Source organism: Maribacter arcticus, from assembly GCF_900167935.1.
Lineage (GTDB): Bacteria > Bacteroidota > Bacteroidia > Flavobacteriales > Flavobacteriaceae > Maribacter > Maribacter arcticus.
This window is the reverse complement of sequence record NZ_FUYL01000009.1, coordinates 7289-64959: the sequence shown is the minus strand read 5'-3', so window position 1 is coordinate 64959 and position 57671 is coordinate 7289. Positions and strand designations below refer to the sequence as shown.

Here is a 57671-nt window from a genome sequence, read left to right as displayed (position 1 = left end):
ACTGTTTCCGATAAAATTGATAAGTAGTTTAATGAAAGCAAACAGCATCGTATCGAAGTTTAAACCCCATGCCGTAATTGGCACAGGTGGTTTTGCTAGTGGTCCGTTGTTAAAAATGGCAACCGTAAAAGGGGTGCCATGTGTGCTGCAAGAACAAAATTCTTTTGCTGGTATAACCAATAAACTATTAAAAGATAAAGTAGAGAAAATCTGTGTTGCCTATGATGGCATGGAACAATTTTTTCCAAAGGATAAAATTGTAAAAACAGGAAATCCTGTGCGTTCAGATTTGGTTGAACTTAAAGCGACCAAAAGTGAAGCATTGGCATTTTTTGAATTGAATGCCGATAAAAAAACCTTGCTGGTATTGGGTGGTAGCTTAGGCGCTAGACGCATTAATCAACTAGTAGCAGATCATTTAGCATATTTCGAAGAATTGGGGCTGCAAGTAATATGGCAATGTGGCAAAGGGTATTACGAAACATACAAGGCAAATGAGTCCGAAACTATAAAAGTGCATGCTTTTTTAAACACGATGGATAAGGCGTATGTAGCTGCCGATTTTATCATTTCTCGTGCAGGAGCAGGAGCTGTATCAGAATTATGTTTAGTAGGGAAGCCAACCTTTTTTATTCCTTCTCCGGTTGTAGCTGAAGATCACCAGACTAAAAACGCACTATCGTTAGTAGGTCATAATGCGGCAATTATGATACGTGAGAAAGATTTAGACAAGAAGTTTAAAATGGAGTTTGAAGCAGTATTTAATTCTCCAGAAAAACAAAAAGAATTATCAAAGAACAGTAAGGCGTTGGCATTACCGAATGCAACAGCAGATATCTGTGATGAAATTGAAAAATTATTAAAGTAAAATGAATTTAGAGCAAATACATAGAGTGTATTTTATAGGTGTAGGAGGCATTGGTATGTCTGCCCTAGCGCGCTATTTTGCTTTCATTAATAAAACGGTTGTAGGGTATGATAAAACAGAAAGCCCTTTAACACAAGAATTATCGAATTCTGGTATTGCCATTCATTATAATGATGATGTAGAGCAAATACCTAGTGAGTTTGAAAATCCTGAAAACACACTAATCGTATACACTCCGGCAGTACCATCAAGTCACTCGGAGTATCAGTATTTTTTAGCGAACGGTTTTGTGATTAAGAAACGTTCAGAGGTATTGGGCCTTATTACAAAAGATTCGTTCTGTTTTGCTGTGGCGGGCACGCATGGAAAAACAACAACATCAAGTATTCTAGCGCATTTGCTAAAAGAAACAGGTGTTAAAATGACTGCTTTCTTAGGCGGTATTTCGGAAGATTTCAACAGTAACTTTCTGTTAGAAGGCACCGAATATTCAGTAGTAGAAGCAGATGAGTTTGATCGTTCATTTATGCAGTTAACACCAGATGTAGCATGCGTAACCTCTATGGATGCTGATCATTTAGACATTTATGGTGACGCACAAGAATTAGAACGAACGTTTGTTGACTTTACAAAACGATTAAAACCGAACGGAAAATTATTCGTTCGTAACGGTTTGCCTTTAGAAGGGCTTACCTATGGCATTGAAGACGATTCGGATTATTGCATCCGGAACATAAAAATAGAACATGGTACCTACATATTCGATTTGGAGACCCCTGAAGCCAATCTTAAGGGGGTTGAATTCAACAAACCAGGAAGGCACAATTTGCTTAATGGTTTGGTAGCTTTTGCGATGGCGATGCAAGCAGGTTCCCCACCGCATCGCCTTGCTAAAGCCTTATCCACTTTTAAAGGTGTGCAAAGACGTTTTTCTTATAAAATTAAAAATGATGATTTTATTTTTATAGATGACTACGCCCATCATCCAACAGAAATAAATGCAGTTTTTGAAGCGATTTCAGAAATGCATCCGAATAAAAAAGTATTGGCCATTTTTCAACCACATCTATTTTCAAGAACACGAGATTTTGCCGATGATTTTGCAAAAAGCTTGTCTCAATTCGAAAACATTTTGTTGTTAGATATCTACCCAGCAAGAGAAGAACCAATTGTAGGAATAGATTCACAATGGTTGCTAGAAAAAATAACGAGTACCAATAAAACTTTAATTTCAAAGGAACAAATCATTTCTGAAATTAAAATACAGAATCCGGAGGTTTTAGTAACCATGGGAGCTGGAGATATAGGTTTAGAAGTGATGAAAATTAAAAATGAACTATCGTATGCGGGTTAATTGGAATTTTTTAAAGTTGACTGCTTTGATTCTGGTAATCATGGGGTTATACGCTTTTTCGAATAATCGAAATAGCGCTAAGAACGTTACCGGAATGAAGGTAGAGTTCATTGGTGATGATAATTTATACCTGACCGAAGGAACGGTTAATAAATTGTTAATACAAAAATACGGTAGTCTAAAAAACGTCCCCAAAGAAAATATAGTTTTGAATACTGTGGAAAAAGCCATTGAGGCCAATGAAATGGTAAAAAGTGCCCAAGTCTATCTAACTATAGATGGTGAGCTTACGTCGAAAATTGTTCAACGGAAACCAATCGGACGCATAGAGGGGGATAAAAAGTATTATTTGGACGACGAAGGAAAGAGCATGCCTCTTTCTATGAATCACTCAGCAAGAGTTCCTATAATAACAGGCAATATCAGTGGTAAAAGCCTTGAGGATGTCTATGTCATATTGGGGCATATTAATAAAGACGATTTTTTTCGTAAAACGATAATCGGTATTCACATAAAAGGTGAGAATGAGTATCAATTACGATTAAGGCTTAACAATTTTGTAGTGAACTTAGGCGGTATTGAAGATTTGGATGCGAAGTTCAACAATTTTAAGGCGTTTTATGCCAAAGCGAACAAGGATGAAACCTTGGAGGATTATGCGGTAGTAAGTTTAGAATTCAATAACCAGGTGGTGTGCACTAAAATTTAATAAAAATGGAACAAACTAAATATTCAGTCGGTCTAGACATTGGAACAACGAAAATCGTTGCCATTATCGGTAAGGAAAATGAATACGGTAAGATTGAAATTTTGGGTATCGGTAAATCCAAAAGTTTAGGTGTACACAGAGGTGTTGTAAATAACATAACACAAACTATTAAGTCGATACAACAAGCAGTAGAAGAAGCTGAGGCTAATTCTGGTCTTAAGATCGGTTCGGTAGTAGTAGGTATCGCTGGTCAGCATATTAGGAGTTTACAGCACAGCGATTACATTACTCGAAAAGATTCTGAAGAAGTAATCAATGAAGAAGATTTAGATATCCTTATTAATCAAGTGCACAAATTGATTATGCTTCCTGGTGAGGAAATAATTCATGTTTTACCACAAGAATATAAAGTTGATGGGCAAGGAGAGATTCGTGAGCCTATAGGTATGTATGGTGGTCGATTAGAAGCAAATTTTCATGTTGTTGTAGGGCAAGTAGTTTCCATAAAGAATGTAGGTCGTTGTATTAAAAGTGCAGGTCTAGATTTAGGAAACATTACGCTAGAGCCATTAGCATCATCTGATGCGGTATTGAGTCAAGAAGAGAAAGAAGCTGGTGTAGCATTAATCGATATAGGAGGTGGTACTACTGATTTAGCCATTTTTAAGGATGGTATTATTAGGCATACTGCAGTTATTCCTTTCGGTGGTGGTGTAATTACCGAAGATATTAAAGAAGGTTGTTCTATTATCGAGAAACAAGCTGAGTTGTTGAAAACTAGGTTTGGTTCAGCATGGCCAGGAGAGAATAGAGATAATGAAATAGTTTCAATACCAGGTTTACGCGGTAGAGAGCCAAAAGAAATCTCTTTAAAGAATTTATCTAAAATCATTCATGCACGTGTAGTTGAAATCATAGAACAGGTTTATGTGGAGATTAAAAACTATGGTCATGAAGAGCAAAAGAAAAAATTAATTGCAGGTATTGTTTTAACAGGTGGCGGTAGTCAACTAAAACATTTGAAGCAATTAGTGGAATATATAACAGGGATGGATACCAGAATTGGTTATCCGAACGAGCATTTAGCAGGTGATTCAGATGAAGAAGTTGCTAGTCCTTTGTACGCCACAGCTGTCGGACTTTTAATGAATGCTATTAAGAACGAAAAAAAGCTAAATAGTATTAAGAAGAAAGCGCAAGCATCTGAAGGTTTTGTGCAAGCAGAACAAGAAGAAGTTGAAGCTTTTGCGGGTGTTGAAGAAGATGAGTTCGGAAGTAAGAACAGAATGTACAAGGAAAGAAAATCTGTTTTTGATAAGTGGTCTGAAAAGTTGAAAGAGTTTTTAGATAACGCAGAGTAATTAGCATAAAGTAGAATATACATAACCAGTAATAATTTAGATTATGAGTAAGAACAGCGAATTTGATAATATCTCTTTTGATCTTCCAAAGAATCAAAGCAACGTTATAAAGGTCATCGGTGTAGGTGGTGGTGGTAGCAATGCCATTAATCACATGTTCCAGGCAGGAATTAACGGAGTTGATTTCGTAATCTGTAATACAGATTCACAGGCTTTGGATAATAGTCCGGTGCCTAACAAAATACAATTAGGTGTTTCATTAACAGAAGGTTTGGGTGCTGGTGCCAATCCTGAAGTTGGAGAACAGGCTGCAATGGAAAGTATAGAGGAAATCAAATCTATGTTGGATTCTACGACAAAGATGATTTTCATAACTGCTGGTATGGGTGGGGGAACAGGTACTGGTGCTGCTCCCGTCATAGCCAAGTTTGCTAAGGAAATGGATATTCTTACAGTAGGTATTGTTACAATGCCTTTTCAATTCGAAGGTAAAATGCGTGTTGAACAAGCACAGCGCGGTATCGAGAAATTACGCAAAAATGTCGATTCGCTGATTGTCATTAATAACAATAAATTAAGGGAAGTATATGGTAATTTAGGCTTTAAAGCTGGTTTCTCTAAAGCTGATGAAGTTTTAGCAACGGCTGCTAGAGGTATTGCTGAAGTTATTACACATCACTACACTCAAAACATCGATTTACGTGACGCTAAAACAGTACTATCTAATAGTGGTACGGCAATTATGGGGTCTGCTATATCATCTGGTTCTGCAAGAGCTAATGAAGCAATCATGAAAGCATTAGATTCTCCGTTATTGAACGATAACAAAATTCAAGGCGCTAAAAATGTTTTGTTATTGATAGTTTCTGGAGCACAAGAAATTACTATTGATGAAATAGGTGAAATCAATGATCATATTCAAATAGAAGCTGGTTATGGAGCAAACATCATTATGGGTGTTGGTGAAGATGAAAGCTTAGGTGAGGCTATTGCGGTAACGGTAATCGCTACGGGTTTTAATATAGAGCAGCAGGATGATATTGTAAATACGGAGTCGAAAAAAATCATTCATACATTAGAAGACGGTCAACGTGCCGAGGCAATGTTGCTTTCCAATTCCAAAAATGTACACATATTGGAAATGGATGAAGAAGAAGAGGTTAAAGAAATTAAGCCTGTACAAAAATATGAGTTTGTTGATGAGGCAGATTTTGATTTAATACCGACTACAAATTACATCAAGAATTTCAACGTTTTTTACGAAGAGGTAGTAGCGCTTAACGTTTCTGAAGATGATTTTGTAATCGTAGATTCGGCAGCTAGAGATATTGAGGTTGTTGATCCAGAAGTATTAAAAGCTAATAAAGTAGAAGATGATGATTTTACTTTAGGTTTTGATATGCCTTTGAATGATGAGGAAAAGCAAAACGTGATAACTTTTGACTTGCATGAAGAAGTAAAAGATTTAGATGTAAACGATAGTATTGAAGTAATACCTGTTTTAGAATACAATAAGAATGGTGAAAAGCGCTATAGCTTAGATGATTACATGCAGTTGGAAAGTAAGTTGACCGGAGCGAAATCTAAAGCAGAAGAGTTTGAGCCAAAGATTATTGAAGACGAATTGATATTTGAAAAAAGAACTGTCGCTCCAAAAAGAGAAATACACCCAGAGGAACAATTAGATCCAATGGAAACTCCTATAGAAGAGTTATTGCGTGAAAGAGCTGATGAGCGTAGAAGAAAGCTTAAAGATTTCAACTATAAGTTTAAGACTAGCGCACCTAGCAGTTATGATGAAAAGAAACCTGCTTACCAAAGACAAGGGGTGAATTTAAATGATAATCCTAGAGAGAGTAAAATTTCTAGAACATCACTTAGTGGTGATAGTAACGATGATATTCAGTTACGTTCAAATAACTCATTTTTACATGATAATGTAGATTAGAGATAGCATACAACTAATATTTTTAAACCCGAAAACTAAGATAGTTTTCGGGTTTATTTTTTATCTTCGCAAACCAAAATAAGGAGGCTATGAGTTTACAGCAAAAAGTAATGGAGCAATTGAAATTGGCTATGAAAGCTAAAGATAAGGTTGCATTAGAATCACTTAGAGCTATAAAATCAGCGCTCTTAATGGTAAGTACTAGTGGTGATGGTGAAATCACAGAGGATGACGAAATACAATTAGTACAGAAATTAGTAAAACAAAGAAAAGATAGTGCTGCAATATTTATAGAGCAAGGAAGACAAGATCTTGCCGATCCAGAATTGGCACAAATTGCGGTTATCGAACAATTTTTGCCAGAACAACTTACAGAAGAGGAAGTAGAGAAAGTAGTGGTTCAAACTATTGATTCAATAGGTGCTTCAGGAATGAAGGATATGGGTAAGGTAATGGGTATTGTATCTAAAGAATTAGCAGGTCAAGCAGATGGTAAATTAATTTCTACCATTGTTAAAAAGAAATTATCATAAGTATTTTGTGCTTGCTTCATAACATTTAGTTTTGAATACTGAATACTGAATACTGAATACTGAATACTGAATACTGAATACAGAAAAAAATGGCCTCGTGGCGCAACTGAATAGCGCATCAGATTTCGGCTCTGAGGGTTGGGGGTTTGAATCCCTTCGAGGTCACTAGTAAAAAGCCTAATCAACACTATTTTAGTTGATTAGGTTTTTTTATTTTATTTTTTGGGTAAATCGGTACAATAATCGGTACGATAATGTAGTGTAGTTTAATTCTAAGATATATCTAAAAGATATTTTGACAATGCTCTTTTGACTTTGAGTTTGTTAAATTTCAATTTCAAATATTAGAAAAACCAAAGCCAGAAAATAATCTTTGCATAAATGCATATAGTACTAAGATGAATAAAATTACTGTAAACCAAGTAAAGGCCTTTAAAGAATACTTAAGGATAAGATTGCTTAGGTTTTTAAAACCATCTTCATATATTCCTTTCAAAAGTAAAACTGTCTTCATAATGTTGGGGGTTATTATTTTTAACAAATCTCCTGCAATAAATAAACGTAAGTTTTAAGATTCGACCAAAAGCAGTAAATACTTGGTTGAAATACATGCTCAATTCTTTTTAAAGAAGAAATCGTCCTTTTACAGACCAAGTATTAATTTTATCTTAAGTTAAACGGTGATTTTTGAAGATAAACTACAACGTAAACGCCCATGCCATATCTAGTAATTTTCAATTCCTAAAATTATATTGGATAACTACTTGTGAAAGTTCTTGTAATTAAATAGTTCTTATTGTAGTGCATAAGGCATTAGTTTTCTAATTTTTTTGTCTCTACATACATTGTTTGAGATTAATTCCCCCTTCGAGGTCACTATTAAAAAAGCCACATCTTTAACGGATGTGGCTTCTAATTTTATAGTTTATTTTATAAATTGTGGTATTGCTTATCTAAGTCGTAATGGAATTTGAGATTATATTTTTAATAATCATTTTGGCATGAATTCGGGAGTTCTCGATGAACCATTTATGAGTTTCCATTCCGCCACAAATTACCCCTGCCAAATAAAGTCCTTTGACGTTGGTTTCCATCGTTTCTGTGTCATACACTGGAAGTTTCTTCTCATCATTGCTGATATGTACACCTAACATTTCTAAAAAGCTAAAATTAGGTTTGTAGCCTGTAAGGGCTAATACAAAATTATTATCAATTTCTACGTCTCCGGTTTCTGTTGCTAGAGATATTTTGTCCTTTGTGATTGCCTTAACTGTTGTATTATAATACGCCTTAATGCTACCTTCTTCAATTCGATTAATTATATCTGGTCGAACCCAATATTTTACACGTTGTCCTACCTCTGAACCACGAATAATCAATGAAACTTCAGCACCTTTTCGCCAACACTCTAACGCAGCATCAATAGCAGAATTACTAGCGCCTACAACGGCTACTTTTTGACCTGAGTAGTAATGTGGGTTATTATAATAATGAACTACTTTATCCAAATTTTCACCAGGTACATTCAATAAGTTAGGAATGTCGTAAAAACCTGTAGCAACCACAATTTGTTGCGCAGTATATGTATTCTTGTTTGAAGTTATAGTAAAGGTTTCGTCAACTTTTTTGACGTCCTCAACTTTTTCGAACAAATGAATATTTAATTTGTTGGAGGTTACTATACGTCTATAGTATTCTAAAGCCTCATCTCTTTTGGGCTTAGCTTCTTTGCTAATAAAAGGAATATCATCGATTTCCAATTTTTCAGATGATGAGAAAAACTGCATGTTAGATGGGTAGTGGAAAAGGGAATTTACAATAGGCCCCTTTTCTAAGATAAGGTAGCTAATACCGTTTTTCTTGGCTTCTAAACCACACGCTATCCCTATTGGTCCACCACCAATGATGATGATATCAAATTCAGTTTTCATCCCTTTAATTCTTTTATCGTTTTTAAAGGGTCGTCACTTTTAAAAACAAAGCTGCCGGCAACTAAAATATCAGCACCTGCTTCTACTAATTTTTGAGAGTTTTGAGTGGTAACACCTCCATCAATTTCTATTAAAGCAGATGATTTTTTTCTTTTAATTAATGCTTTTAAAGCCTTTACTTTTTCGTACGTATTTTCAATGAACGATTGGCCGCCAAAACCAGGATTAACACTCATAATCAATACTACATCAATGTCTTGAATGGTGTCTTCTAACAGCATTATATTGGTATGCGGATTTAAGGCGACACCAGCTTTCATACCATGAGCCTTAATGGCCTGCAATGTTCTATGTAAATGAGTGCATGCTTCGTAGTGCACCGTTAATATGCTGGCTCCTAAATTGGCAAATTCTTCAATGTAACGGTCAGGGTCTACAATCATTAAATGCACATCTAGTGGCTTCGTGGCACTTTTTTGAATTGCCTTCACCACAGGCATACCGTATGAAATGTTTGGAACAAAAACGCCGTCCATAACATCAATATGATGATACTCTGCTTCACTGGCGTTCACCATTTCTACATCACGCTGAAGATTTCCAAAATCTGCAGCTAAAAGTGATGGTGCTATACTTGGTTTTCTCATTTCGTATTCCTTTTGGATTTATTACAAAAATAAGAATTTGAAATTCGTTGTGCTCAGATTTTGGACATTGCTTTTACTTCATTCAATCTATTTTAGCGTCACCATTTTTCATTAAAATAGGATTTACTTTTGTCTTATACTTTTCTAGAATATTGTTTAATTTTTCTAATTCTACATCAAGCTCTGCTGATAATTCTTCATATACTTTGTATGCGCCATTAGTAGGTTTGGCATCTCCATCTTCTACACTACGTCGTAATGATGCTAATCTATTGTTTAGTTTTATCGGAAAGTTTAAAGGGTCTTGTCCAGACTGATTTTTAACCTGATACAGGGCTTCTTCAACTTCTGATAATTCTTTTAAAAACGGAGTTACGGTTTTATTATAATCGTTTTGTTCAATTTTATCTTTTGAATCACTGAATGTTTTTTTGATTTTTCGAATTTTAATAACCGCTTCATTGGCAGCAGTAGTTTTCCCCATTATTTTGTTTGACAATTCGAACTGCTCATCTAAATCTTCTTTAGTGATTCCTTTAAGATTTGGATCCATTTCTAGATCAAATGAATATGTTTTTTCATAATCTCCTGATTTCATTTTTACCTTATAAGTGCCTAAAGGTGCTTTTGGGCCTCTTGCAGGTCTTGCGCTCCAAATAATCATACCATCAAAAGTTGTCGCTCCAGGATACCTAAGGTCCCACGTAAATGTGTTGATTCCTTTTGCGGTGGTAGGTTTCGATGAGCCTCCACGTAACCAATACGGTAAATTTGGGTCAATCTCATACTTAGGTTCGCTACCGGTAAAGGTGTTTATTAATTTGTCGTTGGCATCATAAATTTCAAACGTGATGGTATCTTTCTGATCTTTTAGATAGTATTGAATAGATGCATCGGTTAACCCTCTATAGGTATTACTAGGTTGAAACAGTACTGCTTCTTGTTTGGTCATTTCTGGAGTGAACTGTCTTAGTGGTTGAATATCATCTAAAATCCAAAAACCTCTACCGTGGGTTCCTAAAACAACATCATTGTCTTTAATTACTAAATCACGTACGGGCGTGTCTGGTAATTTTAACTGAATACTCTGCCATAATTCACCATCATTCATAGAAAAATAAACGCCATGCTCTGTGGCTAAGAATAGAAGGCCTTCTCTAACCGGATCCTCGCGAACAGCTCTTGCAAAATGACCATCTTTGATTCCATTTGTAATCTTTGTCCAAGTTTTACCATAATCATGGGTTTTAAAAACATAAGGTTGTCTATCATCTACTTGATATCGGTTTGCAGCGACGTATAGTGTACCGGGATTATGGATAGATTCGTCAATAATACTGACTCTAGAAAATTTTGGTAAATCTTTTGGAGTAATGTCTGCCCAATTTTTACCTGCATCTCTAGTGATATGTATTTTTCCGTCATCTGAGCCTGCCCAGATGGTATTAATGTCATGATTAGATGGTGCAAGTGCAAATACAGTAGCGTAAATTTCAGGTCCGTTCATATCCATGGTAATAATTCCACCAGTTTTCCCTAATGTAGAGGGGTCTGCATAGGTGAGGTCCGGACTAATTTTTTCCCATGATTGTCCGTCATCGGTAGTTTTCCATACGTGTTGCGAGCAAGTATACATTACGTTAGAATCTTGTGGAGCGAACATAATCGGAAACGTCCATTGCCAGCGTTCTGGTAGCGCACTGGCAGGTTCTCCTGAGAAAAACCTTGGATATACTTGAATGTCTCTTGATTGCCCGTTGCTTCTATCATATCGTGTTAAAAGTGCACCTTGGCTACCTGCATAGAAAATATCTAAATTCTCGGGGTGCTGGGTAATCCAACCACTTTCACCTCCGCCAACGGCATAAGCCCAACCATCGCCTTGACCACGTGCCTGCATATGTTCCCAACCATCACTAGGCATAGCTATAGTACTATTGTCTTGTTGTGCACCTGCAACATGATACGGAATATCATTAGTTGTCATGACATGATATAATTGCGTAGTAACATAATCTTCTTCTGTCCAAGTCTTTCCACCGTTTATGCTCACGATACCACCACCATCATTGGAAGAAATCATACGCTGCGGATTATTTGGGTCAATCCACAAATCATGGTTATCGCCATGCGGTACTTTTATTTCGGTATCAAAAGTTTTACCACCATCCGTAGATTTCCAGAAATCAACATTTAATCCGTAGACAATATCTTTATCAAAGGGATCAGCATAAATTCTAGAATAGTAAAAAGCGCGTTGTCTAAGTTTACGCTCATCATTGGTGCGTTCCCATGTTTTACCAGCATCATCTGAACGAAATACACCACCTTCGTTTGCTTCAACAATTGCCCAAACACGGTTTGAATCTGCGGGAGAAACAGTCACTCCGATTTTACCAATAGGGCCATCTGGCATACCAGGATTTTCTGTTAAATCTGTCCAGGTCTCACCGGCGTCAGTGGATTTCCATAGCTTACAATCTGGTCCGCCGCCCCACATTTTCCATGCTTTTCGTTGAACCTGCCACGTGCTTGCATATAGAACTTTAGGGTTATTTCTGTCGATGATTAAATCTACCGCACCAGCTTTGTCGCTAACATATAATGTCTTTTTCCATGTATTTCCACCATCCGTACTTTTAAAAACCCCACGTTGTTCATTATCACCATAGGGGTGACCTAGAGCAGCAACATAAACGATATCAGGATTTGTTGGATGAATTCTAATTCGAGATACCGCTTGGGTTTCTTCAAGTCCTAAATGCCTCCATGTTTTACCGCCATCTTTAGTCTTATAGACACCATCACCTTGCGTTATGCTACCGCGTAGTTGTACTTCTCCCATGCCGATATAAACAATATCAGGATTTGTTTCTGCGATGGCTACCGCACCAACTGAAGAGCTTGTAATTTGGCCGTCTGTAACTGGCGCCCATTCATTACCACCATCCGTAGTTTTCCATAGTCCGCCACCAGTAGCTCCAAAATAATATTCGTTCGGTCTACCTGGGCTACCTGCTGAACCTAATGAACGACCGCCACGAACGGGTCCAATATTTCTCCATTCTAAATTTTCATAGTAATCTTTCTCTAATGGAGGAGTTATGTTGGTTTTGTCTGATTTCTTTTGAGCAAAACTGGTGCTAAAAATAGATAGCACAAATACAAGAAAGAGATAGCGGAGCTTAATAGTCATAAAGTTGAAATTTGGTTGGTATACTAAATATTGGATATTGAATAATTCTAGTTTGAAAATAATAATTTAATCTGCTAATTCTATGAGATTGCTCAAATTTAACGGCTTGGTAAACATGTCAATCTCACCTTCATTATTAAGTGGCCATTCACCTTTAGGCCGATCCCAATAAAGTTCTACTCCGTTGCCATCTGGGTCATCAAGATATAGTGCTTCTGAAACACCATGGTCTGCAGCGCCTGTAAGTTGATATTTAAAATCATTGAGTCTTTTTAAAATTTGCCCCAAATCCTTTCTGGTAGGGTATAGAATTGCTGTATGGTATAGTCCGACTCCATGTTTCGAAGCATGCGGTGCATTCTTGCTCTGCCATGTATTTAAACCAATATGATGATGATAACCACCAGCAGAAATAAAGGCTGCCTGTTCACCATACTTCGTTGTAATTTCAAAACCTAGTATCTCACAATAGAAATGAATGGATTGATTTAGGTCAGATACTTTTAAGTGTACATGACCTATTCTTGTTTGATCAGGAATTTTGTATTTCATGAAATTTTAAACTATTCTTTCCCAGTATATATCTTATGATTTTCATCTCCGCCAGCAATGATATATGCGAATAAATCTACGACCTCTTGCTCATTTAATCTATTCAACAAAGCTGGAGGCATTGGAGATACCGGTGAAAGCTCTTTTTTTAGTATGGCACTCTTTGCAATACTAACGGTATAGCTTTCATTAAATGGATTCGGCATTATTACAATAGAATCTCCAACTTCAGATTTAATTCGACCAGCCAGTTTCGCGTCGTCCTTTAAATGAAAAAGGGTATTTGCATATTGGTCTGAAATTTCATCGTTCGGACTATAAATAGCGAACATTAAATCATAAGTACTGAATTTTGTATGTGCTTGGGTAAGATCAGGACCTGCAGCACCACCTTCACCACGCATTCTGTGACACAATACACAGGTTGCCGAGGCAAATGCTCTTTTACCAGCTTTTATATTGCCTTGGTAGTTATCTAAGCCACCCCAAACAACATCGCCCATATTTTCGCCAGTGTAATTTTTACCTGGTCCAAAAGGTTGTGGTAAATCTGCCACAGCGCTAGATGGAGAGTATACTCCGGAAATTTCTTGAAAATAATCTCTTTCTTTTTCTGGAACATGAGATAGGGCTCGTTGCCTTACATTCTCCATATAGGCTTTAAAGCTCATGCCACCCTTAGAACCTAACACATCAAAATACCAAGAAAAATAACGCGTTCTTAAATCTTTGTTCCATCCATTTTCGGCATTGCTTAATAGCATACCGTAATAAATAGCCTCACTTGGCGGCATTTTAGCGATAACATCCCTAATTAATGGACCGTATTGCTCACTGCGCAAGGTGGCTTCATTAGATAGCATTTCAACACCTTCTGTAACTGTTTTTTGCTCTGTATGATATTCGAGTCTCTCTACAAGTTTATTGACTATACCGTCAGCTTCTAGGTATAAAAGTATCTGAGCCAATTCTTTACTCACAGCACTTTCTGTTGCAGGAAATAAAGGGTTTAAAGTTTTTATGATTTTTTGTTTTTCGCTCTTGTTTGGCATTCCCATTCTAATGAAATTTAGAGAATAGGTGCGAAGTAAATCCATCTGCATTTCAGCATCTAAAGTGGTAATGGGTATTGCCATTAATTTTTTCAAAATCAACGATTGAAGTTGTTCGTCGCCCTGATGATTTAAAGCAATACTACTTTCAATAATTTTTCTGTTGTCAGATTCTTTTTTGTAATTGTCTAACCAAGAAGCAATAGGTTGATGTTCTAATGCAACTCTAGAGGCGTATCGCATAAATCGATCCTTATCTGCTAAATGCTCCCATGCCAATTCTGTGCCTTTCGGGGAAACAGTTACATGGTACTCTTCTATTTGTTTACGCAGATTTCGTTCTTGTGTATTATTTGAATTTACCTGGGATGTTTTGGTTGTATCTGAGCCTGTATATCGCAATCGGTAGAGGTGAGAATCTAGTCTACGACCACCGGTTGCAAAATATAAGTTACCGTCATTACCCGCAATCATATCTGTTAAGGGTAGGGGAGTTCCTGATAAGAATTCTTCCCTTTTGGCTTCATAAGTACTTTCTTTCTCAATTAAATCAATAAAATAAACGGTACCAAAACTCCAATCCATTGCCAATAGTCCGTTTTTATATCTCTCAGGAAAATTTAGTGAAGAGGTGGATAAAACTGCGGTTGGGGATCCTTGTTCTAAATTATGAACGGCAGGTAAATTGTCTGGATAATAGGCAGGCCATTTTCCGGATCCTGTTCGCCAGCCGTATTCGCTACCACTGGTAACATGGCAAATTCTAGTAGGTCTATACCAAGGCATACCAATATCCCATTCCATGTCGGCATCATATGCGAAAAGCTCACCATCTGCATTGAAAGCCATATCAAAAGGATTTCTAAAACCTGCAGAAATTAATTCAAAAGACGACCCATCAGGATTAAATTTTGTTATCCATCCGCCTGGCGCTTTAATATCATTTGCGTGACCTCTGGCATCTAAATAGGGGGTAAAGAGATTATCCTCGTCCCAGTTGTTGGGTATTCGACTATTTTGTTTTACACTTTCAGGTATTAAAGTATGGTTGCCGGCAATGAAATAAATTTCCTTTGCATCTGGTGATAGTGTGAAACTATGTGGCCCATGTTCTCCGCTTCCTTCTAATTTAAGAAGCATTTTTACGGTATCTAACTTGCCATCATTATTAGTATCGGTTATTCTGTAGATGCCACTACCATTCTCTTGGTCGTCTGAAATTTCGTCATCCCAATTTTTATTAACCGCAACATATAAACTATTGAACGCCCACAATAAACCATGTGCTTCCCCAATTTCTAAATCTAATGACGTTACATCTTTCGCATTAAGAACATCTCCAATTTCAGGAGTTTGAAATTGATATAGTTTACCATATTGATCACAAGCATACATTGTATTACCATTACCCTGAGCTAATGCTACCCACGAGCCTTGTTCATGATTACTGGGATGATAAATTTCTTCTAGTAGAAAATCTTTTGGAGTGTTAAATTCGATACTCGTTTCTTCTACGTTTTCTTTTTCTTTCTTGTTGCAAGAGAATAGTAAACACGTGAGGGTGATAATTAAGAATCGGTTGGTGGTATTGGTCATGATTTCTGATAATTGGTTACTTAAAGATACAAAGTAACATAATGCAATTATCAGTCTAATTGACGTAATCCTTCATAAATTGAAATAGCCACGGCATTTGCTAAGTTTAAACTTCTAATATGCTCGCTGTATAAGGGTATTTTGGCTGTTTTGTTATGATACTGCGCTAAGATTGATTTAGAAAGTCCGACAGATTCTTTCCCAAATACCAAAAACATTTCATCTTTATAATCAATCTCCCAATGGTTTTGCTTTGCGGTAGCAGAAAAGAAAATCATTTCTTTATCATGATGCTGTTCAAAGAACGATTCTAAATTTTCGTAGATGATTACGTTTAAGTGTTGCCAATAATCTAGACCAGCTCGTTTTAAACGTTTATCACTAAGTTCGAACCCAAATGGCTTTACTAGGTGAAGTGTAGATCCTGTGGCAAGCGCCAATCTACCAATATTACCTGTGTTATTGGGTATTTCGGGTTCTATTAATACAATATTAAAACTCATTATTTTTTAAAGGATTGTAGGTATAAATGTTCCACTTTTTCTCTTGCCCAGGGTGTTCTTCTTAGAAATTTTAAACTGGACTTAATTGACGGATTACTTTTAAAACAGTTGATATCTATTTGACCGGCCAAATCTTCCCATGAATACTTTTTAGTAAGTTCTTCTAGTATAGTAACTAGTTTAACGCCATGTAACGGATTATTGGGTTGGGTTTCAGAATTCATCAATGAAATATTAATATGATTATGTGGTTCGGTTATTTCTGGAATGCAATGTACATTGATAAGGCGGGAATTTCTATATTATTTTTTAAAGTTCGTTCGCCTTTTAAATCAAACGTGTCGCCAGAAACGGCTTCTTGCCAAGTGCCATCAATTTTATAATTTATGTTTTTGTTGTAAGCGTTATAAACAACCAAAATATTCTTCCAACTATCTTCATTGGCATTGTCCTTAATCATATAGGAAACAATTCCATCTTCAATAGTCTGAAATTTTAAATGACTTACTACATCTTTAGCACTTTTCATGTGAAATGCTGGGTGGGCCTTGCGTAGTGAAATTAAATTCTTATAATATTGAAAGACTTCTTTGTGTTGAACTTTCCAATTCCAATTAATTTGGTTGATGCTATCTGGGAGGTTATAGGAGTTGTGCTCCCCATTTTTTGTACGGAGCATTTCTACACCTGCATGCAAAAACGGAGTTCCTTGAGAGGTTAACACAATTGCATTTGCCAATTTATCCATAGCAATTAATTCGTCTGTATCTGCTTCAGGCTTTGAGATTTTTAATTTATCGAATAAGGTGTGGTTGTCATGACAAGATACATAATTGATAGACTGCCAGGGTTCTAATGCCCATGGCACATTTGAATAGTTAACTTTTTTATATTCGAGTTGTGGATGTTGAATTGCGCCAATAACTCCGAATTTTATAGATTCCTCCATGTCTTTTGCGCTACTGACAAAACCAGTGCTTTCATCTTCAAAAACAGAGCCTTTAATGCCATCACGAACATCATCGTTAAAAGCAGCAATTTGAGGTAATTGCTTCATGTGTTTTTTAAGGGCACGTTTTTCTTCGGGAAGTGGTGAATCTTTTGCTGTCCATCCTTCACCATATAATAATGCATCGGGATTTATTTTTTTGACTGCGTCAGCTATTTTATTCATGGTTGTGATGTCATGAATTCCCATAAGGTCGATTCGAAAACCATCAACATGATATTCCTTAGTCCAATACGTAACAGATTCTATCATGAATTTTTGCATCATAGCACGTTCAGAAGCTGTCTCGTTACCACAAGCTGCCGCGTCGGCATAAGAGCCATCTTGCCAATGTCGATAGTAATAGCCTGGCACTTCTTGGTTGAAGTTAGCTTCTTTGGTCTTGCCAGTATGGTTGTAGGCCACATCTAGTATAACACCGATGTTATTATCATGAAAGGCTTTCACCATTTGCTTGAATTCCTTAATCCTAACTGCAGCATTAAAAGGGTCTGATGAAAACGAGCCTTCAGGCACATTATAATTTTGTGGATCATAGCCCCAATTATATTGAGGTCTATCTAAATTTGTTTCGTCAATTGAATAATGGTCAAAAGTGGGTAATAAATGTACATGGGTTATTCCCAATTCCTTTAAATGGTCTATGCCAGTAGAAATATTGTCTTTCCCTTTTGTACCTTCCTCGACCAGTCCTAAATATAAACCGGGTAATGATGAGCCTGATTCAGGATGGATGGTCATATCTCTAATATGAAGCTCATAAATAATGGCTTCGTTCAAATGGTTTATATGCGGACCTTTATCTTTTTCCCATTTATCAGGATTTGTAGTGTTCAAATCAAGAACCATAGCTCTATTGCCATTTACCCCAACTGCTTTGGCGTAGATACCAGATGTTTCTTCTAACCATCTCCCATTTATTTTCACCTGATACGTGTAATAAATTCCATCAAGGTCTTTGGTTACCTCTTTTTGCCAAATGCCACTTTTGGCAGATTTAAGAGAAAAAGTTTCGAAAGAATTGGAAGCATTGCCAGTTTTAAATAATCGGACTTTAACTTCTTCTGCTGTAGGGGACCATAATTTAAATAAGGTTGATTCTTTAGAATAATTAGTCCAAAGGTTTTCATGAATTGGTGCAGGATAATTGTCAAAACTTGTAGTGAGTTTTTGATTTTTGCAAGAACTTAAAAATGTGACACTCATTATTATTAATAAGAATTGTTTCATTGGTATTGAATGATAGTAATCTAATATAAGGAAGATAAATTTGAGAGCCTTTGTTGGTTGTTGTAATCGTTCGAATAACTTAACAGACCATTATAAATGAAAAAACTCCGGTAATCAGCCGGAGTTTATTCATCAATCAAAAAACGAACAGTCATGATAAACTGTTGTTACCGTTAAAATTACAATTAATATGCCATAAAACCAATTTAGGATATATTTAACGTGTAATTTTTATAGCTTGAACGCTAAGGATTATTACCCCAAATACGTTTTTAGTATTTTACTTCTAGAAGTATGCTTTAATCTTCTAATCGCTTTCTCCTTAATTTGACGAACTCTTTCTCTTGTTAGGTCAAAAGTTTCACCAATTTCTTCCAAAGTCATAGAATGTTGACCTGCAAGACCAAAGTACAAACGAATTACGTCTGCTTCACGTGGAGTCAATGTTTCTAATGCTCGCTCAATTTCGGTACGTAAAGACTCATGTAAAAGTTCTCTATCTGGATTTGGAGATTCACCACTACGAAGTACATCGTAAAGGTTAGAATCTTCACCATCGATAAGAGGCGCATCCATAGATACGTGTCTACCTGAGTTTTTCAAAGATTGTTTAACATCTTCGACTGTCATGTCCAATTCTTTTGCAATTTCCTCAGGAGAAGGCATTCTTTCATGCGCTTGCTCTAAAAAAGCAAAAGTCTTGTTGATCTTATTGATCGAACCAATTTTGTTTAATGGCAATCGAACAATACGTGATTGCTCTGCCAAAGCTTGTAATATAGATTGACGGATCCACCATACGGCGTAGGAGATGAATTTGAATCCCCGCGTTTCGTCAAAACGCTGTGCAGCTTTAATTAACCCAAGGTTTCCCTCGTTAATTAAATCTGGTAAAGTAAGGCCTTGGTTTTGGTACTGCTTTGCAACTGAAACCACGAATCTGAGGTTGGCTTTTGTAAGTTTTTCAAGAGCGATCTGGTCGCCTGCCTTGATGCGTTGTGCCAACTCTACTTCTTCATCAGCGGTAATCAAGTCAACTTTTCCAATTTCTTGTAAGTACTTGTCCAAAGATGCGGTCTCCCTATTGGTGACCTGTTTTGTAATCTTAAGCTGTCTCATTAAAATAAATTAAGTTCAATTTGCATAGACTGCATATACTTATACGTAAAAAACTTTCGAATGTTACAATTGAAGGTAAAAAACTTTGTTTATCTGTTGAAATGCATAAAAAAAGCCCCAACATATATGTTGAGGCTTACTTTTTAAACTTAAAAAGAGTTAATCTCTTCTTGGTTTTCTATCACGATCACGATTACGATCGTTTCCACGACGGTCATCTCTTCGTTTGTCATCACGTGGTGGTCTTTCTACAAAACCTTCTGGTTTTGGTAAAAGAGCTTTACGAGAAACTTTCTCTTTTCTTGTTCTTGGATCAAGACCGAAATACTTAACATCAAACACATCTCCCATGTTTACCACATCGGTTACGTTTTCAGTTCTTTCCCATGCCAATTCAGAAACGTGAAGTAAAACTTCGTTTCCTGGGGCGTCGATATATTCAACAACAGCACCAAAATCTAATATTTTGATAACTTTTACTTCGTATACGTTACCGACTACAGGTTTGAACAATATAGCATCGATTTTTGCCATAACAGCATTAATACCAGCTTGACCTACACCTAATATTTCAACGATACCTTCTTCAGTTACTGGATCTTCGTTTATAACGATAGTAGTCTCAGTTTCTTTTTGCATCTCTTGAATCACTTTTCCTCCTGGTCCGATTAAAGCACCGATGAATTCGTTAGGGATTCTACGCGTAACCATTGTTGGCGCATGCTCCTTAACATCTGCATTTGGAGTTGAAATAGTGTCAGTTATTTTACCTAAGATATGTAAACGACCTTCTCTTGCTTGTTTTAGTGCATTTACTAAAATCTCATAAGACAATCCCTTTACTTTAATGTCCATTTGACATGCAGTAATACCTTCGGAAGTACCGGTAACTTTAAAGTCCATATCACCTAAGTGATCTTCATCACCTAAAATATCAGAAAGAACTGCATATTTTCCAGTTTCTGCATCAGAAATTAATCCCATTGCAATACCTGAAACAGGTCTTATCATTTGAACACCAGCATCCATCAATGCCATTGTACCTGCGCAAACAGTAGCCATAGAAGAAGAACCGTTAGATTCTAATACTTCAGATACTACACGTACTGTATAAGGACAGTCAGCAGGTATCATTCCTTTTAAGCCACGTTGCGCCAAGTTACCATGACCAACTTCTCTTCTAGAAGTTCCTCTTAACGGTCTTGCCTCACCTGTACAAAAAGGAGGGAAGTTATAATGTAAGTAGAAATTTTCTTCACCTTCGTGAGATGGCATATCTATTTTGTTTGCATCTCTAGAAGTTCCTAAAGTTACAGTAGCTAATGCTTGAGTTTCACCTCTTGTGAAAATTGCTGAACCGTGTGTTGATGGTAAATAATCAATTTCACACCAAATTGGTCTAATTTCATCTGTCTTACGACCATCTAAACGTAAACCTTCATCTAAGGTTAAGTTTCTTATCGCAGCTTTTTCAGCTTTAGAGTAATACCTAGATACCAAATCACCATAATCTGCTAATTCTTCTTCAGAAAAAGTTGCTTTTATTTCCTCTTTAATTTCAGAGAATGCAGCACTTCTTTCATGTTTAGCAGACCCAGCTTTTGCAATAGCATATACTTTATCATATGCCATGTCATGAATCTTCTTCGCTAAATCTAGATCTTCTCTTTCTTCTGCGTACTCACGTACTTCTTTTTTACCGAAAGCTTCAGCTAATTTTACTTGAGCAGCACATTGTACTTTAATAGCTTCGTGAGCAAATTTGATAGCTTCTGCCATTTCTTCTTCAGAAATCTCATCCATTTCACCTTCAACCATCATCACAGAATCAGCTGATGCTCCGATCATCATATCGATGTCAGATTCTGCTAATTGTGCTCTCGTTGGGTTGATGATAAATTCACCATTAACACGACCAACTCTTGCTTCAGAGATTGGGCATTCAAAAGGAAAATCTGATAATTGAATGGCAGCGGAAGCAGCTAAACCAGCCATAGCTTCTGGCATAACGTTTTCGTCATGAGACATTAACTGAATCATAACTTGTGTTTCAGCATGGTAGTCTTTTGGGAATAACGGACGTAAAACACGATCCACTAAACGCATAGTCAATACTTCACCATCACTTGGCCTTGCTTCTCTTTTGAAGAAACCACCAGGGTAACGACCTGCAGCCGCAAATTTTTCACGATAATCTACCGTTAGTGGAAGAAAGTCCACATCACTTTGTTTGTAATTGGAAACAACTGTACATAATAACATACATTTTCCTGACTGAACAACAACAGAGCCGTGAGCCTGTTTTGCCAATTTACCGGTTTCGATAGAGATTTCCCTACCGTCACCAAGGTCTATGACCTCTTTAAATACTTTTGGAATCATAAAATTTGATTAAAACCTGCGCATTGCAGATTTGTTAAACAATGGTCTTTCCGACTAATTTTCTCTGGTCGGAGTTGTTGTGTTGTTGTGTTGACCAATGAAAAACCGTGTGTAGCTTTTTGTGTTCACCTTTGCCAATTAATGGCTAAATCTCCCAAGGCCCGGAGTAATTTAAAAAAAGGGGATAGTTAACTATCCCCTTTTTGCAATATTATTTTCTAATACCAAGCTCTTTAATTAGCTCTCTGTATTTTACAATATCATTTTTAATCATATAATCAAGAAGACTTCTTCTTTTACCTACTAGTTTCACAAGTGAACGCTCAGTGTTGTAGTCTTTATGATTTTTTTTCAAGTGACCGGTCAAGTGATTGATACGGTGTGTGAATAAAGCAATCTGACCTTCTGTAGAACCTGTGTTCTCAGCTTTGCCGCCGTGCTTCTTAAAAATTTCGGCTTTTACTTCTTTTGTTAAATACATTCCAATATTATTTTAAATGATTTTTATGTACGTGATTGGTTTTCAATCAGGGCGCAAAGATACTCTTTTTTTGAAATAAGAAACTATTTCAATTTAAGAAAAACATAGACCTTATTATGACCTGACAGGATTGTTCTGTATTAAGTCAATATAAAGGTTAACTTTTTTCTTCAAATCTTTTCTATGCGAAATGAAATCCAAGAAACCGTGTTCCAATAAAAACTCAGATGATTGAAAGCCTTCAGGCAATTCTTTACCAGTAGTATCTTTGACAATACGAGGACCCGCGAAACCTATTAGTGCTCCTGGCTCTGCAATGTTGATATCGCCAAGCATGGCGTATGATGCCGTTGTGCCACCAGTTGTAGGATCGGTACAAAGCGAAATATATGGTAAACCAGCTTCAGATAACTGAGCCAACTTAGCAGATGTTTTTGCAAGTTGCATTAGTGAAAGAGCAGCTTCCATCATTCGGGCTCCACCAGACTTTGAAATCATCATGAAAGGAGTTTTCTTTTTAATGGCGTGGTCTATACCACGAGCAATTTTCTCACCAACAACACTACCCATTGAACCACCAATGAATTTGAAATCCATACAACAGATAACAATATCCTTACCGAAAGATTTTCCGTAACCTGTTCTTACGGCATCTTTAAGTCCGGTTTTTTTCTGGGCTGCTTTTAAACGCTCACTATATTTCTTGGTATCCTCAAATTTCAAGGGATCTTTTGATGAAAGCTTTTCATCAAGTTCGGTAAACTTATTGTTATCGAACAAAATTTCAAAATACTCTTTGCTACCTATTCTTACATGGTAATCATCCTCAGGGCTTACATAAAAGTTTTTGGCCAAATCTTCTGACTCAACAATTTTGCCAGTGGGTGATTTGTACCACAAGCCTTTTGGAGTGTCCTTTTTTTCTTCAGTAGAAGTCTGTATTCCTTTTTCCTTTCTTTTAAACCAAGCCGTCATATCTTCCATTTATAGGTTAACTTAAAGTCAGTTATAACGTATTTACGTTGTTTAAGTCTTCAAATGCTTTTTTCAAACGTTCGATAAAGGTTACTTCACCTTTTCTTAACCAAACTCTTGGGTCGTAATATTTTTTATTAGGCTCGTCAGCTCCTTTAGGGTTGCCAATTTGTGATTGTAAATAGTCTTTATTGTCTTGTACATAATCACGAACACCCGCTAGAAATGCATACTGTAAATCTGTATCGATATTCATTTTTATAACACCGTAGCTGATACCTTCTCTAATTTCTTCTACTGTAGATCCAGAACCACCGTGGAATACAAAATCGATATGATTATGCTCTACATTGTATTTTTTCGAGATATATTCTTGAGAATTCTTAAGAATTTTCGGAGTTAATTTTACGTTACCAGGCTTATATACTCCATGAACGTTTCCAAATGCAGCAGCAATGGTGAATTTTGGACTTACTTTAGAAAGTTCTTCGTATGCGTAAGCAACCTCTTCTGGTTGAGTATATAATTTAGAATCATCTACATCTGAATTGTCTACACCATCTTCTTCACCACCTGTAATACCTAATTCTATTTCTAGCGTCATTCCCATTTTGCTCATACGCTCAAGGTAACCTTTACATATTTCTATGTTCTCTTCTAAAGGCTCTTCAGAAAGGTCAATCATATGTGAACTGAAAAGAGATTTACCAGTTTCTGCGAAATGCTTTTCACTAGCATCTAATAATCCATCAATCCATGGTAATAATTTTTTAGCACAGTGATCTGTATGTAAAATAACTACCGCACCATAAGCTTCAGCTAATTGGTGTACATGCTTTGCGCCTGCAATAGCTCCTTGTATAGCTGCTTGTTGACCTTCATTAGAAAGACCTTTACCAGCATTAAACTGAGCCCCACCGTTAGAAAATTGAATAATTACTGGCGCATTTAAGCTTGCGGCAGTCTCTAAAACACCGTTGATGGTATCAGAACCAATAACGTTTACTGCAGGTAACGCAAATCCTTTTTCTTTCGCGTAGTTGAATATTGCTTGAACTTCGTCTCCGGTAGCAACACCGGGCTTAATATTGTGAGCCATAATTTAGTGGTCTATTAGTTTCTGAAAAAATGAAAAACAAAAGTAATAAAACAATTATATTTAAAAGGGATAGTTGATACCTATTTGCAAAACAGAGTTGGCGAAATTATAATCTTTAAACCATCTTTCTGATTGAATTTCAGCAGGGTTGTAGGTTTTGAAACCCAAATCTAGACGGAAAAGAAAATAAGTAAAATCATACCGTAAGCCAATACCTGAGCCTAAAGCGATATCTTTTAAAGAAGCGACACTGTCGAATGTAGCTTGTGGGTCTTCAACATTGTCTAAAACATTCCATATGTTTCCTGCGTCGGCAAATATGGCTCCGTTTATATCACCAACAATTGGAAATCTATATTCTAGATTTAAAGCCAATTTTAGATTTGCTTCATTGAAATCGTTAACTGCTGAAACACTTCCAGGACCTAAGGAATAAGGGAACCAAGCGCGGTTATCGTTCGATCCACCTGCAAAATAACTTCTAACAAAAGGAATATTGTCAGAATTGCCATAGGGTATTGCTATGCCAAAAAATGCTCGTGCTGCTAAGACATTTGAGCGTGAAAGGTCCCAATACTTAACATATTCAAATTCGTTCTTTATGTATTGAGAAAAGGGTACCCCAAATACCAATAATTGTTCTTCGTCATTTTTATTAAATGGAACGAAAGATGAAAAAGCTGATAATAGATTCCCAGCACTTTCTAGTTTCCATCTAAACTGATAAAAACTGTTATCGATAATACCTGTTCTATTTGTCTTATTAAATGTATAGTTAGTGGCGAAAATCAGATTATTCTCTGTTAAACGCTTTCTTCGCTCTTCGATGAGGGTTACAGTGTTATAATCAAGTGTAGTTGAGGATACAGTTCTTTCTTCAATGGCATTAATAAACCCTGTTGTCCCAAAAGGGATACTCAATTTCGGGTCTGTCGCGTCTGTTTCTACTTCAAAAAATGTCGAAAGTAAGGGGTCGGTTTCGTAATTATCTGCAATAGCATCGAGCCTTTCATAAGTATTATTATACACATTAAAAAATCGATTACTATTCACGTTACGTACAAATTGAATGTTTATGAGTTCAATATTATGCTTAACGAAATCGCTCGGAACCCAATTATAGCCTAAGACGGTATTAAAGGTTTGTTTGTCTAAGCCAATATTATTTTGAAAACTTGTACCTATCGCAATTCTTGTTTTAGGTAATGTATAGTTGGGTATTATTCTAGAGGTATTAATGAAAGGAAACCAAATACGGGGAAAGTCAAGAGTAATATCTCCACCGAACTCTGAAAAATAATTAGCCTGAAAAGTATTGCTGCTCAAAAGACCATAGGTGCCATCGGCAGAAAAACTTAAATTCTCAGCACCTTTAAAAATGTTTCGAATAAGTAGGGTAGTGCTTAAACCTACTCCCAATCTACGAAGGTTCGAGCGACTAACTTCGAAATTTGTACCCAATGAGTATTTAGATTTTGGAGCAAGGTAGATATTGGTGTTGACCTTATTGCCAATACTATCGGCTTCAAAAATAATATTCGGATATTTAAAAATATTTAGTGCGTTAAGCTGTCTACTTGTTCTTATTTTGTCTACGTCTCTATAAATACTGTCCTTCTTGAAAAATATAGCATTAGCCAATGTTTTAGGCTTAATATCGAAATTCTTCGAATAGTGTATCGTATAGTCTCTGTAATCTATTGTGTATAATGAATCGTTTGTGTTTGTAGAAAGATAGTCTGTATAAATATTGACTTTATTGATTTTTTCAACCTTGTAAGCAGATGTGGTAACTTCATTCTCTCCTCTGGTTTTTAAATCTCCAATATTTAAGGTGATGTTCATTTTCTGATCATCTGCTACTTTTGTAGTGTCGCGTAAGATATCAAAAGTAATTGAACTTTCTTGAAAATTTCGAATACCACTATTTCTAAAAATACCGGTAAGTCGTTCACGTTCTCTATTGAAATTAGATAAGTCAAATTGTTGACCTTCTTTTATCAATGAGTTGGCTGAATTTAGAAAATATAATGAATCAATAGCTGTTGATGAAATATCATTGCCAAGAGAATCAATCATATAAGGATTGCCAAGTTCAATATGGTAATTGATTTTAGCCTTCTTGTTCTGTTTTATGGTATCAATCTCATAAGTTGTGTTATTGGAGAAATAACCTTTACCTTGATAATAGGCGCTAACCCTTGCTAAACTTAAGCGAGTTCTTGTAGTGTCTAGAATCGCCGGTACTTCACCAATATCTTCTAACCAATTGCTTAAGCCCGTTACTAAAAAAGATTCCCCCAGACGTTCAACTTGTTTAGCAGATAGTAATTTTGTTAATCTTTTTTTTCTGTTTTCTTTTCTATACAACCATGCGTTGAATAATGAATCAGGATTTTCTTTTGCTAAATTATATAAGTTGAGTCTTAAAGGATAGCCAAGCACCGTTGAATTTGGTTTTTGATATATGAGGCTTTGAAGTTCTTCGTTATTAATTTTTACGGAATCTGCATAAATGGAATTTTTTACCACCAAATATTCATCATCCTCAACTTTTTTAAGTGAGTTGCAGGATAGCAAGACTATTGCCAATAGGGATAATAAGCTTAATTTAGCCATGTTGTTTTTGGAGCAAAGTGCCATCCTCATATAAATCAAAAATACATTATTTGAATGGTTGTCAAAAGTGAATTGAAACTTATCAAAAGTCTACAACAAAAAAAGTGCCGAAATGAACACGGTCTTTTTGTCGTTGAAGGAAAAAAAACCATAGAGGAAGTTTTGAAGTCCGATATTAAACTGTATAAATTATTTGCGGTAGATTCTGAAGATTTTAAAATAGAAGGAGTAGAGGTCAATCGAATTACAAATAAGGAACTTAGCCAAATTAGTAGTCTTAAAAATCCGAATGGATATCTTGGAGTGTTCCATATCCCTAAGCAGGAGCAAAAAATACCGTCAGACTGGATTTTAGTGCTTGATGGATTGCAGGACCCGGGAAATTTTGGTACCATTATTAGGCTGTGTGATTGGTTCGGTGTGTCAGATATTGTTTGTTCGCCTGAAACGGTAGATTGCTATAACCCAAAAGTGCTACAAGCGACTATGGGTTCTATTTCACGAGTTCGTATACAATATACAGAGTTGAATTCCTATCTAAGTTTTAATACACTTCCTATATATGGTACATTTATGGATGGTAATAATGTCAACGATTTAAGATTGCCGGAAAAAGGAATTCTAATAATGGGTAACGAAGGAAAGGGGATTTCTGATTCGATTACCCAATTATGTACTGATAGGTTGGCAATACCTCAATTTGGTGGTACTACTACAGAAAGTTTAAATGTGGCATCTGCAGTAGCTATATTGCTACATGAAATAAGAAAATAGATATTGTTCAAGTATTTAATTTCTCAAGTAGAATATTGGTGTATATGAATAAGTCTTTTTGTAATCAATATTCATAGGTTAAAAGTAGGTTTTAAGAGATAAGAGTTTACTAACTACTAAATTATTCGAAAGTAAAATTAATAAAAAGACCTCTCGTTTTTAACGACTCAATATTCCCTGTCCATGGACTATTTGGGTCTTGGTCTGGAACCAGCTCATCGGTTATAGCAAAGACACCTCTTATTGATGGTGTAAATTTGAAATATTCTAAATAGAAATCTATACCGAAGCCAAGTTCGTAGTTGTACACCCATTTTTTCATTCTAAAAGTACCAGAACTATTGTCATCAAGGCTTTCTTCGTTACTGCCTAAGTTGAGGCTTCTTGATCCGCCGCCTATTAAAAAAGGTTTAAAGTTTCCAAATCTCTTTGTGCTGGCTTTAAGTAAAATAGGGAAATTTATATAGGTAGATTTAACTTCTCTAATAGCATCGCGTTCATCTTCAAAACCGGTAAAACCCATTAATCTTGAGCCGTAATGTAGTCCGGGTTCAAATCGTAAGTCTAAAAACTCATTAATACGTAATTCTCCAATAAGACCCACATTGAATCCGAAACTTTTGCTAACCAAAATATCGGGCGCATTTTCTTTGTACTCTATCTTAAAATCATATTGATTTAAACCTAGGAAATATCCCCAGTTCAACAATTTCTTGTCTTCGTTTTGTTTGTTTAATATGGGGCTTTCGTTGAATTGAGCATTCAACGTAGTAGTCATAGACAATATCGCGAGGCTTATAAAAAACCATTTCTTCATATATCCAGGTTTACGATTGTATGTCATCGAAATAATAAAGCGAACTATCTAAAGCGTTGAATTTGCCTTTTTCGCAATATAAATCGATGCCACCCCAAATGTTTGGGGTTTATTCGTTACATCTATAAACCCAATTTCGCGTAAAATATTGTTGAAGTTTTCGCCATGTGGAAAAACAGAAGCTGATTCACTTAAATACCCATATGCAGAATTATCTTCAGAAAACATTTTACCAATAAGCGGAAGAATATTCTTGGTGTAAAATTTATAACCTTGTTTATAAGGCGTTTTGGTAGGAACCGAGGTTTCTAAAATAACAAGAGACCCATTAGGTTTCAAAACTCTCAGTATTTCGGCCATGCCTGTTTCAAGAGTTTCGAAATTTCGAACGCCAAAAGAAACCGTTACAGCATCGAAAGAGTTGTCATCGAATACCAAGTTCTCGCTATCGCCAACAACCATTTCAATAATATTGTTGAGATTTTTATCTTTTACTTTATCCTTGCCAACGGCTAACATGCCAGGTGAGATGTCAAGACCAATAATTTTTTTAGCACCAGTATTAACGAGTGCAATGGCCAAATCACCGGTTCCGGTAGCGATATCTAATATAGATTCTGGTTGTTCCTTTTTTAATATTTCAACAACTTTTTTACGCCATTTAATGTCTATGCCAAATGAAATCACACGATTTAAACCATCATAATTTTTTGATATAGTATCGAACATTTTAGTGACCTGTTCCTTTTTTCCTAAATCAGAATCTTTATAGGGTGTAACTTTTCTAGACATTGATCGCTTTTTTTGGCAAAGATACAATTTACCAAAGGCTTAATTTCTATTTAAATAGTGTGGTTGTTTCATAATTGGTTAAAGAACTGAAAATAAATAATAAACTAATTAAATTATGTAATTTTGCCCTGAAATAAATGCTATTGTTTTTAAGATATTTTTGAGCGCTTAAATAGTTAAGTGCATAATTTTTCACGAAATCTTGATAGATAGCGCTCTAATAAATTAAATGAAGATTATAATTGCTGGTGCTGGGGAAGTTGGCTTTCATTTGGCGAAGTTACTTTCCTATGAATCACAGGATATCACCTTAATTGATAGCGATAAAGAAAGTCTTGCTTATGCAGATAATCATTTAGATATACGTGTATTAAAAGGTGATGCAACCTCTATAGCAGTGCTTAGAGATGCGCAAGTACAAGATTCTGATTTGGTTATTGCGGTAACTTCTTCTGAAACTACCAACATTACATTGTGTATGCTTGCAAAACAGTTAGGTTGTAAGCGAACTATCGCAAGAATTTCCAATACCGAGTTTATAAATAATAAAGAGTTATTGCGATTTTCAGAATTGGGAATCGATGAATTGATTTCACCTGAAGCATTAGCGGCTACTGAAATTCAAATGCTATTAAATAAGTCTGCATTTAATGATACTTATGAGTTTGAGGACGGTGAGCTTATAATGGTAGGTGTTTCCTTAATTAAATCGGCTCCGTTTGTAGGTAAAATGGTGAAGGAAGCTGCAAATATATTTCCAGAATTACATTTTATGCCTATTGCACTTCAGCGAACAGGTACTCAATATACAGTTATACCAAGAGGAGACACCTTATTTAAAGAAGGTGATCAGGTGTATTTCATTACTGTGAAAAAAGGGGTTGACGAACTTTATAAGCTAACGGGTAAGAAAAAGGCTGAAATCAAAAATGTTATGATTTTGGGTGGTAGCAAGGTAGGTTATAAAACTGCCAGGGACCTTTGTGCCAATAAGTTCAACGTTAAGTTGATTGAGAAGAACAAAGAAAAAGCTTTTGATCTGGCAGATGAATTACCAAATGCCTTAGTGATTAATGGTGATGGCAGAAATGTTGAATTGTTAGAAGAGGAAAGTTTAGAGTCTATGGATGCCTTTATTGCGGTGACAGGCAATTCAGAGACCAATATAATGTCATGCTTAGTGGCAAAATCTAAGAATATAAAGAAAACCATCGCATTAGTTGAAAACATGGATTATTTTCAACTTTCTCATTCTATCGGGATTGATACCTTAATCAATAAAAAGCTGTTAGCTGCAAATAATATTTTTAGACATATTCGTAAAGGCGAGGTAGTAGCCTTAATGCGTTTGAATAATTTAAATGCCGAAATTTTAGAGTTTATAGTTAAAAAGAATTCTAAAGTAACTGGGGCCACAATAAGAGAATTGAATTTCCCTAAAGCTGCTACTATTGGGGGTGTTGTAAGAGATGGTGTTGGTTATATTGCTCTAGGTGGGTTTAAAATTCAAGAAGGTGATCGAGTAGTGGTTTGTTGCTTGCCTTCTGAGATATCAAAAATTGAACGAATGTTCCTTTAAAATGCGGCTTAACTTAAGAATCATATTTCATTTAATGGGGCTACTGTTGCTTTTTAACGGAGGCTTTATGCTTTTGGCGGCGGTAGTAAGTGGTATTTATCAAGATGGTGCTACTCTAAGCATCACTTTAGCATCAATAACGACCATGTTTGTTGGTGTCTTTTCAATGTATTATACCCGAGGGCATAAGAAAGAAGTAAAGCAAAAAGAAGGATACATTATCGTTACTTTTGGATGGATAATTATGTCTATTTCAGGTATGTTACCATATTTGTTTTCGGGAGCGGTGCCTGATGTTACGAATGCTTTTTTCGAAACAGTATCGGGTTATACCACCACAGGGGCTTCTATTATGGATGATATAGAAGCAATGCCAGAAGGTATTCTTTTTTGGCGAAGCCTTACCCATTGGATTGGGGGAATGGGTATAATTGTTTTGGCTATAGCTATTTTACCATTATTAGGAATAGGGGGTATGCAGCTTTTTTCTGCAGAAGCTCCTGGGCCAAGTGCAGATAAATTACATCCTAGAATTACCGATACGGCGAAGCGACTTTGGCTTATTTATTTTGGTTATACTATTGCAGAAACTATTCTATTGCAAATAGCTGGAATGTCATTTTTTGATGCTATAAATCATGCAATGGCGACGCTGTCTACTGGTGGTTTCTCTACTAAAAATGCAAGTATTGCTTATTGGAATGATCAACCCTTAATTCAATACATTATTATCTTTTTCATGTTTTTGGCAGGTAGTAATTTCGTTTTAAGCTACTTTGCTTTTAAGGGAAAAATACAGAAGGTGTTTAAAGATGAAGAATTTCGGTATTATGCTGGCTTCGTAATTGTATTTACAATCATAGTAGCTTTGGTAATTTATTTTAAAGCGAATATTACAAATGTAACTCCTGGTTATCCTATGATTTTGGGCAAGGGAGAAAGTTCGTTTAGGCATGCATTGTTTCAAGTAGTTTCGGTAATTACTACAACTGGCTTCGTAAGTGCAGATTTTACGCAATGGACACCATTTTTGACTGTTTTCTTTTTCGGATTATTTTTTCTAGGGGGTTCTGCAGGTTCTACGGCTGGCGGTATTAAGGTAATGCGTCACTTGTTGATTATTAAAAACGGTGTGTTAGAATTTAAAAGAACATTACATGCTAATGCAATTATTCCAGTACGATACAATAATAAAACAGTAAAGGAAAAAATTGTTTATAATATTATAGGCTTTTTTGTTCTGTATATGTTGCTCTTTATTATTGGTGCTCTTGTATTGGGTTTTTTAGGGTTAGATTTTGAATCAGCCATTGGTGGTGCGGCATCATCGTTAGGAAATGTTGGTCCGGCATTGGGTAGTTTAAACCCTGTCAGTAATTTTAATAGTTTGCCTGTATTGGCAAAATGGTGGTGTGGCTTTTTAATGTTGGCAGGTAGACTAGAACTCTTTACAGTATTAATATTGTTAACTCCTTATTTCTGGAAACGAACTTAAGCAGTGTAAATAACTGAAAACAAAAAAGTCCCTTTAGCTAAAGGGACTTTTTGTTTTATTATGTGTTGAATATTATTTCAGTGCTTCTTTTATTCTTGAAATCGCTTCTTTAATATCTTTAACTGATGCAGCGTAAGATATACGAATACAATTTCCATTACCAAAAGCATCACCAGTAACTGTTGCTACATTAGCTGCTTCTAGAATATACATTGAGAAATCTGATGCATTATTGATTTTAGTGCCGTTTAATGTTTTGCCAAAATATGCTGTAACATCTGGGTAGACGTAAAATGCACCCTCAGGCTCATTGCATTTAAAACCTTCTATGTCATTTAATAGACCTAAAATTAATTTACGACGTTCTTTAAATTCATCAACCATGAATTGAATACGGTCAGGTGATTCTTCTAAAGCTGTTATGACTGCACGCTGAGCAATACAATTGGCACCACTGGTAACTTGACCTTGAAGTTTATTGGTTGCGCGGGCAATGTAAGCCGGTGCGCCTATATATCCAATACGCCATCCAGTCATAGCAAATGCTTTTGCTACACCATTAACCGTAACTGTACGATCGAACATATCGTCAAATTCAGCCATTGAGGCATGTTTGGTTACGCCATAATTAATATGCTCGTAAATTTCATCACTAACAACAATAATTTGAGGGTATTTTTTTAGAACATCGGCAAGTGCACGTAACTCTTTTTTACTATATATAGATCCACTTGGGTTGCAAGGAGAGCTGTACCATAGCATTTTAGTTTTTGGTGTAATAGCAGCCTCCAGTTGTTCTGGAGTCATCTTAAAATCATTTTCCAAAGATGTTGGTACTTCTACAGGTATACCATCTGCCAATTTTACAATATCACTATAACTTACCCAATAAGGGCAAGGTAAAATAACTTCATCCCCAGGATTTAAAATAACCTGAGCAACATTGTATAATGACTGTTTTGCACCAGTGGAAACAACGATTTGAGCAGGCTCATAACTAAGGTTATTATCTCTTTTAAATTTTGTAATAATTGCCTTTTTCAAATCTACATATCCATCTACTGGAGAATATGAATTGTAGTTGTCATTAATTGCTTGAATGGCTGCGTCTTTAATGTAATCTGGAGTTTCAAAATCTGGTTCGCCTAAGCTTAAACCTATTATGTCTTTTCCTGATGCTCTTAATTCACGGGCCTTTGCGGCCATTTCCAAAGTAGCTGACGGGGTAACGCTGTTTATTCTGTCCGAAAGTTGATTGCTCATGGGTGCTATAAATTTCTAGTATTGCAATGTAGGCTCCTTGCCTAATTCTTTTAAATGTTTGAAGTGCGAAATTATAGCTTTTCTAGTAGTTTTATACTCGTGGTAAGGCAAATTAAATTCCTGCGCTGTTTGTTTCACAATTTTCGAAATTTTTGTGTAATGAACGTGGCTTATGTTAGGAAAAATATGGTGCTCTACTTGATGATTTAATCCACCTGTAAACCAGTTTACAACTTTATTCTTTGTGCCAAAGTTTACTGTAGTGAATAGTTGGTGAATGGCCCAAGTGTTTTTCATGGTACCAGACTCGTCTGGTAATGGAGTATCGGCATCGTCAACGATATGTGCAAGCTGAAAAACTACACTTAAGATAACTCCAGCTACATAATGCATTAAAAAGAAGCCAATTAGAATTTTCCACCATGCAATATCCAAAATTAACATTGGTAGAACAATCCAAATAGTGATGTACAATAATTTAGTAACGATAAGAGTACTCCAGTTCATAGTAGCGCTTGGTAATTTGCCATAAGATAACTTACGTTTCATATACCTGTACATTTGTTGAAAATCGGTAGTTATAGCCCAATTGAAGGTAAGTAGACCGTACAATAATACAGAATAGAAATGTTGAAATTTATGATGTTTTTTCCATTCGACATGTTTAGAAAAACGTAATATTCTACCCGCTTCCATATCTTCATCATGCTCATGAATATTGGTGTATGTATGGTGAAGAACATTGTGCTGTACTTGCCAATTGTAAACATTGCCGGCAAGTATATAAATGCTGCTACCCATTAATTTATTTACCCATTTTTTATTAGAGTAAGCACCGTGATTACCGTCATGCATAACGTTCATGCCAACTCCTGCCATGCCTACACCCATGACAATAGTTAAAAGAAAATTAGCCCAGTTTGGCAATCCTAAAGTTAGGATTAGAAAATAAGGTGCGAGAAATAATGAGAACATCACTAGGGTTTTAACGTGAAGTCTCCAATTGCCTGTTTTTTTTAATTTATTTGTTTTAAAATAATCATTGACTCTACTATTCAAAGTCTTAAAAAACTTAGCAGAATCTGTTCTTGGAAATCGTATGGTATTTTGTTCCATAATTGAGTGATCTTTTACTTAATAATATGTAATTGAATCTATAATAGTTTGATAGCTTAATTAAAAGCTAAATCTTTGCAATAGTGAATATACTAATAATATCTATTTACAAAGATACGGATGACTGCTGAAACCATATTTGAATATTTTCCCAATTTATCTGAAAATCAGAAAGAACAATTTGAAAAATTAGAGGAACTTTATAAGGATTGGAACCAAAAGATAAATGTGGTTTCTCGAAAAGACATAGATGAACTTTACTTAAGGCATGTTTTGCATTCTCTCGGAATAGCTAAATTCATATCTTTTAAAGATGGTTCAAAAATCCTTGATGTCGGTACAGGAGGAGGTTTCCCTGGTATTCCACTAGCTATTCTATTTCCTGAGGTTCATTTTACTTTAGTTGATTCTATAGGAAAAAAAATAAAAGTAGTTGATGAGGTAATTGAAGGCTTGCAATTATCTAATGTAAAAACTATCAATGCTCGAGTTGAGGAAATACCGGGTCAGTTCGATTTTATTGTAAGTAGGGCTGTTGCTGCTATGCCAACCTTTGTACATTGGGTAAAAGGAAAAATAAAAAAGGAATCTGCACATTCTATTCGTAACGGAATATTGTACTTAAAAGGTGGTGATTTGCTTGATGAGCTTAAGGATTATAAAACTGCTGAAGTCTATCAATTAACCGATTTTTTCAAAGAAGATTTTTTTGAAACAAAGAAGATGGTTTATCTGCCATTAAAATTTAAAGGATAATTTCACAGTGTTTATATCAAAATTAAAGACTGAACGCTTGGTAATAAGCTCTCCTATACTTTTGAACAAATAGTTGAATTGACCTCCAGCCATGAAATTGAAAATTGCTTAAATGTGTGCTTTTTTTTTGAGATTTCATAAGAGATTGATTTTAAGTGAATTATAAATTTCTGCAAATAGAATTTAATTTACAATTAATTAACGTTAAATTTACATTGAAATTGCATTTGAATGCTAAAAATTTTTCATTATAGGTAGATATACCTAAGTTTTTGTGAAATTAAGTGTTACTAGGTTTGGTGATGAAATTGGCTGTTCTAAGGTAATTCAATACTTGAAATTCCTAATTTAATAATACATGCGAAGTTTTGCGTATAAAAAAAGCCTTCAAACAGTTAAATAGTTGAAGGCTAATAATTCTTTAATGCTAATTTTACTTACTCCAAGGTGGAACAACACCATTAGATCTCGCATAGGCAATTAATTGACCTTTATGTTCACCATTGTGCTCCATAATAGCTAAAAGTCCGCCTAATTTATTTGCTTTCATAAATCCAAAATCAACTTCTTCGTTCAAATCACCATCTTCTACCATGGTAATTTTTTCTAAAACAAATTCATTAGATTTTTTTAAGGTTGCAATGATGTTGTCTTTCCCGGTAATCTTCCCTAAAGTCATCATATCAACATCTTCTGGTGGAGCAAATCCTAATTTAGATGCTAGAAAATAATTTCCGGCTGCAACATGTAAAAGTGCTTCGCCAACTGAATTAACTCCTTCTGCCGGTCTCCAGTCGTATTTATCTTCAGTAAATGCTTCTGCTAATTGAATAACCTGTGATTGGTTGTTGGTTAAAACAGCTTTAATGGTAGTCTGTGTTAACCCTTCTTGAGCTTGAACAAAGAAAGCAGAGAATAATACTGCAATAATTAGTAACTTTTTCATAATTAGTGTGTTAATGAATTTAAAATTAAGAATTTATTGTTTCAATGTGGTTTTAGTTTTGTGATAATTAATTAAAAAAGGCTGAATTTTAATTCAGCCTTTTAAAGTATTACTATCCTAAAAATGGATATCTATAATCTACAGGTGTTACAAATGTTTCTTTTATTAATCTAGGTGATACCCATCTTAGTAAGTTTTGAGCTGATCCAGCCTTGTCATTTGTTCCAGATGCTCGTGCGCCGCCAAAAGGTTGTTGGCCAACAACAGCTCCAGTTGGTTTATCATTGATATAGAAATTACCAGCACAATTTTGTAAAGCTTTCGTAGCCTCTTCAATGGCATACCTATCATTTGAAAGAACAGCGCCTGTCAATGCATACTCTGAAGTGCCGTCTATTAATTGTAAGGTTTCGCTCCAATTTTTATCATCATATACATAAATCGTAACAACAGGTCCGAAAAGTTCAGTTTCCATTGTTGTATATTTTGGGTCAGTAGTAACAATAACTGTTGGCTCTATAAAGTATCCTTTAGATTTGTCAAAACTACCACCTGCATATATATCTGCATTTTTATCTTCTTTCGCTTGGTTTATGTATTTCGCTAATTTGTCGAAAGAACCTTCATGAATTACCGCAGTGATAAAATTGCTCATATCTTCTGGTGATCCAGGTTTGTTGAACGATTCGATGTCAGCTTTTACAAATTCTAATATCTCTTTAGATGTAGATTTTGGCAAGTAAACTCTTGATGCTGCACTACATTTTTGACCTTGAAATTCAAAGGCTCCTCTAGAAATAGCGGTAGCAACCTGTTTTGTGTTTGCTGTTGGGTGTGCAAGTATAAAATCTTTACCACCAGTTTCACCAACTATTTTTGGGTAGGTTTTGTAGGTGTGAATATTATTTCCAATTTGTTTCCATAACTCTTTAAAAACATGCGTTGAACCAGTGAAATGAAGTCCTGCAAAATCAGAACTAGCTAAAATAGTGTTAGTAATCATAACTGGATCACCATAAACAACATTTATAACTCCATCAGGTAAACCCGCTTCTTTAAAAATGTCAACAATAACTTTTGCTGAAAATATTTGACTATCACTTGGTTTCCAGATTACAACATTACCCATCATTGCGGCACTTGCAGGAAGGTTGCCTGCTATAGCTGTAAAGTTAAATGGGGTAATTGCATAAACGAATCCTTCTAAAGGTCTGTATTCAACACGGTTCCATATACCTTCAGCAGAATCAGGTTGTTCAGCATATATCTGAGACATATATTCTACGTTAAAACGTAGAAAGTCAATCAATTCGCAAGCAGCATCAATTTCTGCTTGGTGAATATTTTTTGATTGCGCAATCATGGTCGATGCATTAATTTTAGCTCGATAAGGCCCTGCAATTAATTCGGCGGCTTTTAAGAAAATGGCAGCGCGTTGCTCCCAAGCTAAATTAGCCCAAGCATTTCTAGATTCTAAACAATTATTTATTGCAGCTTGTACGTTTTTTTGATCGGCAGTATGGTAAGTGCCGACAATATGTTTGTGATCGTGAGGAGGAGACATAGGTTTTGTATTACCTGTTCGAACCTCTTTAGAACCTATGTACATAGGAACATCTACATTGCCGTTAAAATATGTTTTGTATTGTTCCAAAACGGCTTCTCTTTCAGAAGAGCCAGGTGCGTAGCTTTTAATTGGTTCATTAATAGCTGTAGGAACTTGGAAAAAACCTTTACCCATTGTCAATTTTTTTAAATTAAAAAGTTGAACAAAGGTACTAAAATGGAGTTGGACTTAAAACTAATAGAAGGTTAAAAGGAATTAGTTTAGGGCAAACGGAGCGCTAAATTTAAATGTAGGAATGTATACTCTGAATTTCTCAGAATTACTAAGATGTGTCATGTTATAATGACCTTTCATAGCGCCAATAGGAGAGGTAAGTAGACATCCTGAGCTATATGTATGAGAATCCCCAGGTTGAATTACCGGTTTTTTGCCAATAACACCTTCACCGTCTAAGGTTTCCATGTCGTTTAAAGAGTCATAAATTTTCCAATGACGAGAAGTCAATTGAACAGCATCTTTGCTTTGATTTTCAATGGTAATAGTATAACCGAACGCATAGTGCATTTTATAGTTTTTAAAGAACGTGCCTTCAAAACTAGTCTGTACCGAAATTTTAATGCCTTTGGTTACCTGTGTTATCATCATATTTAATATGTAAAAACGCTTGCAGCTATTAATATTGTAATTGCTATACCTCCTAAGATAAAAAATATTGAGTTTAGTAACGTATATTTTATAATCGTTTTAACTCTTCCTTGTTGATAGAAATTTCGCATTGCTTTATAAAGGTAGATTGCGAAAATTAATAAAAATAATCCTTCACTACCAATATTGAAAACTGAGTTAATCAAATTGCTAACAATGAGCAAGATAAATAATAACGATTGATTGTGGAAACTAAAGATTAAATGATCGGTAAAAGTGTATTTTTTTCTGATATAGACCATCCAAACGAAAAAAGAAAAGAATGGTAGAAAGAAAAATGTTGCAAATGGTAATTTAGATATGAGACTGTTGAAAAAAGTTCCTGGACGTTCTTCGATTTCAACCAAACTTTTCGCAAGGTTAAAAGTCATTTCATTTTCAAGATTAGGGGTAATATCATATTTGATAACACTTTCATCCAAGCTATAGATGGTATCCCTTTTAATTAAGGTAGAGAAGAATTTTATTTTACTGCCATATCGATTGAAAAGTCCATCGTCTTTAATTTCTTTAAAATATTTTTTGGGATTTGAAAGTATGGTAGAATCTTTTTTACTTATCATATCTCCGATAAACTCTTGTAGTTTTATAGAATCGATAGCTGCCTTTTTTTCTTCTTCATTTTCAAATTCATAAGTGTTTAGTTGCTTTGTTATATCAAACGTTGGTATTCTATTGCTGCTACCATATTTATTTAAGGATTCAAATTCACTATTAAAACTTATTATTAAAAAGTAGACAATTGATAAGCTTAATAGAAAACGGAAAGGATTTGTGTATGACAAGCGTTTGCCTGCAATATATTCTCTTGTGATTTTACCTGGTTTAAGTAATAGAGCCGCAAGTGTTTGCTACAATTTAGAGTCATAAGAGAAGTAATTTGAGAAAAATTCCTCAAAAAAATCTAAAAGAGTAAGCTTCTTGGTGCTGTTTGCTTGAGAGCAATCGGGGCAAAATTTATCGCTTAAATTAAGGGGGTGTCCGCAGTTTAAGCAGTCAACACCTCTGTGTTGCAGACTGTAGCGTCCGGTTGTTCTTATGGTTGGTTTGTTTTTCATGAAGGATGAAAAACCTAAAGATACAGTTAGTTCGTGATATTTCTTGAATTGGCTGACCCGATACCTATTAAGCTGTCATACATGTCACCAAAGTTGCGGTAATAGACGAGTATTAGGTAATTGTTTTCAGTAAAATGAAAATTACCACCAACTACGTTAGCTTTAATATCTTGACCATTTTTCAGCACATATTTATAGTTGTAAAAACCTTGCTTCATTTTTAGGGTAGCTTCTAACATGCCATTAGTTTCGTTGTAGGTCATTTTGTTTTCATCGGTAAGTGCGTAATTGTTGTATTTACCAAATATGTAAACATCATCTAAAGCTATAAATTCGTTGTAGGGCAAGCTAAAATGTACATTGGTGTATTCCGCTTCACGAGAAGCATTGTCGCCTTGCAAGGTTCGAATTACGAAATCTCCGTTAATGTCAGGAAAGTAGCTGTATGGCTTATCATTTCTGAAAGCATCAGAAAATAAATAATGATTATATAGGTCGGTTAAGTCAATTCTAGAAATCTGTGAGCTTGGGGCTCTAAGGTCGCTTGTGTCGAAAAGTAAATATTCGTTGCTACCATAAAATGCGGTCTCTTGGTCGTACTTATACACAAGTTCATTGCCTATTGTGTATTGCGGTGCAATATCATGTATGGCGGAAGGCCAGTAATAATTTTGTAAAATGGTCACTTTTACTTCTTTTTTCGGATTAACCAACTTAAAGCCTGATGACTGAATGTTAAACTGAACTACTTGCTTTTCGTTTATAAAATTAAAATCTCTAGAACGTTTTATCGTGGCGGCAACACCTACAAGGTCTTTGTAAACTAAAAATCTACGTGAAAATTGAAGTTCGTAATTGCTGTTGTAAACTTCTAAAAGATAATTACCGCTAACTTTTAGACGAACATTGTCGTTGGGTATGGTTAATTGGTAATTGGAATATGTTTCGAGAGTGGTGTAGCTGTTTTCGTAGTCGGTAATTCGTTGGTTGTCTACACCATCTAAATATTGCGATTTTAATAGCGTTGATTTATTCCAATCATAATCGCAATGCGTAACCTTATAGTAATAGTCTTGCTCGTTGGCTAAAATATCATCAAATTCTAAATAAATAGGCTGGCCGATCTTTATAATTGGAAACTGATCATCTGTTGGTCCTTTGAAGACGATTGATTTTATGTTATCTGGCGGATTTACTTCTTCTTGAACCTGTGCGACTATGTTTTGCAAGAAAAATAGCCATATAAAATGTTTAATAAAAATTCGCATCGGAAGGCTTTTTTTTAAGTAAAGGTAAACAAAAACGATGCCTAAAAAATATACCTCGGTGTAATGTCTAAATTATGGGGTAATAATTATGAAAACGAAGTTTTTGTACTTAAATTTGCTCAAATTTTGTTAACCTAAAGGTCTACACACACATGTCCAAAGACATACGAATTAAAAAAGGGCTCAACATTAACCTTGTGGGTGCCGCAGAACAGACGACTTCGAAAGCTGTTTTGAGTAATGTATATGCTATACAATTAAGTGATTTTCACGGAATTACCCCTAAGATGATAGTAAAACAAGGCGCCGAGGTGAAAGCTGGAGAGCCTTTGTTCTACAACAAGAACATGCGAGATATGCTCTTTGTTTCACCAGTAAGTGGTGAGTTAGTAGAAATTGAAAGAGGGGATAGAAGACGTATTTTGACCTTAAAGATACTAGCAGATAAAACTCAAGAAGCATTTGCAGGAGCAGCATTAGATGTTGAAAAGGCTTCTAAGGGAGAATTGAAGGCTGCTTTGTTAAAGAGTGGTTGTTGGCCATTCATTAAGCAACGTCCATATGATGTAGTTGCAAATCCTGATGCTACGCCAAAATCAATCTTTATTTCTGGGTATTCAAGTGCGCCATTACAAGCTGATTTGGATTATGTTTTACAGGGTAAGGAAAAAGAATTGCAAGCAGCAATTACTGCACTTGGCAAGTTGACGCCAGGTAAGGTTCATGTAGCTGTTAGTGGTTCTGGTAATTCTCCATTAACTTCTTTAAAAGGTATTGAATTACATAAAGTTTCTGGTCCACATCCTGCTGGTTTGGTTGGTACTCATATAAGCAAGTTAGATCCTATTAATAAAGGTGAAACGGTTTGGACGGTGTCACCTCAAGATTTGGTTATTATCGGTGAATATTTGCTTACGGGTAAATTCAATGCTGAGCGAATAGTTGCACTTGTTGGGTCATCTGTTAAGGCGCCGAAATATTACAGTACTAAGATAGGTGCTGAAATCTCTACTTTTCTTTACGCGAGTGGTGTTAATGAAGAGAATTTCAGGGTTATAAACGGTGATGTTCTTACGGGGTCAAAAAGTAAACCAGATGGTTTTCTAGGGTTTTATAATAATACAGTTACGGTTATTCCAGAAGGTGACGACTATGAGTTGTTTGGATGGAACAAGCCTGTTTTTAATAAAATTTCGGCTACTAGGGCGTTAACGTTTTCATGGATGCAGCCGAAAAAGAAATATGAATTAGATACGAATACAAATGGAGAGCACAGAGCTTTCGTTGTAACGGGACAATATGAAGAAGTTTTTCCAATGGATATCTTTCCTATGCAACTTTTAAAAGCTTGTATGGTAGAGGATTTAGATGAAATGGAGCAACTAGGCCTGTATGAAGTAGCTCCAGAAGATTTTTCATTGACAGAGTTTATATGTATTTCCAAACAGCCTCACCAGAAGATTATTCGTGAGGGGTTAGATTTATTGCAAAAAGAAATAGGATAAGAAATGAGTTTAAAAAGTAAATTACACGAACTTAAACTGAAGTATCAGGGTAAAAAGATGGCACCTGCTTTCAATGCTTTTCATACTTTTTTGTTTTCGCCAGATGAAACTACCCATGCAGGTGGTACGCATGTGAAAGCTGCAGATGATTTAAAACGTACGATGAATACGGTAATTATGGCACTGATTCCAGTACTATTGTTTTCGATGTTCAATGCGGGTTACCAGCATTATTCTGCCATAAACGGATTTCCAGCAGATTTTTCTGTAATGAACGATTTCCTTACTTGGGATAACTTTTGGATTGGTATTATAAAGGTTCTTCCTTTGGTAGTGGTATCCTATGGAGTAGGACTTTTGGTAGAATTTATCTTTGCCGTTATAAAAGGTCACGAAGTCGAAGAAGGGTATTTGGTTACCGGTATGTTAGTGCCGTTAATAGTACCTATCGATACTCCACTTTGGATGTTGTCCGTTGCCGTAGTTTTCGGTGTAGTGATAGGTAAAGAAGTTTTTGGTGGAACGGGAATGAACATTCTTAATCCAGCATTAACAATTAGAGCATTTCTTTTCTTCGCTTATCCAACATGGATGAGTGGTGATAAAGTTTGGGTTTACGGAGCACGTGAGCGTTCCGAAGAAATATTGGCTGGAGCAAATGTTGATGCAATTTCAGGTGAAACCATATTAGGATATTTAGCTCAGAATAAAGGAGCGGAAATGACATATTCAGTTTCAGATATGTTCTTTGGTTTTATACCAGGATCTGTAGGTGAGACTTCTGCCTTTTTAATCCTTTTAGGAGGTCTGTTTTTAATTTATACCAAGATTGCTAGTTGGAGAATTATGGTGAGTGCTGTAATTGGTTCTTTGGTAATGGGATTAATTTTTAATCAAATTGTCGACTTTGGTTGGATTGCAGAATCTAGTAAGTTCTATGGTTTAATGAGTTTTGATTTTTGGAAACACCTAATCGTTGGGGGTCTAGCATTCGGTATAGTATATATGGCCACAGATCCTGTTACAGGTTCTCAGACCAATAAGGGTAAATGGTTCTATGGCTTTTTTATAGGATTTATTTCTGTAATGATACGAGTGTTCAATCCGGCGTATCCAGAAGGAGTATTCTTGGCTATCTTATTGATGAACGTATTTGCACCTACTATAGATCATTATGTTATTAGAGGTAACATAAAGAATAGAATGAAAAGATTAAAGAACGCCACTATCTACCCGAAAGATTCAGATGGTAAGGCAGAAGAACTTAAAGCTGAAACAGTTTAATTATGGCAATTAAAACAGATAGTAACTTTTATACAGTAGTTTTTGCTGCTGTTATGGTTGTGGTAGTTGGGTCAATACTTGCATTTTTGGCATCAGCACTACGACCAAATATTATGGAAAACGAGCGTTTTGAAAAGCAGCAGAACATCCTTTATGCAATGGGCGTAAATGAAAATGGAGATGACGCTGGTAGTGTAAACTTTATTCCTACTGATGTAGTTGAGGGTGAGTTTTCAAGTTATATTAAAGAGCAATTAGTTATTCAGGGTGACCAAATTACCCAGAATAATGAGGCATATTTGATTGATTTGAAAAAGCAATTGGCAAACATGAAAAAAGGGGAGGATTATAAATTGCCTGTTTTTATTGGTGAAAAGGACGGAAAGAAGTTTTATATCATTCCTATGTATGGTAAAGGTCTTTGGGATGCTATTTGGGGTTTCATCGCTCTAGATGATACCATGACGGTTCAAGGGGTGTATTTTGATCATAAAGGGGAAACTCCTGGTTTAGGCGCGAATATTAAAATGCGTTATTTTATGGACGATTTTAAAGGAGAATCTATATTAAAGGGAACTCAGTATGCGGGTATAGCGGTTGCAAAAGGTAACAACGACCCATTGAACAATATAAAAGATGATAATGAAGTAGATGCCTTAGCAGGTGCTACTATCACGGGTAATGGTGTTTCGGCTATGATTAGAGAAACCGTTAAATTATATAAACCTTATTTAGAAACAATTAGAGCAAAGTAATATGGCACTACTCTCAAAAAAAGATACAAATCTTATAAAGGATCCGCTTGCGGATAATAACCCTATTACCATTCAAGTATTAGGTATTTGCTCTGCATTAGCTATTACAGCAGAATTAAAAGCATCGGTGGTGATGGCTGTTTCTGTAATGTTTGTTTTAGGTGCTGGTAACGTCGTCATATCATTGATGAGGAATATAATCCCTTCAAAAATTAGAATAATCGTACAACTTATTGTTGTAGCAACTTTGGTAATTATAGTTGATCAAGTACTTAAGGCCTATGCCTATGAATTGAGTAAGACCTTGGCGGTATTTGTTGGTTTAATTATTACAAATTGTATTATCATGGGTCGATTTGAAGCATTCGCTTTGGCTAACGGACCGTGGCGTTCATTTTTGGACGGAATAGGGAATTCTCTAGGATATGGTATTATTTTGGTTATCGTAGGCTTCTTTAGAGAGCTTTTAGGATCAGGTACGCTTTTCGGTTATCCGGTTTTAGGAGACCCAATTACAAAAACTGGATTATATGCAACTGGATATGAGAACAACGGGTTTATGATAATTCCGCCAGCTGCATTAATTGTAGTAGGTATTATTATTTGGGTACAGCGCTCAAGAAATCCAGCATTGGTAGAGGAGAATTAAATAGATATTTAATAAGAGATTATGTTAGAACATGTAGAATTATTTTTTAAGTCCATCTTTATCGATAACATGGTATTTGCCGTGTTCTTGGGGATGTGTTCTTATTTGGCTGTATCTAAAAAAGTTGCTACGGCTGTTGGTTTAGGTGCGGCTGTAATATTTGTATTGGCGGTTACAGTACCAATGAACTGGTTGTTAGATAAATATATATTACAAGATGGTGCTTTGGTTTGGTTAGGTCCAGAATATGCAGATTACAACCTTAGCTTTTTATCATTTATCCTATTTATTGCAACCATTGCAACTATGGTACAATTAGTAGAAATAGTTGTTGAGAAGTTTTCACCTTCATTATATAATTCATTAGGTATTTTCTTGCCATTGATAGCAGTAAACTGTGCAATTTTAGGAGGTTCATTATTTATGCAAGCTAGAGAAATTGAAACATTAGGGTTGGCGTTTAATTACGGGGTTAGTTCTGGTATTGGTTGGTTCTTAGCAATTTTAGCAATTGCCGCCATTCGTGAAAAAATCAGATATAGTAATGTGCCTGCACCTTTAAGAGGATTGGGAATTACATTTATTACTACCGGTTTAATGGGTATTGGTTTCCAGAGTTTTGGAGGCATGCTTACAGGTGGTGGCGATGAAACTGAAGAAGCTACTGAGCAAGTTATTCAAATTAAACAACTAGAGGTTGTTGAGCCAGAAAAAGAAGTAGTAGAAAAGAATACTGAAATTGACGAAAAGGAGATTTCTTATAACGACGTAAAAAAATAAATATGATTTTAGCTGCAAGTACTGGCGGAACTATACTAATAACCGTTGTCGCATTTCTAATATTATTAATGGTATTGGTGGCATTACTTTTGTTCACCAAACAAAAACTATCTCCATCGGGTCCTGTGACCATAACAATAAATGGAGAAAAGAAAATTGAAGTAGCTTCAGGTGGGTCTTTATTGTCCACCTTGGGTAATCAAAAAGTATTCTTACCATCTGCATGTGGTGGTGGTGGAACTTGTATTCAATGTGAATGTCATGTATTATCTGGTGGAGGTGAAGCTTTACCTACAGAAACGCCTCATTTTTCAAAAAGAGAATTAAATCATGGTGCACGTTTGGCCTGTCAGGTTAAGGTGAAACAAGATATGGAAATTACTATTCCAGAAGAGGTTTTTGGTATTAAGAAATGGCCAGGAAAAGTAGTACGTAATTATAACGTAGCATCATTTATTAAGGAATTCGTAGTGGAGATTCCTGAAGATATGAATTACAAAGCTGGTGGTTATATTCAAATTGAAATTCCACAATGTGAGGTAAAATTTGCAGACATGGATATTACGGCTCACCCAGAAGAGCATGAAACTCCGGATAAGTTTCAAGCAGAATGGGACAAGTTTAATTTGTGGCCTTTAGTCATGAAAAACCCTGAAACAGTAGAAAGAGCATATTCAATGGCTTCTTTCCCTGCTGAAGGAAGAGAGATTATGTTGAACGTTCGTATTGCTACTCCGCCATGGGATCGTGCTAAAAATGGATGGATGGATGTAAACCCTGGTGTTGCTTCATCGTATATTTTTAACCTTAAAAAAGGTGACGATGTAACAATTTCAGGACCTTATGGAGAATTCTTCATAAATGAATCTGATTCAGAAATGTTGTATGTAGGTGGTGGTGCAGGTATGGCGCCTATGCGTTCGCATTTATACCATTTATTCAAAACATTAAAAACGAAAAGAAAAGTTAGTTATTGGTATGGTGGTCGTTCTAAACGCGAGTTATTTTACCTAAATCACTTTTATAAATTAGAAGAGGAGTTTCCTAATTTCAAGTTCTATTTGGCTTTATCAGAACCAATGGAAGTTGATAACTGGAAAGTAAAAGAGAATATAGATGCTCCTGGTGACGGTTTTGTAGGTTTCATACACAATTGTGTAATTGACAATTATTTAGTTCATCATGAATCTCCAGAAGATATAGAACTTTACTTCTGTGGACCTCCATTGATGAATAAAGCTGTGCAGAAAATGGGTGAAGATTTTGGTATCCCAGATGAGCATATACGTTTTGATGATTTTGGTGGATAATATATAAAACACTGATAAGTAATATTATAGCCGATACATAAAGTATCGGCTTTTTTATCAAATTTATTTAAATGCATGTATTAACAGAACAAGAGCTTCACAATTTAGCAATGAACATTGTTGGTAAGCAATTGGAAGATGATGGGTTTGAGTTTTTAGCCGTGAATAGCGAATTACGAAAGAATCCTCAATTTGTTTGCACTAAGGATAAGAAAATGCGCTTTGTAGTTGTAAAAGCGATTGAATATCCCGGTGATCCAAAAGATATGGATTTTTTTAAATCAGATTTGAACAAAATGAAGGAGCATGCATTAAAATTTGATGCAATTACTTTTTATGCAGGTGTTGGTTTGGTAAATGCAGCTGACCATAATTTACCGGTTTATTTAGATGAGGAGTATATTGTTGATTATGATGGTTTAGTTGAGATATGAGGAAGAAAATTTTGGTATTAGGTGTTATTTTAGGACTGTTTTATTCTTGTAATCAAAACGATGCTGATGCATATCGTAATGAAAACAGAGGTACTGCTTTAGGTACTTCTTATAATGTTATTTCTATTACTGCAAATGAAATAGATTTTCAAAAAGATATTGATTCCGTTTTTATCGCTATAAACCATTCATTGTCTACCTATATTCCTGAATCTGATATTTCAAGAATTAATAAAGGTGATAGTACGGTTGTTGTTGACAAGATGTTTGAAGATGTATTTAAGTTGTCTAAGAGTATACATGATGATACTGAGGGCTATTTTGACCCTACAGTGGGCACTTTAGTAAACGCATGGGGTTTTGGTCCTGAACAACAAATTACTTTAGATAGCCTTAAGGTAGATAGTTTATTGAATTATGTCGGTTTAGATAAGGTAAGTATCAATTCAGAAAAGCAGGTAGTTAAGACAAATAGAAATATCTATTTAGATTTTAATGCTATTGCCAAAGGTTATGCAATAGATAGAATCGCCGCAATGCTTAATGCGAAAGGAGTAAAAAATTATTTAATTGAAGTTGGTGGTGAACTAGTCGCTAAAGGAAAAAACAAAATAAATAATAAATCTTGGGTTGTGGGCATCGACGATCCACAAATGCAGACGGGTAGAACTACTAAAATCTTAATTCATTTGAATGATAAGGCTTTAGCATCTTCTGGTAATTATCGAAAATTTAGAATTGACGAAAGTTCCGGTAAAAAATATGTACATACTGTAAATCCTAAGACAGGTTTCACACAAATTTCAAATACGCTTGCAGTTACTATATTGGCAGATGATTGCGCAACAGCAGATGCATATGCTACAGCTTTTATGGCTATGGATTTAGATGAAGCTTTCAAATTGATAAATGAGAATAAAAATCTAGAAGCATATATCATTTACTTAGATGAAAATGGGGACGCTCAAGAATATTTAACGAAAGGCTTTAAAGACCTAGTAATTAAATAATTATTTCTTGACTACAGGTATTATTTCTCCCGTTGCCAATCGATATCTATTAATTTCTTCAGGTGTAAGTTGTTTTGTGAAATCTACTTCATTAACCGTGAACCCAAAAGTGCGTAATTTATTAAAGTAATCTCTTCCATAAATACGAACATGGTCGTATTGGCCAAAAATTTTCGCACGCTCTACTTTATCGGTAATGGAATTATCTTCAAAAGTTTTTTCCCTTTTTAAATCTTGAGGTATCTGGAAAATACCCCACCCTCCTGGTTTTAAAACACGATATAATTCTGACATTGCTTTTGTGTCGTTAGGTATGTGCTCTAAAACATGATTGCAAAATATGACATCAAAAGAATTTTCTTCAAAAGGTAAATTACAAATATCAGCTTTTACATCTGCCAAGGGAGAATTTAAATCTGTGGTTACATAGTTTAAATTCTTTAAATTTCTAAACCGCTTGTAAAAGGCTTGCTCAGGAGCAAAATGTAATACCTTAAGTGGTGTGGTGAAAAAATCGGTTTCTTGTTTTAAATATAGCCAAAGTAAACGATGCCTTTCTAAGGATAGGGTAGAAGGCGAAAGTACGTTCTCACGAGAGTTTTCATAGCCATAGGGTAAAAAACTGCGAAACGTGTTCCCATCTATAGGGTCTTCATATGTATTACCAGTATAGTATATCTTAAAAAAGGGTTTTACTACATAGCTAAGGGATATTAGAATAGGTCTAGGTACCAGATTAAGAAAAAATTTAAATATTTTCTTCATGCTCTTTACCTAGCTGTTGATGGAGGAAGATGTGAATTCAGCTTCTTCATCACTAACAATTCCTAACGCGTCATATATATATTTAAATGTAGATAGCAATTCTGGTTTACCATTTACAATTGCAATATTGTGTTCGAAATGAGCGCTAGGTAGACCATCAGCGGTAAGTATTGTCCATCCATCTTTCAACTGCTTAATATTCTTTGTACCCATATTGGTCATAGGCTCTATAGCAACGGTCATGCCTTCAACAAACTTTTTGCCACGACCTCGTTTACCATAATTTGGCATTTCTGGGTCTTCATGCATTTTTCGACCTAAACCATGGCCTACTAGCTCGCGAACAACACCATAGCCATGATCTTCTGTAAATTTTTGTATTGCATAACCAACATCACCAACTCGGTTGCCAACTCTAAATTCACGAATACCCACATAAAGTGATTTTTTAGTTACTTCTAAAAGTTTTTTCACTTCAGGTGTAACTTCGCCAACTTCAAAGGTGTAGGCATGGTCGCCGTAAAAATCATTTTTTAATGCACCACAATCAATCGATATAATATCACCTTCTACTAATGGGGAATTGTTAGGTATACCATGTACTACTTGTGCATTCGGACTCATGCAAAGGGAATTGGGGAAATCATATAAACCAAGAAAACCCGGTACTGCTCCATGATCGCGAATAAAAGTTTCAGCCAAAGTATCTAATTGAAGAGTTGTTACTCCTGGTTTTACTTCACTAGCTATCATTCCTAAAGTTTTAGAAACAATGAGAGCGCTTTCTCGCATTAATTCAATCTCTTCGGCTGTTTTAATTTTTATCATAGATGTTTTGACTTTCGGTTGCTTCCGATTATTTATTTATACCAAGGAATTTTGGGTCATGTGCTTAGATTTCTCAACACCCATCATTTTTAGAATTGTTGGCGCAATATCACCTAATACACCGTCATTGATATGATGAATATCTTTATCAACTAAAATTAATGGAACTGGGTTAGTAGTGTGTGCTGTATTCGGACTTCCATCTTCATTTATCATAGTTTCACAATTACCGTGGTCGGCAATAACGATAACAGAATAATCATTTTCTATTGCTGCTGAAATTACATCATTAGCACATTTGTCAACTGTTTCACAAGCTTTTATAGCAGCTTCCATAACTCCTGTATGGCCTACCATATCAGGATTGGCGAAATTTAAACAAATAAAATCTACATCACCTTTTTTGATTTCTGGAATAATTTTATCCCTAATTTCAAAGGCACTCATTTCTGGTTGTAAATCATATGTAGCCACTTTTGGTGACGGACATAATATTCGAGATTCACCTTCAAAAGGTACTTCTCTACCACCATTAAAAAAGAAAGTTACGTGTGGGTACTTTTCTGTTTCAGCTATACGTATTTGTTTTTTACCTGCTTTCGATAATACTTCCCCTAAAGTTTCAACGATATTATCCTTATTGTAAATTACATGTACATTGTTATATGACTCATCATAATTTGTCAAAGTCACATAATACAAGTTTAGTTTATGCATATTTTGCTCATGCATATCTACTTGACTTAATACTTGGGTCAGTTCTCTACCACGATCTGTTCTGAAATTAAAGAAAATAACCACATCATCTTCTTTAACAGATGCAATAGGTGTTCCATCGGTATTAGTCATTACGATAGGTTTTATAAACTCATCTGTAATATCGTTGTCATAACTTTTCTGAATAGCTTTACCGATATCAGTAGATTTTTCGCCTTCTGCATTTACAATGACATCATAAGCTTCCTTAACGCGTTCCCAGCGTTTGTCGCGATCCATTGCATAATATCTACCAATTACTGTTGCTAATTTGGTATTCTTGTCAGCACAGAAATGAACTAAATCTTCCAAAAATCCCTTACCACTTTTAGGGTCTACATCTCTACCATCAGTAAATGCATGCACAAACATGTTTTGAACACCAGATTCTTTTCCAGCAGTAATAAGGCCTTTAATGTGGTTGGTGTGACTATGTACGCCACCATCACTGAGAAGTCCTAAGAAATGAACATTCTTGTTATTTTTCTTAGCATATTCGAAGGCACTTTTTAAAACTGGCTCTGAGCTTAAAGTGTTTTCTTTTACAGCTTTATTTATTTTCGCCAAATCTTGATAAACGATTCTACCTGCACCTAAATTCATATGACCTACCTCGCTATTGCCCATTTGGCCTTCTGGAAGCCCAACGTTCATACCGTCTGTCAATAAATTTGCGTTTGCATAATTTTTATATAAACTATCGATAAAAGGTGTATTTGCTTTGTCAACTGCAGATACTTCTGGGTCAGGTGATTTTCCCCAACCATCTAATATCATTAAGATTACTTTCTTGTTCATCTTTCCTAAGGTTTTAGTTATCAAAAATACTATGTTCTGCTAAGTAAATCTATATGATTACATACCTTTTTTAATTTGATGACGTAACGCAACAAATTTTCAATTTTGAGTAGTATTTGTTTGTTAAAGTTTAGTTATAACACTGTTAATTCATGAAACATATCCGCGTGGATAGCGTCTTTAAATATATACAATATTGTATTCATCAATTAAATCACTCATCATGAAAAAATCAATTCTAACGTTATCCATCGTAGTACTTACTATGGGGTCAAATTTAATGGCCAATGAAATTACACAACCAACTAGTGTTTTACACAACGAACTAATTACTAATGTAGAAGTCAGTTCGTTTTGTAAATCGGTAATACAAGGAGATGTTTTGACGGTAAAACGACTTATAGTTTTAGGAGAAGATGTTAATCAAAAATCTTTAGGTATGACTCCTGCAATGTATGCTGCCCGATATAATAAGAGTGAAGTTTTGTCCCTATTGATAAAAAATGGTGCGAATTTGAATATGAAAAGTAATCAAGGTTTTACGGTTAAACGCTATGCTGAATTATCAAATGCGCAAGAAGCGTTGGTTATTATAGAAGCTGCCTTAGGTAGTTAGGAGAGATTTAAACACTAATGTTTTGATTAACAACCTAGTCTTTAAGAATAAATGAAACCAAGTTATTTGTTAATGCTGAGTATTACTGTTAAGATAAACGTTATATTAAAAAGCCTCATTGAAAATTTTCAATGAGGCTTTTTTAGTTACAAAATTCTACTCCAAATAGTGTTCAGGTAAAAGAGTAAAAAACGTTAAAATTCAAATCCATTAAATACTCTATAAGCAAAAGCATATAGTGCCGAAAATATCATTAGGGCACAAAATATAGAGTAGACCTTTAAAATTATAACCAATATTTCAGGTTTGCAATTTTCGAACGCCTGCACGTATATATTTCTAAAATGTGTAATCGTTCCCATTATAGTGTTCTTCTATGATTAAATCATAGCTATAAAGGCATTAATAAATGGTAAAATAAGCTTGGGACTTACCCAAAGTTACAAAATTATAGTTGTTGTAATACGCACTATAGATGAAATGACCAAAAAATCCGATTAACCTTGATTTGTATACTTTGCTATCGCTTCTTTAATTTTCTGAATCCTATTTTCTGGGTCAGGGTGGGTACTTTGAAATTCTGGCGTACGATTTGGGCCACCAGCTGCTTTTAATATTTCCATAACCTTAATCATTTCATAAGGGTCATACCCAGACTGAATCATAAAAAGTACTCCTAGTTCATCACTTTCCAATTCATCACCGCGACCATTCGTTAGAAGTGTATTTTGACCAATGTTGCCCACAATGCTGCCCATATCTCCTGCACCAACAGTTGCTCCCATTGTGGCTGTTTGCCAAGTCTGACTATCTGCAATTCGTTCTGCAGAGTGTCTGCCAATAACATGTCCTATTTCATGACCTAAAACACCCGCTAATTGAGCTTCGGTCAATTGTGAGAATAAAGCATAGGTGATAAAGCACTGTCCTCCAGGTAAAGCAAAGGCATTAATAGTTTGATCATCAGCAAGTAAATGAAAATCATATTTATAAGGAGTTTCTCTGGCTATACTATTCTGTACCAATTTATTACCCACCGATTCTACAAACGATTGTAGTCTTTGGTCAGGGTAAAGTCCGCCATGTTGTTGGGCCATTTCCGGAGCGCTTTGCAAACCAATAGCAATTTCTTGGTCTGAAGTCATAGTGATATGCTGCGAGCGACCTGTGTATGGGTTTTCTTCGGTATTATTACATTTTTGGATAAATGCAAAGGCTACAATTGCTAAACCGATGAATATTCTAATTTTCCAACTTCCTCTTCTCATGGTAATGTGTTCTAATACAGTTTACTAAAGTACAAAAAGCTTATAATAGGTCTCTATTTATATCTAATATGTTATTTTGAATATAAGATCTTAAAAAGCCCATGGTAAAATTCTCTGCACCGTAATAATCTTCACGAAGTAAGAGCGATGCAATATTTTTACCTCTAAATTGCTCTAACATAGGAATCGATATTGGAGCATAGCTGTAGTGCCAAGGCTCATATTTAAATCCTCTTCTTTTAGGCTCATTGGTATAGACTAAGTAAAAACCGTAAGTTTCAGAATTTTCATCCATCCATTTTTTAAAATCTACAAATGGTCCTTCATTTTCATATTTGTGAGGCACTAAAACATCACCTTCTACTTTTCTATACCCGTCAATGACATCAATATCTGTGCCCCAATGGTGCCTGCTTGTTCCTGGTATGGTGGAATATTCTATAATTTTGTCGATAGCATCAAGCGGATTCATTCCGTCATCTTCAGTATACGTTATAAATTTACGCTCGAAAATTGCCTTTTGACGCTCATAATTTCTATAGCTAGAAACAATCTTAAGATCTAGACCATCATTATATGCTGCCTTTTTCATCTCTAAGAATGCATCGTGAGCTTCTTTCCTTAAGTTGATTCCTTTACCGAACAATTCAATATCCTCTTTACCCATGAGCTCTGAAATAGAATATTCATAGTCTTCTTGTAAAAATAATGAAGGGGCAAGGCCAATCGCTAAGGCTATTGTACTGCTTTTGTTGATAAAAGTTCTTCTTTGCATAACTGTAGTAACTATTTTTTAATATAATACAATTAACTTTTTAATCAGATATATAAATCAAATTGAAATTAGGAAATCATATTATCTTAAGTAAAAGTAATAAATCTTAGTCTCAAAAGAATTTAAGGTCAATTTTCTTGATATGTGGTGAGATATAAATAGCCCTGGTGTTTAATATTCATTTCGTTCAAGGTTATAATGTAATAGTAAATACCAGAAGATAAACCTGAATTTTTAGAAATTACCCCACCAACATTAGATATGCCGTTAAATTCATTGTTGTAATTTTTCTTTGAAAAAACCATTATACCGTATCTGTTAAAAATTTGTAGGGTATTATTTGGAGAATTATCAATACCATCAATAACTAAATAATCATTAACGCCATCGCCATTTGGCGTCATGTAAAAGTTGTCTAGTGTTATATTATCTAAGGTTTCTAAAATATCAGAATTACCACCTATGGTCAGCACCTCATAATCATTTGGCACAAATTCTTCTGAAGTTATAGATCCATTGTTAAAATCACCTTCAACATTTGTGCTACCTAAACTAACCCATTCCTTATCTGCTACACTCCAGCCAACAACCTTTAAATCTGAAATAAAATCTCCTAAAAGATTAGCATTACTTTGTTCGTCCCATGTTAAGGTAACCTTAGAAGAGACACTACCTTCTAAATGCCAAAATTCATATTCACTTACAGATAAAAACTCATTCTCTTTTCTATTCGTATCAAAACTTGTTCCAAAAATACTTGGTGTAGTTGGGTCTTCAAAGTAATAAGCAGATTTGGCATAGTCGTTAGAATTTACAGAATGAATGCTTAGAGGTCTTAAGCTACCATTTTGCCCTATCGGAAAAGTGAATTCAGATTTCTTACTTATTGCAACGTATCCATCAACTTTTGTATTATCACCCTCTCCAATATAAAATGAGTCGTTTAAGAAATTAATATTTACTTCGGATGCTACTCTAGATGTAATAATATCACCAGAAATTAAGTTAGCATTATTTAAGACTCCCACAGTATTGTCTACATAAAGATGATTATCTACGGCAACCTCAAAATCATAAAAAACAGGATTAGATCCTCCAGATATGGTGAGGGCTTTATCCATAGAATAAAATCCTACCAAACCTTTATTTTGATTAAAAGCTCCGTTATTAATGACATCCATGTGAAAACCTACAAGACCGTCATCATGAATTTGGATGTTTCCATAATTATGAACAGCATCTTGAGCATTTGAAGTTGTAAAAACTAAAAATGTAAAAAGAAATAGATAATATAAATTAGTAATAAACTTCATTCTTTTTATAATTGTTGCCAATCAGTACCATCACTTTGTACATAAATTACTGATCTCTCACTTATAGTAGTACTGTTTCCCCCTCCAATGTCTATAAATGATGAAATATTACCATTAAGATTTCCTCTTCCTCCAAAAGGATTTTTAATCACATAAACTCTTCCAACGCAAGAACCAGCTAAAGGCAACGTAATATTATGTCTATAATCACCCAAAATAATTGTATGATGAACCTCTGTCAATGATAAATTTCCAGTTGTTATAATAATTGAGTTGGAAATAGAACCATTAACCTGTAAAGTAGAATTTGGTGTGTTTTTATTTACATTAATACCTGCTCTAACAAAATTATTTAATCCTGTACCTTGTAAGCGCATCATTTCAACATTTGTACCTGTATTATAATTATATTTATTAAAAATAATAGGTTCATTACCATCATCGCCAATCGTAAAACTTAAGCTTCCATTATTATTAGTCCCTGAACTACCTATTTCAAAAAAATCAGTGCCTGCCGCACTTCCCTTTAATCCAAAATTTCCTTCGGCAGTTGTAAAAAACATTGGTTTATAAAAACTAGCTGCATCCGCTTGAAATTGAAGGGCCGAAGTACCATTTGATCCTTTTACATGAATTACATATTGATTGTTGTCATTGTAATCCACATAGTTTTGGGTAAGACCTAAGGTTTGTCTTCTACCCAATTGTAGTATACTGGTATTATTGGATCGTAGGTCCATGAAGACATCATTGGTTGTGCCTAAAAATGTACCGTTGCTTGTAGCATTACCATTTAATGACCAATTTGAATTTTCGGTATTTACCCAGGTACTGCCATTATAGACCAATAAAGCTTTGGTGTCTGAATTGTACAATATTTGGCCTTCCTCCATACCCGTAATGGCATTGATTTCAGATGCTGTTCCTTTGGTGAGTCCAAACAATAGCCCGCTTTCAATTTGAGAAAAGGCGGAATTGGTCAGCACTATAAAAAGTAGATATGGGAATAGCTTTTTCATATATTTTATAAATCTAAAATGGTAAACATGAATTCTGAATTGAACCTGCTACGATCTGTCGCTCCGTTATCATTATCACCTATAATGACCTCAAAACCTGTCACTGTTTGATTATCATACGAAATACCAGGGTCATCATTACCTGCGCCACCTCTGCCAGGTTGGGTTAACTGAATGATGTAATTTGCATCGGAAACCGCTCCCGACGGCAAGGTTACCTGATATCGCCCAGTGCTTAATCTCGTGGCTGTAACGCCAACTGTTGCTTTTGTTACGGAGCCATTTGCTGCTATTTTTCCAAAAGCTTTGATTGGACTTTCGTAAAATGCTCCACCATTGGCGCCAGCGGTTATACTGTTGTTAGTTTCTGCTGCTATCACATCGCCTGCATCACCCTTGTCACCGACTACACCTTTGTCACCGACTGGACCTTGTTCCCCGATGACACCTTGAATTCCTTGAATACCTTGCTCACCGATGGGACCTTGTTCCCCGATGACACCTTG

The 57671-nt window shown here is 35.4% G+C and carries 50 protein-coding genes, 1 tRNA gene and 2 pseudogenes (1 of these 53 cut by a window edge); 20 read left to right on the top strand and 33 right to left on the bottom strand.

Annotation, left to right across the window (positions count from 1 at the left end; translation table 11 throughout):
* The 7 genes from murG to B5X55_RS13985 all read left to right on the top strand — a co-directional run.
* On the top strand, positions 1 to 868 hold the 3' portion of the coding sequence (gene murG, locus B5X55_RS14015; protein WP_079513261.1) for an undecaprenyldiphospho-muramoylpentapeptide beta-N-acetylglucosaminyltransferase. The gene continues 221 nt to the left of window position 1, outside the view; only the last 868 of its 1089 coding nucleotides appear in the window; its start codon lies off the left edge, out of view; its stop codon occupies positions 866 to 868.
* Position 869: 1 nt separating this feature from the next.
* The gene (gene murC / locus B5X55_RS14010) at positions 870 to 2222 is read left to right on the top strand and encodes a UDP-N-acetylmuramate--L-alanine ligase (RefSeq protein ID WP_079513260.1); all 1353 of its coding nucleotides are present in this window, start codon (positions 870 to 872) and stop codon (positions 2220 to 2222) included.
* Positions 2223 to 2262: 40 nt separating this feature from the next.
* Entirely contained in the window at positions 2263 to 2931 is a 669-nt protein-coding gene (locus tag B5X55_RS14005; RefSeq protein ID WP_317042721.1) for a cell division protein FtsQ/DivIB, read from the top strand.
* Between the two features lie 5 nt (positions 2932 to 2936).
* Complete coding sequence (ftsA, locus tag B5X55_RS14000; RefSeq protein WP_079513258.1) at positions 2937 to 4292, top strand: cell division protein FtsA; 1356 nt, start codon at positions 2937 to 2939, stop codon at positions 4290 to 4292.
* 43 nt (positions 4293 to 4335) lie between these two features.
* Entirely contained in the window at positions 4336 to 6240 is a 1905-nt protein-coding gene (ftsZ, locus tag B5X55_RS13995; RefSeq protein WP_079513257.1) for a cell division protein FtsZ, read from the top strand.
* 89 nt (positions 6241 to 6329) lie between these two features.
* The gene (locus B5X55_RS13990; protein ID WP_079513256.1) at positions 6330 to 6773 is read left to right on the top strand and encodes a GatB/YqeY domain-containing protein; all 444 of its coding nucleotides are present in this window, start codon (positions 6330 to 6332) and stop codon (positions 6771 to 6773) included.
* A 91-nt stretch (positions 6774 to 6864) separates the two neighbouring features.
* Positions 6865 to 6938: transfer RNA gene (locus tag B5X55_RS13985), tRNA-Arg, on the top strand.
* A 172-nt stretch (positions 6939 to 7110) separates the two neighbouring features.
* Here the strand turns inward: B5X55_RS13985 and B5X55_RS18885 are convergent.
* From B5X55_RS18885 to tamL, 15 genes are all read right to left on the bottom strand, one after another.
* Complete coding sequence (locus B5X55_RS18885) at positions 7111 to 7287, bottom strand: DUF6747 family protein (RefSeq protein ID WP_200811620.1); 177 nt, start codon at positions 7285 to 7287, stop codon at positions 7111 to 7113.
* 439 nt (positions 7288 to 7726) lie between these two features.
* Entirely contained in the window at positions 7727 to 8704 is a 978-nt protein-coding gene (locus tag B5X55_RS13980) for a YpdA family putative bacillithiol disulfide reductase (protein WP_079513255.1), read from the bottom strand.
* Positions 8701 to 9351, bottom strand: coding sequence for a ribulose-phosphate 3-epimerase (gene rpe / locus B5X55_RS13975; RefSeq protein ID WP_079513254.1), 651 nt, complete (start codon positions 9349 to 9351; stop codon positions 8701 to 8703). Before rpe ends, B5X55_RS13980 begins: the two co-directional genes overlap by 4 nt.
* Positions 9352 to 9433: 82 nt before the next feature.
* Positions 9434 to 12547 carry a VPS10 domain-containing protein gene (locus tag B5X55_RS13970; RefSeq protein ID WP_079513253.1) on the bottom strand — a complete coding sequence of 1038 codons (3114 nt, stop codon included), beginning with the start codon at positions 12545 to 12547 and terminating at the stop codon, positions 9434 to 9436.
* A gap of 66 nt (positions 12548 to 12613) precedes the next feature.
* Positions 12614 to 13099, bottom strand: coding sequence for a VOC family protein (locus tag B5X55_RS13965; protein WP_079513252.1), 486 nt, complete (start codon positions 13097 to 13099; stop codon positions 12614 to 12616).
* A gap of 11 nt (positions 13100 to 13110) precedes the next feature.
* Positions 13111 to 15747, bottom strand: coding sequence for a c-type cytochrome (locus B5X55_RS13960; RefSeq protein WP_079513251.1), 2637 nt, complete (start codon positions 15745 to 15747; stop codon positions 13111 to 13113).
* Positions 15748 to 15797: 50 nt separating this feature from the next.
* Positions 15798 to 16250, bottom strand: a complete 453-nt coding sequence (locus B5X55_RS13955) for a tRNA (cytidine(34)-2'-O)-methyltransferase (protein ID WP_079513250.1) — start codon at positions 16248 to 16250, stop codon at positions 15798 to 15800.
* A complete protein-coding gene (locus B5X55_RS13950) occupies positions 16250 to 16474 on the bottom strand; it encodes a VF530 family protein (RefSeq protein WP_079513249.1) in 225 nt (74 codons plus the stop codon). The genes B5X55_RS13955 and B5X55_RS13950 overlap by 1 nt, the downstream gene beginning before the upstream one ends.
* Before the next feature lie 32 nt (positions 16475 to 16506).
* Positions 16507 to 18489, bottom strand: a complete 1983-nt coding sequence (gene pulA, locus B5X55_RS13945) for a type I pullulanase (RefSeq protein WP_079513248.1) — start codon at positions 18487 to 18489, stop codon at positions 16507 to 16509.
* 255 nt (positions 18490 to 18744) lie between these two features.
* Positions 18745 to 19608 carry a sigma-70 family RNA polymerase sigma factor gene (locus B5X55_RS13940; RefSeq protein WP_027067982.1) on the bottom strand — a complete coding sequence of 288 codons (864 nt, stop codon included), beginning with the start codon at positions 19606 to 19608 and terminating at the stop codon, positions 18745 to 18747.
* A 159-nt stretch (positions 19609 to 19767) separates the two neighbouring features.
* Positions 19768 to 21990 (bottom strand): polyribonucleotide nucleotidyltransferase, encoded by a 2223-nt coding sequence (locus B5X55_RS13935; protein ID WP_079513247.1) that lies wholly within the window; start codon positions 21988 to 21990, stop codon positions 19768 to 19770.
* Positions 21991 to 22201: 211 nt separating this feature from the next.
* Complete coding sequence (gene rpsO, locus B5X55_RS13930) at positions 22202 to 22471, bottom strand: 30S ribosomal protein S15 (protein WP_027067979.1); 270 nt, start codon at positions 22469 to 22471, stop codon at positions 22202 to 22204.
* A gap of 114 nt (positions 22472 to 22585) precedes the next feature.
* Positions 22586 to 23446, bottom strand: a complete 861-nt coding sequence (gene accD, locus B5X55_RS13925; RefSeq protein ID WP_079513392.1) for an acetyl-CoA carboxylase, carboxyltransferase subunit beta — start codon at positions 23444 to 23446, stop codon at positions 22586 to 22588.
* Between the two features lie 31 nt (positions 23447 to 23477).
* Complete coding sequence (fbaA, locus tag B5X55_RS13920; protein WP_079513246.1) at positions 23478 to 24545, bottom strand: class II fructose-bisphosphate aldolase; 1068 nt, start codon at positions 24543 to 24545, stop codon at positions 23478 to 23480.
* 60 nt (positions 24546 to 24605) lie between these two features.
* A complete protein-coding gene (gene tamL / locus B5X55_RS13915) occupies positions 24606 to 27164 on the bottom strand; it encodes a translocation and assembly module lipoprotein TamL (RefSeq protein ID WP_234999747.1) in 2559 nt (852 codons plus the stop codon).
* Positions 27165 to 27218: 54 nt separating this feature from the next.
* Here tamL and B5X55_RS13910 point away from each other — a divergent pair, with 54 nt between their 5' ends.
* Positions 27219 to 27938 (top strand): TrmH family RNA methyltransferase, encoded by a 720-nt coding sequence (locus tag B5X55_RS13910; RefSeq protein ID WP_079513244.1) that lies wholly within the window; start codon positions 27219 to 27221, stop codon positions 27936 to 27938.
* 121 nt (positions 27939 to 28059) lie between these two features.
* Here the strand turns inward: B5X55_RS13910 and porT are convergent, their stop codons facing one another.
* Complete coding sequence (porT, locus tag B5X55_RS13905; protein WP_079513391.1) at positions 28060 to 28755, bottom strand: type IX secretion/gliding motility protein PorT/SprT; 696 nt, start codon at positions 28753 to 28755, stop codon at positions 28060 to 28062.
* A gap of 48 nt (positions 28756 to 28803) precedes the next feature.
* Positions 28804 to 29547 (bottom strand): bifunctional demethylmenaquinone methyltransferase/2-methoxy-6-polyprenyl-1,4-benzoquinol methylase UbiE, encoded by a 744-nt coding sequence (gene ubiE / locus B5X55_RS13900; RefSeq protein WP_079513243.1) that lies wholly within the window; start codon positions 29545 to 29547, stop codon positions 28804 to 28806.
* A 229-nt stretch (positions 29548 to 29776) separates the two neighbouring features.
* On the opposite strand from ubiE, the gene trkA reads away from it, so the two are divergent.
* Both trkA and B5X55_RS13890 read left to right on the top strand, forming a co-directional pair.
* A complete protein-coding gene (gene trkA, locus B5X55_RS13895) occupies positions 29777 to 31126 on the top strand; it encodes a Trk system potassium transporter TrkA (RefSeq protein ID WP_079513242.1) in 1350 nt (449 codons plus the stop codon).
* A gap of 1 nt (position 31127) precedes the next feature.
* The gene (locus B5X55_RS13890; RefSeq protein ID WP_079513241.1) at positions 31128 to 32621 is read left to right on the top strand and encodes a TrkH family potassium uptake protein; all 1494 of its coding nucleotides are present in this window, start codon (positions 31128 to 31130) and stop codon (positions 32619 to 32621) included.
* Positions 32622 to 32693: 72 nt separating this feature from the next.
* Here the strand turns inward: B5X55_RS13890 and B5X55_RS13885 are convergent, their stop codons facing one another.
* Together B5X55_RS13885 and B5X55_RS13880 are read right to left on the bottom strand one after the other, a co-directional pair.
* The gene (locus B5X55_RS13885; protein WP_079513240.1) at positions 32694 to 33884 is read right to left on the bottom strand and encodes a pyridoxal phosphate-dependent aminotransferase; all 1191 of its coding nucleotides are present in this window, start codon (positions 33882 to 33884) and stop codon (positions 32694 to 32696) included.
* Positions 33885 to 33899: 15 nt separating this feature from the next.
* Entirely contained in the window at positions 33900 to 35000 is a 1101-nt protein-coding gene (locus B5X55_RS13880) for a fatty acid desaturase family protein (protein ID WP_079513239.1), read from the bottom strand.
* Between the two features lie 120 nt (positions 35001 to 35120).
* On the opposite strand from B5X55_RS13880, the gene rsmG reads away from it, so the two are divergent.
* Entirely contained in the window at positions 35121 to 35756 is a 636-nt protein-coding gene (rsmG, locus tag B5X55_RS13875) for a 16S rRNA (guanine(527)-N(7))-methyltransferase RsmG (RefSeq protein WP_079513238.1), read from the top strand.
* Positions 35757 to 36189: 433 nt separating this feature from the next.
* On the opposite strand, the gene B5X55_RS13870 is transcribed toward rsmG, so the two are convergent.
* The 5 genes and pseudogenes from B5X55_RS13870 to B5X55_RS13850 all read right to left on the bottom strand — a co-directional run bounded on the left by B5X55_RS13870 (position 36190) and on the right by B5X55_RS13850 (position 41300).
* Positions 36190 to 36702, bottom strand: coding sequence for a DinB family protein (locus tag B5X55_RS13870; protein ID WP_079513237.1), 513 nt, complete (start codon positions 36700 to 36702; stop codon positions 36190 to 36192).
* Positions 36703 to 36814: 112 nt separating this feature from the next.
* A complete protein-coding gene (pruA, locus tag B5X55_RS13865) occupies positions 36815 to 38443 on the bottom strand; it encodes an L-glutamate gamma-semialdehyde dehydrogenase (RefSeq protein WP_079513236.1) in 1629 nt (542 codons plus the stop codon).
* 81 nt (positions 38444 to 38524) lie between these two features.
* Positions 38525 to 38911: a Co2+/Mg2+ efflux facilitator ApaG/CorD gene (gene apaG / locus B5X55_RS13860; protein WP_079513390.1), complete on the bottom strand. Its 387-nt coding sequence runs from the start codon at positions 38909 to 38911 to the stop codon at positions 38525 to 38527.
* Positions 38912 to 38916: 5 nt separating this feature from the next.
* A pseudogene (locus B5X55_RS13855) lies at positions 38917 to 39813 on the bottom strand (DUF3667 domain-containing protein); the annotation flags it as partial.
* Between the two features lie 245 nt (positions 39814 to 40058).
* The gene (locus B5X55_RS13850) at positions 40059 to 41300 is read right to left on the bottom strand and encodes a type IX secretion system plug protein (protein ID WP_079513235.1); all 1242 of its coding nucleotides are present in this window, start codon (positions 41298 to 41300) and stop codon (positions 40059 to 40061) included.
* 152 nt (positions 41301 to 41452) lie between these two features.
* On the opposite strand from B5X55_RS13850, the gene B5X55_RS13845 reads away from it, so the two are divergent.
* The 8 genes from B5X55_RS13845 to B5X55_RS13810 all read left to right on the top strand — a co-directional run bounded on the left by B5X55_RS13845 (position 41453) and on the right by B5X55_RS13810 (position 49027).
* Positions 41453 to 42805 carry a Na(+)-translocating NADH-quinone reductase subunit A gene (locus B5X55_RS13845; protein WP_079513234.1) on the top strand — a complete coding sequence of 451 codons (1353 nt, stop codon included), beginning with the start codon at positions 41453 to 41455 and terminating at the stop codon, positions 42803 to 42805.
* A gap of 3 nt (positions 42806 to 42808) precedes the next feature.
* Positions 42809 to 44089, top strand: coding sequence for an NADH:ubiquinone reductase (Na(+)-transporting) subunit B (locus B5X55_RS13840; RefSeq protein WP_079513233.1), 1281 nt, complete (start codon positions 42809 to 42811; stop codon positions 44087 to 44089).
* A 2-nt stretch (positions 44090 to 44091) separates the two neighbouring features.
* Positions 44092 to 44844 (top strand): Na(+)-translocating NADH-quinone reductase subunit C, encoded by a 753-nt coding sequence (locus B5X55_RS13835; protein ID WP_079513232.1) that lies wholly within the window; start codon positions 44092 to 44094, stop codon positions 44842 to 44844.
* Position 44845: 1 nt separating this feature from the next.
* Positions 44846 to 45493, top strand: a complete 648-nt coding sequence (locus tag B5X55_RS13830) for an NADH:ubiquinone reductase (Na(+)-transporting) subunit D (protein WP_079513231.1) — start codon at positions 44846 to 44848, stop codon at positions 45491 to 45493.
* A gap of 21 nt (positions 45494 to 45514) precedes the next feature.
* The gene (gene nqrE / locus B5X55_RS13825; protein WP_079513230.1) at positions 45515 to 46273 is read left to right on the top strand and encodes an NADH:ubiquinone reductase (Na(+)-transporting) subunit E; all 759 of its coding nucleotides are present in this window, start codon (positions 45515 to 45517) and stop codon (positions 46271 to 46273) included.
* Between the two features lie 2 nt (positions 46274 to 46275).
* Positions 46276 to 47583: an NADH:ubiquinone reductase (Na(+)-transporting) subunit F gene (gene nqrF / locus B5X55_RS13820; protein WP_079513229.1), complete on the top strand. Its 1308-nt coding sequence runs from the start codon at positions 46276 to 46278 to the stop codon at positions 47581 to 47583.
* Positions 47584 to 47654: 71 nt separating this feature from the next.
* Positions 47655 to 48017, top strand: a complete 363-nt coding sequence (locus B5X55_RS13815; RefSeq protein WP_079513228.1) for a DUF8840 domain-containing protein — start codon at positions 47655 to 47657, stop codon at positions 48015 to 48017.
* Positions 48014 to 49027 (top strand): FAD:protein FMN transferase, encoded by a 1014-nt coding sequence (locus tag B5X55_RS13810; protein WP_079513227.1) that lies wholly within the window; start codon positions 48014 to 48016, stop codon positions 49025 to 49027. Before B5X55_RS13815 ends, B5X55_RS13810 begins: the two co-directional genes overlap by 4 nt.
* Here the strand turns inward: B5X55_RS13810 and B5X55_RS13805 are convergent, their stop codons facing one another.
* Genes B5X55_RS13805 through gpmI form a run of 3 tightly spaced genes read right to left on the bottom strand, consistent with a single transcriptional unit; the run spans position 49028 to position 52174 of the window.
* Entirely contained in the window at positions 49028 to 49792 is a 765-nt protein-coding gene (locus B5X55_RS13805) for a class I SAM-dependent methyltransferase (protein WP_079513226.1), read from the bottom strand.
* A 9-nt stretch (positions 49793 to 49801) separates the two neighbouring features.
* The gene (gene map, locus B5X55_RS13800) at positions 49802 to 50620 is read right to left on the bottom strand and encodes a type I methionyl aminopeptidase (RefSeq protein ID WP_079513225.1); all 819 of its coding nucleotides are present in this window, start codon (positions 50618 to 50620) and stop codon (positions 49802 to 49804) included.
* Between the two features lie 36 nt (positions 50621 to 50656).
* Positions 50657 to 52174, bottom strand: a complete 1518-nt coding sequence (gene gpmI / locus B5X55_RS13795) for a 2,3-bisphosphoglycerate-independent phosphoglycerate mutase (RefSeq protein ID WP_079513224.1) — start codon at positions 52172 to 52174, stop codon at positions 50657 to 50659.
* Between the two features lie 223 nt (positions 52175 to 52397).
* Here gpmI and B5X55_RS13790 point away from each other — a divergent pair, with 223 nt between their 5' ends.
* Positions 52398 to 52790 (top strand): ankyrin repeat domain-containing protein, encoded by a 393-nt coding sequence (locus B5X55_RS13790; protein WP_079513223.1) that lies wholly within the window; start codon positions 52398 to 52400, stop codon positions 52788 to 52790.
* Positions 52791 to 52984: 194 nt separating this feature from the next.
* Here the strand turns inward: B5X55_RS13790 and B5X55_RS19225 are convergent, their stop codons facing one another.
* From B5X55_RS19225 to B5X55_RS13765, 6 genes and pseudogenes are all read right to left on the bottom strand, one after another.
* A complete protein-coding gene (locus tag B5X55_RS19225; protein WP_317042719.1) occupies positions 52985 to 53152 on the bottom strand; it encodes a DUF6747 family protein in 168 nt (55 codons plus the stop codon).
* 135 nt (positions 53153 to 53287) lie between these two features.
* The gene (locus B5X55_RS13785; RefSeq protein ID WP_079513222.1) at positions 53288 to 54058 is read right to left on the bottom strand and encodes a M48 family metalloprotease; all 771 of its coding nucleotides are present in this window, start codon (positions 54056 to 54058) and stop codon (positions 53288 to 53290) included.
* Positions 54059 to 54098: 40 nt separating this feature from the next.
* The gene (locus B5X55_RS13780; RefSeq protein WP_079513221.1) at positions 54099 to 54833 is read right to left on the bottom strand and encodes a M15 family metallopeptidase; all 735 of its coding nucleotides are present in this window, start codon (positions 54831 to 54833) and stop codon (positions 54099 to 54101) included.
* A gap of 128 nt (positions 54834 to 54961) precedes the next feature.
* Complete coding sequence (locus B5X55_RS13775; protein ID WP_079513389.1) at positions 54962 to 56146, bottom strand: T9SS type B sorting domain-containing protein; 1185 nt, start codon at positions 56144 to 56146, stop codon at positions 54962 to 54964.
* 5 nt (positions 56147 to 56151) lie between these two features.
* Positions 56152 to 57165 (bottom strand): hypothetical protein, encoded by a 1014-nt coding sequence (locus B5X55_RS13770; RefSeq protein ID WP_079513220.1) that lies wholly within the window; start codon positions 57163 to 57165, stop codon positions 56152 to 56154.
* 5 nt (positions 57166 to 57170) lie between these two features.
* A pseudogene (locus B5X55_RS13765) lies at positions 57171 to 57671 on the bottom strand (collagen-like protein); the annotation flags it as partial.

Coding starts and splice junctions, on each gene's coding strand:
- B5X55_RS13885 (WP_079513240.1), bottom strand. CDS start 33,884: ATGAGCAATCAACTTTCGGACAGAATAAACAGCGTTACCCCGTCAGCT.
- tamL (WP_234999747.1), bottom strand. CDS start 27,164: ATGGCTAAATTAAGCTTATTATCCCTATTGGCAATAGTCTTGCTATCC.
- B5X55_RS13880 (WP_079513239.1), bottom strand. CDS start 35,000: ATGGAACAAAATACCATACGATTTCCAAGAACAGATTCTGCTAAGTTT.
- B5X55_RS19225 (WP_317042719.1), bottom strand. CDS start 53,152: ATGGGAACGATTACACATTTTAGAAATATATACGTGCAGGCGTTCGAA.
- rsmG (WP_079513238.1), top strand. CDS start 35,121: ATGACTGCTGAAACCATATTTGAATATTTTCCCAATTTATCTGAAAAT.
- B5X55_RS14005 (WP_317042721.1), top strand. CDS start 2,263: ATGGGGTTATACGCTTTTTCGAATAATCGAAATAGCGCTAAGAACGTT.
- map (WP_079513225.1), bottom strand. CDS start 50,620: ATGATAAAAATTAAAACAGCCGAAGAGATTGAATTAATGCGAGAAAGC.
- B5X55_RS13890 (WP_079513241.1), top strand. CDS start 31,128: ATGCGGCTTAACTTAAGAATCATATTTCATTTAATGGGGCTACTGTTG.
- B5X55_RS13980 (WP_079513255.1), bottom strand. CDS start 8,704: ATGAAAACTGAATTTGATATCATCATCATTGGTGGTGGACCAATAGGG.
- B5X55_RS18885 (WP_200811620.1), bottom strand. CDS start 7,287: ATGAAGACAGTTTTACTTTTGAAAGGAATATATGAAGATGGTTTTAAA.
- nqrF (WP_079513229.1), top strand. CDS start 46,276: ATGATTTTAGCTGCAAGTACTGGCGGAACTATACTAATAACCGTTGTC.
- porT (WP_079513391.1), bottom strand. CDS start 28,755: ATGAAGAAATGGTTTTTTATAAGCCTCGCGATATTGTCTATGACTACT.
- ftsA (WP_079513258.1), top strand. CDS start 2,937: ATGGAACAAACTAAATATTCAGTCGGTCTAGACATTGGAACAACGAAA.
- pulA (WP_079513248.1), bottom strand. CDS start 18,489: ATGAAACAATTCTTATTAATAATAATGAGTGTCACATTTTTAAGTTCT.
- B5X55_RS13835 (WP_079513232.1), top strand. CDS start 44,092: ATGGCAATTAAAACAGATAGTAACTTTTATACAGTAGTTTTTGCTGCT.
- nqrE (WP_079513230.1), top strand. CDS start 45,515: ATGTTAGAACATGTAGAATTATTTTTTAAGTCCATCTTTATCGATAAC.
- B5X55_RS13845 (WP_079513234.1), top strand. CDS start 41,453: ATGTCCAAAGACATACGAATTAAAAAAGGGCTCAACATTAACCTTGTG.
- accD (WP_079513392.1), bottom strand. CDS start 23,446: ATGACGGCTTGGTTTAAAAGAAAGGAAAAAGGAATACAGACTTCTACT.
- B5X55_RS13805 (WP_079513226.1), bottom strand. CDS start 49,792: ATGAAGAAAATATTTAAATTTTTTCTTAATCTGGTACCTAGACCTATT.
- trkA (WP_079513242.1), top strand. CDS start 29,777: ATGAAGATTATAATTGCTGGTGCTGGGGAAGTTGGCTTTCATTTGGCG.
- B5X55_RS13840 (WP_079513233.1), top strand. CDS start 42,809: ATGAGTTTAAAAAGTAAATTACACGAACTTAAACTGAAGTATCAGGGT.
- B5X55_RS13870 (WP_079513237.1), bottom strand. CDS start 36,702: ATGAAAAAGTTACTAATTATTGCAGTATTATTCTCTGCTTTCTTTGTT.
- B5X55_RS13850 (WP_079513235.1), bottom strand. CDS start 41,300: ATGCGAATTTTTATTAAACATTTTATATGGCTATTTTTCTTGCAAAAC.
- B5X55_RS13955 (WP_079513250.1), bottom strand. CDS start 16,250: ATGAGTTTTAATATTGTATTAATAGAACCCGAAATACCCAATAACACA.
- B5X55_RS13950 (WP_079513249.1), bottom strand. CDS start 16,474: ATGAATTCTGAAACCCAACCCAATAATCCGTTACATGGCGTTAAACTA.
- B5X55_RS13770 (WP_079513220.1), bottom strand. CDS start 57,165: ATGAAAAAGCTATTCCCATATCTACTTTTTATAGTGCTGACCAATTCC.
- rpe (WP_079513254.1), bottom strand. CDS start 9,351: ATGAGAAAACCAAGTATAGCACCATCACTTTTAGCTGCAGATTTTGGA.
- B5X55_RS13830 (WP_079513231.1), top strand. CDS start 44,846: ATGGCACTACTCTCAAAAAAAGATACAAATCTTATAAAGGATCCGCTT.
- ubiE (WP_079513243.1), bottom strand. CDS start 29,547: ATGTCTAGAAAAGTTACACCCTATAAAGATTCTGATTTAGGAAAAAAG.
- B5X55_RS13815 (WP_079513228.1), top strand. CDS start 47,655: ATGCATGTATTAACAGAACAAGAGCTTCACAATTTAGCAATGAACATT.
- B5X55_RS13960 (WP_079513251.1), bottom strand. CDS start 15,747: ATGACCAATACCACCAACCGATTCTTAATTATCACCCTCACGTGTTTA.
- ftsZ (WP_079513257.1), top strand. CDS start 4,336: ATGAGTAAGAACAGCGAATTTGATAATATCTCTTTTGATCTTCCAAAG.
- B5X55_RS13965 (WP_079513252.1), bottom strand. CDS start 13,099: ATGAAATACAAAATTCCTGATCAAACAAGAATAGGTCATGTACACTTA.
- B5X55_RS13940 (WP_027067982.1), bottom strand. CDS start 19,608: ATGAGACAGCTTAAGATTACAAAACAGGTCACCAATAGGGAGACCGCA.
- B5X55_RS13970 (WP_079513253.1), bottom strand. CDS start 12,547: ATGACTATTAAGCTCCGCTATCTCTTTCTTGTATTTGTGCTATCTATT.
- murC (WP_079513260.1), top strand. CDS start 870: ATGAATTTAGAGCAAATACATAGAGTGTATTTTATAGGTGTAGGAGGC.
- fbaA (WP_079513246.1), bottom strand. CDS start 24,545: ATGGCTCACAATATTAAGCCCGGTGTTGCTACCGGAGACGAAGTTCAA.
- B5X55_RS13910 (WP_079513244.1), top strand. CDS start 27,219: ATGGTTGTCAAAAGTGAATTGAAACTTATCAAAAGTCTACAACAAAAA.
- apaG (WP_079513390.1), bottom strand. CDS start 38,911: ATGATAACACAGGTAACCAAAGGCATTAAAATTTCGGTACAGACTAGT.
- B5X55_RS13935 (WP_079513247.1), bottom strand. CDS start 21,990: ATGATTCCAAAAGTATTTAAAGAGGTCATAGACCTTGGTGACGGTAGG.
- B5X55_RS13775 (WP_079513389.1), bottom strand. CDS start 56,146: ATGAAGTTTATTACTAATTTATATTATCTATTTCTTTTTACATTTTTA.
- B5X55_RS13990 (WP_079513256.1), top strand. CDS start 6,330: ATGAGTTTACAGCAAAAAGTAATGGAGCAATTGAAATTGGCTATGAAA.
- B5X55_RS13790 (WP_079513223.1), top strand. CDS start 52,398: ATGAAAAAATCAATTCTAACGTTATCCATCGTAGTACTTACTATGGGG.
- B5X55_RS13780 (WP_079513221.1), bottom strand. CDS start 54,833: ATGCAAAGAAGAACTTTTATCAACAAAAGCAGTACAATAGCCTTAGCG.
- B5X55_RS13810 (WP_079513227.1), top strand. CDS start 48,014: ATGAGGAAGAAAATTTTGGTATTAGGTGTTATTTTAGGACTGTTTTAT.
- pruA (WP_079513236.1), bottom strand. CDS start 38,443: ATGGGTAAAGGTTTTTTCCAAGTTCCTACAGCTATTAATGAACCAATT.
- rpsO (WP_027067979.1), bottom strand. CDS start 22,471: ATGTATTTAACAAAAGAAGTAAAAGCCGAAATTTTTAAGAAGCACGGC.
- B5X55_RS13785 (WP_079513222.1), bottom strand. CDS start 54,058: ATGAGAAGAGGAAGTTGGAAAATTAGAATATTCATCGGTTTAGCAATT.
- gpmI (WP_079513224.1), bottom strand. CDS start 52,174: ATGAACAAGAAAGTAATCTTAATGATATTAGATGGTTGGGGAAAATCA.